The 55,710-nt window shown below is 71.1% G+C and carries 58 protein-coding genes (1 of these 58 running past the window's edge); 31 read left to right on the top strand and 27 right to left on the bottom strand.

The genetic code is table 11. From position 1 onward, the window contains the following. A protein-coding gene (locus QFW96_RS05105; protein ID WP_281454351.1) for an aspartate aminotransferase family protein crosses the window boundary here: on the top strand, positions 1-1,179 show its 3' portion. Its footprint begins 78 nt before the window's first position; the window shows 1,179 of its 1,257 coding nt (coding positions 79-1,257); the start codon falls outside the window, past its left edge; the stop codon is at positions 1,177-1,179. Between the two features lie 178 nt (positions 1,180-1,357). Continuing rightward, entirely contained in the window at positions 1,358-2,503 is a 1,146-nt protein-coding gene (locus tag QFW96_RS05100; RefSeq protein WP_281454350.1) for an LCP family protein, read from the top strand. Between the two features lie 68 nt (positions 2,504-2,571). Here QFW96_RS05100 and QFW96_RS05095 read toward each other — a convergent pair whose 3' ends face one another. Continuing rightward, the gene (locus QFW96_RS05095; protein ID WP_281454349.1) at positions 2,572-3,393 is read right to left on the bottom strand and encodes a lysozyme; all 822 of its coding nucleotides are present in this window, start codon (positions 3,391-3,393) and stop codon (positions 2,572-2,574) included. A gap of 264 nt (positions 3,394-3,657) precedes the next feature. Here QFW96_RS05095 and QFW96_RS05090 point away from each other — a divergent pair, with 264 nt between their 5' ends. The 8 genes from QFW96_RS05090 to QFW96_RS05055 all read left to right on the top strand — a co-directional run bounded on the left by QFW96_RS05090 (position 3,658) and on the right by QFW96_RS05055 (position 13,539). After that, the gene (locus tag QFW96_RS05090) at positions 3,658-5,412 is read left to right on the top strand and encodes an ABC-ATPase domain-containing protein (protein ID WP_281454348.1); all 1,755 of its coding nucleotides are present in this window, start codon (positions 3,658-3,660) and stop codon (positions 5,410-5,412) included. A gap of 55 nt (positions 5,413-5,467) precedes the next feature. Further along, positions 5,468-6,133 (top strand): phosphoribosyltransferase, encoded by a 666-nt coding sequence (locus QFW96_RS05085; protein ID WP_281454347.1) that lies wholly within the window; start codon positions 5,468-5,470, stop codon positions 6,131-6,133. A gap of 247 nt (positions 6,134-6,380) precedes the next feature. Beyond that, positions 6,381-6,782, top strand: coding sequence for a hypothetical protein (locus QFW96_RS05080; RefSeq protein WP_281454346.1), 402 nt, complete (start codon positions 6,381-6,383; stop codon positions 6,780-6,782). Positions 6,783-7,021: 239 nt separating this feature from the next. Next, a complete protein-coding gene (locus QFW96_RS05075; RefSeq protein WP_425524713.1) occupies positions 7,022-9,397 on the top strand; it encodes an ATP-dependent Clp protease ATP-binding subunit in 2,376 nt (791 codons plus the stop codon). A 75-nt stretch (positions 9,398-9,472) separates the two neighbouring features. Then, entirely contained in the window at positions 9,473-10,468 is a 996-nt protein-coding gene (locus tag QFW96_RS05070; RefSeq protein WP_281454344.1) for an alpha/beta hydrolase fold domain-containing protein, read from the top strand. 185 nt (positions 10,469-10,653) lie between these two features. Continuing rightward, the gene (locus QFW96_RS05065; RefSeq protein ID WP_281454343.1) at positions 10,654-11,112 is read left to right on the top strand and encodes an STAS domain-containing protein; all 459 of its coding nucleotides are present in this window, start codon (positions 10,654-10,656) and stop codon (positions 11,110-11,112) included. 31 nt (positions 11,113-11,143) lie between these two features. Further along, positions 11,144-11,674, top strand: a complete 531-nt coding sequence (locus QFW96_RS05060) for a DUF1697 domain-containing protein (protein WP_281454342.1) — start codon at positions 11,144-11,146, stop codon at positions 11,672-11,674. 173 nt (positions 11,675-11,847) lie between these two features. Continuing rightward, positions 11,848-13,539: an ATP-binding cassette domain-containing protein gene (locus tag QFW96_RS05055; protein ID WP_281454341.1), complete on the top strand. Its 1,692-nt coding sequence runs from the start codon at positions 11,848-11,850 to the stop codon at positions 13,537-13,539. Here the strand turns inward: QFW96_RS05055 and QFW96_RS05050 are convergent. Genes QFW96_RS05050 through QFW96_RS05030 form a run of 5 tightly spaced genes read right to left on the bottom strand, consistent with a single transcriptional unit; the run spans position 13,536 to position 18,489 of the window. After that, positions 13,536-14,309: an enoyl-CoA hydratase/isomerase family protein gene (locus QFW96_RS05050; protein WP_281454340.1), complete on the bottom strand. Its 774-nt coding sequence runs from the start codon at positions 14,307-14,309 to the stop codon at positions 13,536-13,538. The genes QFW96_RS05055 and QFW96_RS05050 overlap by 4 nt on opposite strands. Further along, positions 14,299-15,792, bottom strand: coding sequence for a tripartite tricarboxylate transporter permease (locus QFW96_RS05045; RefSeq protein WP_281454339.1), 1,494 nt, complete (start codon positions 15,790-15,792; stop codon positions 14,299-14,301). The genes QFW96_RS05050 and QFW96_RS05045 overlap by 11 nt, the downstream gene beginning before the upstream one ends. Positions 15,793-15,812: 20 nt before the next feature. Continuing rightward, positions 15,813-16,280 carry a tripartite tricarboxylate transporter TctB family protein gene (locus tag QFW96_RS05040; RefSeq protein ID WP_281454338.1) on the bottom strand — a complete coding sequence of 156 codons (468 nt, stop codon included), beginning with the start codon at positions 16,278-16,280 and terminating at the stop codon, positions 15,813-15,815. After that, positions 16,277-17,236 carry a tripartite tricarboxylate transporter substrate binding protein gene (locus QFW96_RS05035; protein WP_281454337.1) on the bottom strand — a complete coding sequence of 320 codons (960 nt, stop codon included), beginning with the start codon at positions 17,234-17,236 and terminating at the stop codon, positions 16,277-16,279. The genes QFW96_RS05040 and QFW96_RS05035 overlap by 4 nt, the downstream gene beginning before the upstream one ends. Before the next feature lie 35 nt (positions 17,237-17,271). Further along, complete coding sequence (locus QFW96_RS05030) at positions 17,272-18,489, bottom strand: CaiB/BaiF CoA transferase family protein (protein WP_281454336.1); 1,218 nt, start codon at positions 18,487-18,489, stop codon at positions 17,272-17,274. Positions 18,490-18,676: 187 nt separating this feature from the next. On the opposite strand from QFW96_RS05030, the gene QFW96_RS05025 reads away from it, so the two are divergent. The 6 genes from QFW96_RS05025 to QFW96_RS05000 all read left to right on the top strand — a co-directional run bounded on the left by QFW96_RS05025 (position 18,677) and on the right by QFW96_RS05000 (position 23,035). Next, on the top strand, positions 18,677-19,465 hold the full coding sequence (locus QFW96_RS05025) for a GntR family transcriptional regulator (protein ID WP_281454335.1): 789 nt from the start codon (positions 18,677-18,679) through the stop codon (positions 19,463-19,465). Beyond that, positions 19,462-19,983: a gamma carbonic anhydrase family protein gene (locus QFW96_RS05020; RefSeq protein WP_281454334.1), complete on the top strand. Its 522-nt coding sequence runs from the start codon at positions 19,462-19,464 to the stop codon at positions 19,981-19,983. Before QFW96_RS05025 ends, QFW96_RS05020 begins: the two co-directional genes overlap by 4 nt. A gap of 19 nt (positions 19,984-20,002) precedes the next feature. Further along, on the top strand, positions 20,003-20,536 hold the full coding sequence (locus QFW96_RS05015) for a glutathione peroxidase (RefSeq protein ID WP_281454333.1): 534 nt from the start codon (positions 20,003-20,005) through the stop codon (positions 20,534-20,536). A gap of 104 nt (positions 20,537-20,640) precedes the next feature. Then, positions 20,641-21,426 (top strand): cytochrome c biogenesis CcdA family protein, encoded by a 786-nt coding sequence (locus QFW96_RS05010; RefSeq protein ID WP_281454332.1) that lies wholly within the window; start codon positions 20,641-20,643, stop codon positions 21,424-21,426. 476 nt (positions 21,427-21,902) lie between these two features. Beyond that, positions 21,903-22,421: a hypothetical protein gene (locus tag QFW96_RS05005; protein WP_281454331.1), complete on the top strand. Its 519-nt coding sequence runs from the start codon at positions 21,903-21,905 to the stop codon at positions 22,419-22,421. Positions 22,422-22,426: 5 nt separating this feature from the next. After that, the gene (locus tag QFW96_RS05000) at positions 22,427-23,035 is read left to right on the top strand and encodes a hypothetical protein (protein ID WP_281454330.1); all 609 of its coding nucleotides are present in this window, start codon (positions 22,427-22,429) and stop codon (positions 23,033-23,035) included. Here QFW96_RS05000 and QFW96_RS04995 read toward each other — a convergent pair. After that, the gene (locus QFW96_RS04995; protein WP_281454329.1) at positions 23,032-23,796 is read right to left on the bottom strand and encodes a putative protein N(5)-glutamine methyltransferase; all 765 of its coding nucleotides are present in this window, start codon (positions 23,794-23,796) and stop codon (positions 23,032-23,034) included. The two genes, QFW96_RS05000 and QFW96_RS04995, sit on opposite strands and share 4 nt — an antisense overlap. Before the next feature lie 478 nt (positions 23,797-24,274). Continuing rightward, a complete protein-coding gene (locus QFW96_RS04990; RefSeq protein WP_281454328.1) occupies positions 24,275-24,535 on the bottom strand; it encodes a Prokaryotic metallothionein in 261 nt (86 codons plus the stop codon). Between the two features lie 167 nt (positions 24,536-24,702). On the opposite strand from QFW96_RS04990, the gene QFW96_RS04985 reads away from it, so the two are divergent. Then, the gene (locus QFW96_RS04985) at positions 24,703-27,678 is read left to right on the top strand and encodes an alpha-mannosidase (protein ID WP_281454327.1); all 2,976 of its coding nucleotides are present in this window, start codon (positions 24,703-24,705) and stop codon (positions 27,676-27,678) included. 48 nt (positions 27,679-27,726) lie between these two features. On the opposite strand, the gene QFW96_RS04980 is transcribed toward QFW96_RS04985, so the two are convergent. Then, entirely contained in the window at positions 27,727-28,842 is a 1,116-nt protein-coding gene (locus QFW96_RS04980) for a peptidoglycan recognition protein family protein (protein WP_281454326.1), read from the bottom strand. A gap of 29 nt (positions 28,843-28,871) precedes the next feature. On the opposite strand from QFW96_RS04980, the gene QFW96_RS30170 reads away from it, so the two are divergent. Then, complete coding sequence (locus tag QFW96_RS30170) at positions 28,872-29,381, top strand: DUF6221 family protein (RefSeq protein WP_343231359.1); 510 nt, start codon at positions 28,872-28,874, stop codon at positions 29,379-29,381. 9 nt (positions 29,382-29,390) lie between these two features. On the opposite strand, the gene QFW96_RS04970 is transcribed toward QFW96_RS30170, so the two are convergent. The 3 genes from QFW96_RS04970 to QFW96_RS04960 all read right to left on the bottom strand — a co-directional run bounded on the left by QFW96_RS04970 (position 29,391) and on the right by QFW96_RS04960 (position 33,491). Beyond that, positions 29,391-29,591 (bottom strand): hypothetical protein, encoded by a 201-nt coding sequence (locus QFW96_RS04970; RefSeq protein ID WP_281454324.1) that lies wholly within the window; start codon positions 29,589-29,591, stop codon positions 29,391-29,393. A 1,148-nt stretch (positions 29,592-30,739) separates the two neighbouring features. Next, positions 30,740-32,296: an FAD-binding protein gene (locus QFW96_RS04965; protein ID WP_281454323.1), complete on the bottom strand. Its 1,557-nt coding sequence runs from the start codon at positions 32,294-32,296 to the stop codon at positions 30,740-30,742. Positions 32,297-32,363: 67 nt separating this feature from the next. Further along, positions 32,364-33,491 carry an alpha/beta hydrolase family protein gene (locus tag QFW96_RS04960; RefSeq protein ID WP_281454322.1) on the bottom strand — a complete coding sequence of 376 codons (1,128 nt, stop codon included), beginning with the start codon at positions 33,489-33,491 and terminating at the stop codon, positions 32,364-32,366. A gap of 193 nt (positions 33,492-33,684) precedes the next feature. Here QFW96_RS04960 and QFW96_RS04955 point away from each other — a divergent pair, with 193 nt between their 5' ends. Then, positions 33,685-34,146, top strand: coding sequence for a hypothetical protein (locus QFW96_RS04955; RefSeq protein ID WP_281454321.1), 462 nt, complete (start codon positions 33,685-33,687; stop codon positions 34,144-34,146). 176 nt (positions 34,147-34,322) lie between these two features. Here the strand turns inward: QFW96_RS04955 and QFW96_RS04950 are convergent, their stop codons facing one another. After that, entirely contained in the window at positions 34,323-34,949 is a 627-nt protein-coding gene (locus QFW96_RS04950; protein ID WP_281454320.1) for a TetR/AcrR family transcriptional regulator, read from the bottom strand. A 74-nt stretch (positions 34,950-35,023) separates the two neighbouring features. On the opposite strand from QFW96_RS04950, the gene QFW96_RS04945 reads away from it, so the two are divergent. Together QFW96_RS04945 and QFW96_RS04940 are read left to right on the top strand one after the other, a co-directional pair. Beyond that, positions 35,024-35,878: a sterol desaturase family protein gene (locus QFW96_RS04945; protein ID WP_281454319.1), complete on the top strand. Its 855-nt coding sequence runs from the start codon at positions 35,024-35,026 to the stop codon at positions 35,876-35,878. A gap of 277 nt (positions 35,879-36,155) precedes the next feature. Beyond that, a complete protein-coding gene (locus tag QFW96_RS04940; RefSeq protein WP_281454648.1) occupies positions 36,156-36,506 on the top strand; it encodes a DoxX family protein in 351 nt (116 codons plus the stop codon). Positions 36,507-36,559: 53 nt separating this feature from the next. Here the strand turns inward: QFW96_RS04940 and QFW96_RS04935 are convergent, their stop codons facing one another. The 4 genes from QFW96_RS04935 to QFW96_RS04920 all read right to left on the bottom strand — a co-directional run bounded on the left by QFW96_RS04935 (position 36,560) and on the right by QFW96_RS04920 (position 38,977). Further along, entirely contained in the window at positions 36,560-36,883 is a 324-nt protein-coding gene (locus tag QFW96_RS04935) for a putative quinol monooxygenase (RefSeq protein ID WP_281454318.1), read from the bottom strand. A gap of 64 nt (positions 36,884-36,947) precedes the next feature. Then, positions 36,948-37,907: an SRPBCC family protein gene (locus tag QFW96_RS04930; protein ID WP_281454317.1), complete on the bottom strand. Its 960-nt coding sequence runs from the start codon at positions 37,905-37,907 to the stop codon at positions 36,948-36,950. Then, positions 37,904-38,218 carry an ArsR/SmtB family transcription factor gene (locus QFW96_RS04925; RefSeq protein ID WP_281454316.1) on the bottom strand — a complete coding sequence of 105 codons (315 nt, stop codon included), beginning with the start codon at positions 38,216-38,218 and terminating at the stop codon, positions 37,904-37,906. The genes QFW96_RS04930 and QFW96_RS04925 overlap by 4 nt, the downstream gene beginning before the upstream one ends. A gap of 36 nt (positions 38,219-38,254) precedes the next feature. Next, positions 38,255-38,977, bottom strand: coding sequence for a 3-keto-5-aminohexanoate cleavage protein (locus QFW96_RS04920; protein ID WP_281454315.1), 723 nt, complete (start codon positions 38,975-38,977; stop codon positions 38,255-38,257). Between the two features lie 107 nt (positions 38,978-39,084). On the opposite strand from QFW96_RS04920, the gene QFW96_RS04915 reads away from it, so the two are divergent. Beyond that, a complete protein-coding gene (locus tag QFW96_RS04915; protein WP_281454314.1) occupies positions 39,085-39,645 on the top strand; it encodes an ASCH domain-containing protein in 561 nt (186 codons plus the stop codon). On the opposite strand, the gene trpS is transcribed toward QFW96_RS04915, so the two are convergent. From trpS to QFW96_RS04900, 3 genes are all read right to left on the bottom strand, one after another. Then, entirely contained in the window at positions 39,639-40,691 is a 1,053-nt protein-coding gene (gene trpS, locus QFW96_RS04910; RefSeq protein WP_281454313.1) for a tryptophan--tRNA ligase, read from the bottom strand. The two genes, QFW96_RS04915 and trpS, sit on opposite strands and share 7 nt — an antisense overlap. Before the next feature lie 209 nt (positions 40,692-40,900). Continuing rightward, positions 40,901-41,641 carry a GNAT family N-acetyltransferase gene (locus tag QFW96_RS04905; protein WP_281454312.1) on the bottom strand — a complete coding sequence of 247 codons (741 nt, stop codon included), beginning with the start codon at positions 41,639-41,641 and terminating at the stop codon, positions 40,901-40,903. A 65-nt stretch (positions 41,642-41,706) separates the two neighbouring features. Further along, positions 41,707-42,228: a MarR family winged helix-turn-helix transcriptional regulator gene (locus QFW96_RS04900; RefSeq protein WP_281454311.1), complete on the bottom strand. Its 522-nt coding sequence runs from the start codon at positions 42,226-42,228 to the stop codon at positions 41,707-41,709. Between the two features lie 125 nt (positions 42,229-42,353). Here QFW96_RS04900 and QFW96_RS04895 point away from each other — a divergent pair, with 125 nt between their 5' ends. From QFW96_RS04895 to QFW96_RS04885, 3 genes are all read left to right on the top strand, one after another. Then, positions 42,354-43,121 (top strand): SDR family NAD(P)-dependent oxidoreductase, encoded by a 768-nt coding sequence (locus QFW96_RS04895; RefSeq protein WP_281454310.1) that lies wholly within the window; start codon positions 42,354-42,356, stop codon positions 43,119-43,121. Between the two features lie 160 nt (positions 43,122-43,281). Beyond that, on the top strand, positions 43,282-44,268 hold the full coding sequence (locus QFW96_RS04890) for a malate dehydrogenase (RefSeq protein WP_281454309.1): 987 nt from the start codon (positions 43,282-43,284) through the stop codon (positions 44,266-44,268). Between the two features lie 113 nt (positions 44,269-44,381). Next, entirely contained in the window at positions 44,382-44,927 is a 546-nt protein-coding gene (locus QFW96_RS04885; RefSeq protein WP_281454308.1) for a GNAT family N-acetyltransferase, read from the top strand. Here the strand turns inward: QFW96_RS04885 and QFW96_RS04880 are convergent. Then, positions 44,924-46,072: a coiled-coil domain-containing protein gene (locus QFW96_RS04880; protein WP_281454307.1), complete on the bottom strand. Its 1,149-nt coding sequence runs from the start codon at positions 46,070-46,072 to the stop codon at positions 44,924-44,926. The genes QFW96_RS04885 and QFW96_RS04880 overlap by 4 nt on opposite strands. Before the next feature lie 56 nt (positions 46,073-46,128). Between QFW96_RS04880 and QFW96_RS04875 the strand changes: the two genes are divergently transcribed. Next, entirely contained in the window at positions 46,129-46,926 is a 798-nt protein-coding gene (locus QFW96_RS04875) for a pentapeptide repeat-containing protein (protein ID WP_281454647.1), read from the top strand. On the opposite strand, the gene QFW96_RS04870 is transcribed toward QFW96_RS04875, so the two are convergent. After that, positions 46,923-47,687 (bottom strand): PIG-L family deacetylase, encoded by a 765-nt coding sequence (locus QFW96_RS04870; protein ID WP_281454306.1) that lies wholly within the window; start codon positions 47,685-47,687, stop codon positions 46,923-46,925. The two genes, QFW96_RS04875 and QFW96_RS04870, sit on opposite strands and share 4 nt — an antisense overlap. Positions 47,688-47,948: 261 nt before the next feature. Here QFW96_RS04870 and QFW96_RS04865 point away from each other — a divergent pair, with 261 nt between their 5' ends. Beyond that, on the top strand, positions 47,949-48,608 hold the full coding sequence (locus QFW96_RS04865) for a DUF6518 family protein (protein WP_281454305.1): 660 nt from the start codon (positions 47,949-47,951) through the stop codon (positions 48,606-48,608). A gap of 184 nt (positions 48,609-48,792) precedes the next feature. Next, a complete protein-coding gene (locus QFW96_RS04860; protein ID WP_281454304.1) occupies positions 48,793-49,149 on the top strand; it encodes a hypothetical protein in 357 nt (118 codons plus the stop codon). A 225-nt stretch (positions 49,150-49,374) separates the two neighbouring features. Here QFW96_RS04860 and QFW96_RS04855 read toward each other — a convergent pair whose 3' ends face one another. After that, positions 49,375-50,226: a LysR family transcriptional regulator gene (locus tag QFW96_RS04855; protein WP_281454303.1), complete on the bottom strand. Its 852-nt coding sequence runs from the start codon at positions 50,224-50,226 to the stop codon at positions 49,375-49,377. A gap of 69 nt (positions 50,227-50,295) precedes the next feature. On the opposite strand from QFW96_RS04855, the gene QFW96_RS04850 reads away from it, so the two are divergent. Beyond that, on the top strand, positions 50,296-51,165 hold the full coding sequence (locus tag QFW96_RS04850; RefSeq protein WP_281454302.1) for an EamA family transporter: 870 nt from the start codon (positions 50,296-50,298) through the stop codon (positions 51,163-51,165). A gap of 5 nt (positions 51,166-51,170) precedes the next feature. On the opposite strand, the gene QFW96_RS04845 is transcribed toward QFW96_RS04850, so the two are convergent. Next, on the bottom strand, positions 51,171-51,875 hold the full coding sequence (locus QFW96_RS04845) for a Crp/Fnr family transcriptional regulator (protein WP_281454301.1): 705 nt from the start codon (positions 51,873-51,875) through the stop codon (positions 51,171-51,173). 71 nt (positions 51,876-51,946) lie between these two features. Further along, positions 51,947-52,390, bottom strand: coding sequence for a hypothetical protein (locus QFW96_RS04840; protein ID WP_281454300.1), 444 nt, complete (start codon positions 52,388-52,390; stop codon positions 51,947-51,949). Between the two features lie 210 nt (positions 52,391-52,600). On the opposite strand from QFW96_RS04840, the gene QFW96_RS04835 reads away from it, so the two are divergent. Continuing rightward, the gene (locus QFW96_RS04835) at positions 52,601-53,008 is read left to right on the top strand and encodes a YciI family protein (RefSeq protein WP_281454299.1); all 408 of its coding nucleotides are present in this window, start codon (positions 52,601-52,603) and stop codon (positions 53,006-53,008) included. Positions 53,009-53,013: 5 nt separating this feature from the next. Next, entirely contained in the window at positions 53,014-54,153 is a 1,140-nt protein-coding gene (locus QFW96_RS04830) for an RNA polymerase sigma factor (protein ID WP_281454298.1), read from the top strand. Here the strand turns inward: QFW96_RS04830 and QFW96_RS04825 are convergent, their stop codons facing one another. Together QFW96_RS04825 and QFW96_RS04820 are read right to left on the bottom strand one after the other, a co-directional pair. Beyond that, entirely contained in the window at positions 54,154-54,552 is a 399-nt protein-coding gene (locus tag QFW96_RS04825) for a VOC family protein (protein WP_281454297.1), read from the bottom strand. A 75-nt stretch (positions 54,553-54,627) separates the two neighbouring features. After that, entirely contained in the window at positions 54,628-55,656 is a 1,029-nt protein-coding gene (locus QFW96_RS04820) for a tyrosine-type recombinase/integrase (protein ID WP_281454296.1), read from the bottom strand. Between the last annotated feature and the right edge of the window lie 54 nt (positions 55,657-55,710).

The following is a 55,710-nucleotide window of genomic DNA, read 5'->3' as shown; positions in this document are numbered from 1 at the left end:
ACCGACGACCGCCCGTACCTGGACTTCACCGCCGGCATCGGCGTCACCAGCACCGGACACTGCCACCCGCGCGTGGTCGAGGCCGCCCAACGCCAGGTGGGCACCCTCATCCACGGCCAGTACACGACCGTGATGCACCAGCCGCTGCTGGCGCTGACCGAACGCCTCGGCGACGTCCTCCCGCAGGGGCTGGACCGGGTGTTCTACGTCAACTCCGGTAGTGAAGCGGTCGAAGCCTCGGTTCGGTTGGCGCGACACGCCACCGGACGGGCCAACATCATCGCCTTCCAGGGTGGTTTTCACGGACGCACGATGGGCGCGGCCGCGCTGACCACCTCCGGGGTGAAGGTGCGCGCCGGCATCGGGCCGATGATGGGCGGGGTCGTGTTCTCCCCGTTCCCCGAGGCCTACCGGTGGCGCTGCACCGCGGAGGAGGCCGTGTCGCGGGCGCTGGCCGAGTTCGACCAGCTGCTGCTGACCCAGACCAGCCCGCGCGACACCGCCGCGATCATCGTCGAGCCCGTGCTCGGCGAAGGCGGCTACATCCCCGCGCCCCCGGAGTTCCTGGCCGGGCTGCGCGAACGCGCCGACGCCCACGGCATCCTGCTCATCGTCGACGAGGTGCAGACCGGCGTCGGGCGCACCGGACGGTTCTGGGGCCACGACCACGCCGGTATCCGCCCCGACATCCTCATCACCGCCAAGGGCCTGGCCAGCGGATTCCCGATCTCGGCCATCGCCGCGAGCGAGGAGCTGATGAGCAAGGCCTGGCCGGGATCGCAAGGCGGCACCTACGGCGGCAACGCGGTGGCCGCGGCCGCGGCCCTGGCCACCCTCGACGTGGTGGAGCAGGAAGGTCTGGTCGCCAACGCCGCCGAGCAGGGCGCGCGGCTGGCCGAAGGACTGCGCAAGGTCGCCGCCGACCACCCCGTCATCGGCGACGTGCGCGGCCTGGGGCTGATGCTCGGCAACGAGTTCACCACCCCGGAGGGCGCACCGGACGCGGCCACCGCGGCCCGGGCGCACGCCCAGGCCGCCGAAGCCGGGCTGCTGCTGCTGACCTGCGGCCCGCACGGCAACGTGGTGCGCATGATCCCGCCGCTGGTGGTCACCGGCGAGCAGGTCGACGCCGCGCTGGAGCGGTGGTCCACCGCGGTGCGGGCGGCCGTGGCAAGCTAGGAGATGCGCCGCTGGTGGCGGGTGTGAGATCTCGCTCGCTCCCGCCACCAGCACAAACCCGCAATCTCGGATCACTGTTCGATAGCGGCGGCCACCTGCGCGACGTGCTTCTGCGATGCTGCACGCCACACAGCGGCGCGTGCGGGACGCGTCGCCATCAACCGACGCAGGTGTGAGCATGAGCGACTGGTCGGCGGGCGGACCGCCGAGGCGAAGGCCGCCGCAGGGCGGCGACGACCGCTACGACTACTACCGCGGCGGCAGGCCCCCGCAAGGACGGCAACCGCAGGGACGGCGCCCCGCGCCGCCACCGCCACCCGGGCGGCCCCCGCAGGGGCGACGGACCGGGCCACCCCCGCCGCGGCGGCGCCGCCCCAACTGGGGCAAGCGCATCGGCATCGCGCTGCTGGTGGTCGTGATGCTGCTGGGTGCGCTGGTGTTCTACTTCGACAGCATGCTGCAGCGCACCGCCGCCCTGGAGTTCGAAGGCCAGGCCGCCGACTCGGCGGGCAGCAACTGGCTGCTGGTGGGCTCGGACTCCCGCGAAGGTCTCGACGAGGCCCAGCGCGAGGAGCTCTCCGCCGGTGACGCCGGCGGGCGGCGCACCGACTCGATGATGATCGTGCACATCCCCTCCGGCGGCGGCCAGCCCGCGCTGATCAGCCTGCCCCGCGACTCCTACGTCGCCATCCCCGGGCACGGCAAGACGAAGCTGAACTCGGCGTTCTCCTTCGGCGGGCCGCAACTGCTGGCCCAGACCATCGAGCAGAACACCGGCGTGCACATCGATCACTACGCCGAGATCGGTTTCGGCGGGTTCGCCGACCTCGTCGACGCCGTCGGCGGTGTGGACATCTGCCTGGACAAGCCCATGGACGACAACATGGCCAACGTCCACCTGCCGCAGGGCTGCCAGGAACTCGACGGGCCGCAGGCGCTGGGCTTCGTGCGCGCCCGCTACTCCCTCGACGGCGGCGACCTCGAACGCGCCGAGAACCAGCGCAAGCTGCTCGGTGCCCTGGTCGACAAGGGCACCAGCCCGGCCACGCTGATCAACCCGTTCCGGCTGTTCCCGCTGGCCTCCGGCGCCAGCAAGACGTTCCTGGTCAACGACTCCGACCACATCTGGCACCTGATGTCGCTGGCGCTGGCGATGGGCGATGTCAGCGGCGGTCAGGGCGTCACGACCCAGGTGCCCTTCGGGCGCTTCGGCCGCGACTCCGACGGCGGTTCGGTCATCGTGTGGGACAAGGACAAGGCCAGCCGCCTGTTCGAGGCCATCACCAACGACCAGCCCATCCCGCAGGACCTGCTCGAGCAGTAGGACCGGGCTCACGAACGAGAGCGGGCCACCCCCGAAGTGCCGGGGGTGGCCCGCTCTCGTCGTCGGTGTCAGCCCGCGAAGGCGAGCAGCTGGTTGAAGTCGCCGTTGAAGGCGTCCTGACCGCCCGGCATCGGACCGACGTCACCGTGCTGCCAGATCGTGTGATACCACCAGCCCGCCGGCAGCGGCCCGATCTCCGGGGCGTAGCGGGCGATCCACAGCGGGTTGTTCACCGCGAAGTCCGGGTTGCCGCCGGTGCACTGGTTCCACCACGACGCCGTCGTGTAGATCATCGGGAACCGGCCGGTGCGCGCCAGGTAGGTGCTGGAGAAATCCGCGATCCAGTGCGACATCGCCACCGGGTCCAGCCCGAAGCACGTGTCGCCGTAGGGGTTGTGCTCGATGTCGAGCACCCCGGGCAAGGTGCCGGTGCCCGGGGCCCAGCCGCCGCCGTTGTCGACGAAGAAGTGCGCCTGGGCAGCGCCGGTCGACCGGTCCGGCAACGCGAAGTGGTAGGCCCCGCGCACCATGCCGACCGCGGCCGCGCCCTGCACCTGACCGGCGAAGGAATCCGAGCGGAACCCGGTTCCCTCGGTGGCCTTGACGTAGGCGAACCGCGCCCCGTCGGCCCACGCCCGCCCCCAGTCGACCTGCGGCTGGTGCCCGCTGACATCGGTGCCCGCGACCGAACCGGCCGGGATCTGCGCCGGGGCGCGCTCACCCGGGCCCGCGCTGTAGCCCATCCACGCGCCCTGCGGGTCGTGCGGGTCCACCCGCGGCTCGGCGTGGGCGGGCACGGCCACGCCGGACAGGGCGGCCACCGCGGCCAGTAACACCACGGCGGCGCGGCGGCGCGGGGCGCTGCGGGAACGACCGGGGCGTCGGAACATGGGCGGCCTCCTCACGTCAACACCGACCGGCCCGGATCACGGGGAAGGCGGTGCGGTGCGTACGAAAACGGGGTCGGACGAGCACGGGACGCGCGGGTGATCTTGCGCGCGCAAGGAGGGTAACCCGACGTCAGCGCCCCTGCCGGTTAACGACGCGCCGGTGTTTCGTATTCGCCGCTGCGCTGCCGGGCCGGGTCCGTCCACAGTGTGTCCACTGTGTCCCCGAATTGGAGTTCTCGGCGCTCCTGCGGTAGCTGTGTGGCCATGGCACAGCACTACGGCGGCCGGGGCGGACCCCGCCGCAGCTCCACCCGCGCCACCACCCAGCAGCGCGACCCCGCACGCCACCGCGGCGACGGCGACCGGCTGCGCCAGGAACTGCGCGGCATGCACGGCAGCGGCTACGGCCGCTACAAGTCCCTCACCGGCAGCTGGCGCTTCGACGACTTCACCCTGCAGATCCAGCGCGTCCAGCCCGACCCCTACGCCCCGGCCAGCCGCGTGCAGGTCACCGTCGACGCCACCACCGCCGCACTGCCCACCCACCTGTGGGACACCCCCGTGCGCGCCCGCGCCCTGGCCGGATACCTCGCCCGCGCCCTGGACCGCGAACTCGCCGACAGCCGCCTGCGCATCGACGCCGGCGGCCAGGAGGTCCTCGACCGCAGCTCGTGCCAGATCCACTACGGCGCCGTGCAGGTGCGCCTGGGCATCGACCTGCCCGGGCGCGGACGCAGCATCGACGGCCACGCCGCCGCCCACACCCTCTGCAGCCAGTTGCCCGACGTCGTCGACGCCGCCCTGCGCTGGGCCGTGGCCGACCAGCAGGCCGCCGAGGACTTCGTGCGCACCGTCGTCGACACCGACGCCCTGCGCCGCGCCCTGCCCGGCCTCGGGCTGGTGGCCTTCGTCGCCGACGGGGCGATGCCGGCCCGCCGCAGCGGCGTCGACGACCGCCCCCTGGTCGACGGGGTGCCGTTCCGCTCCCCGGAGTCGATGCGCGTGAGCATCGAGCTGCCGCATCGCGGGCGGGTCACCGGCATGGGCGTGCCCGAAGGCATCACCCTGATCGTCGGCGGCGGGTTCCACGGCAAATCCACCCTGCTGCGCGCCCTGGAACAGGGCGTCTACGACCACGTGCCCGGTGACGGCCGCGAACTGGTCGTGGCCCGCACCGACACCGCGAAGGTCCGCGCCGAGGACGGCAGGCGGGTGCACCGCGTCGACGTCAGCCCGTTCGTCTCGCACCTGCCCACCGGCGCCGACACCCGCGACTTCTCCACCGACAACGCCTCGGGTTCGACCTCGCAGGCCGCGTCCATCACCGAAGCCGTCGAAGCCGGCGCCCGGGTGCTGCTGGTCGACGAGGACACCGCCGCGACGAACCTGATGATCCGCGACGCCCGCATGCAGGAGCTGGTGGCCAAGGACGCCGAACCGCTGACCCCGTTCGTCGACCTCATCCGCCCCCTGCACACCACCCACGGCGTCTCCACCGTGCTGGTCATGGGCGGTTCCGGCGACTACATGGACGTCGCCGACCAGGTGCTGATGCTCGACGCCTACCACGCCCACGACGTCACCGACCAGGCCCGGGCGCTGGCGCAGGACCGGCCCACCGGGCGACGCAGCGAAGCCGACGGGTACCCGCCGCTGCGCCACCGGGTCGTGCAGCCACGCTCCATCCCCACCGAGCGGCCCAAGATCCGCGCGCGCGGGACCGACGCCCTCACCCTGGGCGAGTCGACCATCGAGCTGCGCGGGGTGGAGCAGATCGCCGACGCCTCCCAGGTCACCGGCATCGGCCTGGCCCTGGTGAGCCTCGCCCGCCGGGGGCGCTTCGACGGCCGCGAGGAGCTCGCCGAGGTGCTGCGCGGCTGGGCCGCCGACGTCACCGACCGCGGGGTGGCGGCCGTCGACGAGCGCTTCGTCGGTGACTTCGCCGTGCCCCGGCCGCTGGAGGTCGCCGCGGCCCTCAACCGGCTGCGCGTGCTGGAGGTGTCGGACCTGCGGCCCTGACCGGTTTCCGAGGTCCTCCTGGCGGGCACCCCTGGGGCCCACCAGGAGGACCTCGATGCCGCGCATGCGTTCCCGGCCGCCACCGGCCACCGGCTACACCGACCGCGCCCACGCCGGCCACGTCCTGGCCGACCACCTGGGCGGCCTGGACCTCGCCGACCCCGTCGTGTTCGGCCTGGCCCGCGGCGGCGTGCCGGTCGCGGCCGAGGTCGCCCGGGCTCTCGGCGCGCCGCTGCGGGTGTGCGTGGCCCGCAAGATCGGTGCACCCGGCCAACCCGAACTCGCCCTCGGCGCGGTCACCGCCCACGGACCGCCGCGCTACGACCACGCCTTGCTGCGCTCGTTCGGCCTCACCCCCTCCGACCTGGCCGATGCCTGCGAGCGGGAGCGGGCCGAGGCGGCCCGCCGCGAGCACCGCTACCACGCCCTGCCGCCCGAGCTCACCGGTCGGGAGGCGCTGCTGGTCGACGACGGGCTGGCCACCGGCGCCACCGCCCGCGCCGCGCTGGGCATGCTCGCCCGAGCCCGGCCGCGGCGCCTGGTGCTGGCCGTGCCGGTGGGCGCGCCCGACTCGGTGCGGGCGCTGCGCGGGCTGGCCGATGCGGTGGTGTGCGTGCTGCAACCCGTCGGGTTCGCCGCCGTCGGCCAGTACTACCGCGACTTCGCCGCCACCACCGATGCGGAGATCACCGCGCTGCTCGACGAGCTCGGAACCGGTTGAGGCGGTCACCGTGCGCGCCCGCACAACCCCCGTGGGTGATCTTGGCTGGTGAGGCGGCACCGGCTCGCAGGGCGCCGGATAAGGCTTGCGCAACGCCTTCACCACCGCCCGAGCGGACGCGCTAACCTCTTGCGCACCTGCTCCTGTGCTGCGACGAACCCGCGATCCGGACAACCCAGGTCGGATCGGGCGGGGGACGTGGCGGTCGGGGTGGAGTTGGTACTGGATTCGGGTTGATTGGTTCGCTATGACTGCCGCTGGACATTCCGACCACTCGTCGTCACAGGCGGGCAAGCACGGCCCGCCCGCCCGCCGCACGCGCGGTGAGGAAGGGGGAGGCGACTCGGGCTACTCCTCGGAGGTCGCCCGGCAGGTCGGCGAAGCGACCGTGGCGCTGGGCGAGCGGCTGCGCGACCCGGGCGTGGCCCACAGCGTCGAGGAGATCGAGAAGGTGATGCGCGGCTTCTCGCTGACCGTGGAGGGCATGTCCGGTGGCCTGTCGGGGGTCACCGAGTGGCTGCGCGCCGCCGGGCACGTGGGCCCGCTGTCGGGGCACGCCAGCGTCATGTCCGAACGGCTCTCCCACATCGGCAAGGAGCTGTCGCGACTGGCCGATGCGATCGAGCAGGCGCAGAAGCGCGCCAGCTGAATCCGCCCCCGCCCCGCGCCGGGGTCGAATCGGGCGTCGTGCCACAATGATCACGCGCGCGACGGCACCGGTTGTTGCGGGGTGCGGCGGGGGAAGCGTTGCGCGCGCAGGGGTTTGGTGACGGCACCACCGCGTGGTGGCCTCCCGGCGAGAGTGCCGGTGGAGGCCGCCACCGGTTGTGGTGAGGCGGTGCGATCGTCTCCCGGTGCCCGAGTGCGCGGCGTGTGGAGGTGGCCCGGTTGGATCGCGGCGGTGCGGGAGATTCCTCTGCCGCCTTCGACTCGCTGTTCCGCGACGTGCTGGCCGGCTCAGGTGATTCGGCCGCCCCGTCGGCGACGCTGTCGGCGCTGCTGGACGACCAGGCCCACGAGGTGGTGTCCAAGGCCGTGCGCGCCACCGTCGAGTGGGGATCGCGGGAGCTCGACAGCACCCACCTGCTGTGGGCGGTCACGCGCGTGGAGGCCACCGCCGAGCTGCTGACCTCCTCCGGGGTGCGGGTCGCCGAGCTGGCCGAGGCGGTGCGCTCGGCGGTCATCGCCGTGCAGGAACCGCTGCTGCAGGGCCAGCCGGTGCTCTCCCCGGCGGCCCGCCGCGCGCTGCTGGGCGCCTACCGGCAGGCGTTGGCCGAAGGCGCGGATGTAGTCGGGGCCCGTCACGTCGTGCTGGGGTTGGCCGCGGACGCCGACTCGGTGGCCGGGCGGGCGCTGGCGCGTGCCATCGAGCTCGGTGAGGGCGGTGACGGGCGCGGGGTGCTGAGCCTGACGCCGCGGCTGGACGAGTTCGGGATGGACCTGACCGAGCTGGCCCGGGCGGGCAAGCTCGACCCCGTCGTGGGTCGTGACGAGGAGATCGAGCAGGCCATCGAGGTCCTCGGGCGGCGCGCGAAGAACAACCCCGTGTTCGTGGGTGATCCCGGCGTCGGCAAGACCGCGATCGTGGAGGGCCTGGCGCGGCGCATCGTGGCCGGGGAGGTGCCGTGGTCGCTGGCCGACCTGCGGGTGGTCTCGCTGGACCTGGCCGGGATGGTGGCCGGGGCGAAGTACCGCGGCGAGTTCGAGTCGCGGTTCCGCGACGTGCTCACCGAGATCCGCGCCCACCGCGACTCGGTGCTGGTGTTCATCGACGAGCTGCACGCCATCGTCGGCGCCGGAGCCGGTGAGGGGTCGATGGACGCCGGCACGATGCTCAAACCCGCTCTGGCGCGCGGCGAAGTGCGGCTGCTCGGTGCCACCACGGTGGAGGAGTACCGCAAGCACATCGAGAAGGATCCCGCGCTGGAGCGGCGTTTCGCGCCGATCACCGTCGACGAGCCCGGCGTCGCCGAGACCGTGATCGTGCTGCGCGGGCTGGCCGAGCGCTACCAGCGCCACCACCGGGTGCGCATCGACGAGGCGGCGCTGCAGGCCGCCGCCGAGCTCTCGCACCGCTACATCACCGACCGGTTCCTGCCCGACAAGGCCGTGGACCTGCTCGACCAGGCCTGCAGCCGGGTGCGGTTGCGCCGCGGCGGGCAGGTGCGTTCGGCGGCGGTGTTCGAGCCGACCGTGGTCGCCGATGACGTGGCCGACGTGGTGGCCACCCGCACCGGCATCCCGGTCTCGGACCTGACCGCCGCCGAGGCCCAGCGGCTGGTGGAGCTGGAGGACCAGCTGCGCGAGAGCGTGGTGGGTCAGGACGAGGCGGTGTCGGTGGTGGCCGAGGCGGTGCGCCGGGCCCGGGTGGGGCTGGCCGATCCGCAGCGCCCGATCGGCAACTTCTTGTTCCTGGGCCCCACCGGTGTCGGCAAGACCGAACTGGCCCGCGCCCTGGCCCAAGCGCTGTTCGGTGACACCGAGCGGGTGCTGCGCCTGGACATGGGCGAGTTCCAGGAGAAGCACTCGGTGTCGCGGCTCGTCGGTGCCCCGCCCGGCTACGTCGGCTACGGGGAGACCTCGGGTCAGCTGTCCGAGCGGGTGCGGCGCCAGCCGTATTCGGTGGTGCTGTTCGACGAGGTCGAAAAGGCCCATCCGGATGTGTTCAACACGTTGCTGCAGGTCCTCGACGCCGGCCGGTTGACCGATTCGCAGGGGCGGCTGGTCGACTTCCGCAACGTCGTGATCATCATGACCTCCAACCTCGGTGCCGAGCGGATCCTGGCCGCCGGTGCCGAGCGCACCGCTTCCGAGGAGGTGGTGGGTGAGGAGTTGCGGGCGTTCTTCCGCCCGGAGTTCCTCAACCGCATCGACGACGTCGTGATCTTCCGGCCCCTGGGGGCGGTGCAGCTGCGCCGCATCGCCGCGCTGCTGCTGGAGCGCACCCGCTCCCAGCTGGGCGAGAAGGGCATGCGGCTGTCGGTGACCGATGCGGGACTGGACTGGCTGGTCGAACGCGGCCACCAACCCGAGTTCGGCGCGCGGCCGCTGCGGCGGGTGATCTCCCGCGAGCTCGACAACCGCCTGGCCCGGCTCGTGCTCTCCGGCCAGGCCGGTGCCGGTGATGAGATCACCGTCGATGCCGATGGCAGCGGGCTGGTGCTGTCGGTGGGCCAGGTGTGGCGGCCGGTGTCGGGCGGCAAGCACGCCGCGGGAGGCGAGAACTCGCCACTTCCCGCCCCGCGCACCAGTGCGTTCGGGTGATCGTCTTCCCAGACGGGTTCGATCTTGGCATGGTGGGCTCTTGATCGTTTCCGGGTGCGGACAGGCGGTGGGGCAGTGCGGCTGGGTTGGTTGAGCGTGGCGGCCGGTGCGGTGACGGTGTGGGGCATGCTCGCCCAGCCCCGCGCCACCGGCGGGCATCCCTACGTGGCGATGCGCGATCTGGCCTACGCGCCCCGGATCGGCAATGCGCACCGCATGGACCTGTACTTACCGGCCGAAGCGGCCGGGCCGGTGCCGGTGGTGCTGTGGTCGGCCGGATCGGCCTGGCGCGCCGACAACGGCACCACCGGCGGTGAACGCGTCGCCCGCGCCTTGTGCGCCCGCGGCTACGCCGTGGCGGCGGTGGCGGTGCGGTCGAGCACCCAGGGCCGGTTCCCCGCCCAGGTGCACGACGGCAAGGCCGCGGTGCGGTGGCTGCGGGCCCACGCCACCCGCTACGGCCTCGACGGTGCGCGGATCGCGGTGATGGGCAACTCCTCCGGCGGGTGGCTGGCCAGCATGCTCGGCGCCACCGCCGGGGTGGTGGGCATGGAGGGCGATCTGGGGCCCACGTCGGTCTCCAGCGAGGTCCAGGCCGTGGTGGATCTGTACGGGCCGACGGATTTCCTGAGCATGGACGCCCACATGCCCGACGGGGCGATCGAGCGGTTCAACGCGCTCACGGGTGGCACCCGGGGTCATGACGACGCGGTCTCGCCGGAGTCGCGGTTGATCGGCGCGGAGATCCAGACGGTGCCCGAGCGGGTCGCCGAGGCCGACCCGTGCCGGTGGGTGCGGCGCGGGTGCCCGCCGTGGCTGATCCTGCACGGTACCGACGACCCCCTGGTGCCGTTCCACCAGAGCAGGTTGTTGTTCGACGCCTTGAGCGAGGCGGGGGTGCCCGCGACGTTGTACGAGATGCGGGGGCGGGTGCACGAGCACGACTACCTCGACGAGACCCGCGATTTCACGCCCCGCCGGGTCCACCACACCGGTGGTGGTGGCACCACCGGTCAGGCGCCCGCGACGTGGACTCTCGTCGCTGATTTCCTCGACACCGCCCTCCACTAACCCCCGAACTTCACACGAAAGTGTTGTTGCTTGTTGTGGGGCGACACGGCTCCTACGGTGGTGGTGCAGTCCCCTCCCGGTCGTCACGCACGCGCCGCCTGTGCGATCTCCCCAGCGCACGGCGGGTTTCGCGCAGTGCGGGCCACCGGGGGACCCGTCTGTTCGCCGACCACGAAGGGGGTAGCGTGATCGTCTCCCGATCCATGCCCGCCGGGACCAGCCACGGCGAAGGCGAGATCGTCTCACCGCGGGCCGCCGCCGAGGCGCGCTTCGGTGCCGGCGCCCGGTCGGCTTCGGCGTTACGGGTGCGCGTGCAATGGCCCGAACGCGGCGTGGTGATGGTCTCGGTCGGTGGCGAGATCGACATGGCCAGCCTGCCGCGCATCACCGAGATCCTGCGCCAGCGCCTGACCGCCGCCCGCCTGCACACCGCGATCCTGGACCTCTCCCAGGTCGGCTTCGCCAGCAGCGCCGTGCTGGAACTGCTGATGCTGGCCCACCACGCCGCCGGGCGCCGCGAGGCCCGCCTGCTGGTGGTGCCCGGCACCGGACGCGTGCGGCGCGTGCTGGAGCTGACCGGACTGTCGGGGCTGTTCGAGCAGACCGGCGACCTCGACGAGGCCCTGGCCCGCGCCCGGCGGTGAACGTCGGTGCCGCCTGGCAGGATCAGCCGGTGTGAACACCTACGTAGCGCTGCTGCGCGCGGTGAACCTCGGTAGCCGCGGGCGGCTGCCGATGGCCCGCCTGCGCGAGATCATCACCGGTCTGGGCTGGGGCGAGGTGCGCACGTACCTGCAGTCGGGCAACGCCGTGTTCACCAGCGCCGCCGCCGATGCGGCGGAGGTGGCCGAGGCGCTGCGGGGCGCGTTGCGCGGTGACGGCCTCGACACCGAGGTCATGATCCGCACCGGGCAGCAGCTCGCCGAGCTCGGCGCGGCCGGGCATCCCTTCGCCGCCGACGACAGCGACCCCACCCACCTGCAGGTCGCGTTCCCGCTCGCACCGGTGGCGGTCGAGACCGTGGCGGCCATGCCGATCCCCGCCCGCGAACGGGCCCAGCGCTGGGACGGCGAGATCGCGCTGCACTACCCGGACGGGGTGGGGCGTTCGAAGCTGACCACCGCGCACCTGCAACGCCACCTCGGCACGCCGGTGACGTGCCGGAACTGGCGGACCGTGGCCGCGCTCGCCGAGTGGTGCGCATAAATTCACGCGCGCCCGGCCGGGGGATGCCGGTAGCATCGCGGACGTCCTGCCGCCGCCGAGAGAGGTGCCCGTTGCTCATCTGAGGTTTGCCCTTGTGAGACCACGCCGCACGCGCGCACCCATCCCGGGGTTCGGGGTGGTGGTTGCCGGTGGGCGTGGCAGGCGAGCCTTCGATGACCCGCACCACCCCGACCGGCGCGTTCGCGCGCGGTTCCTCAAGTGCTCGCCTGGCCCGAATCGACCGCACGGCGAAGGCGAGAGCACTCATGTCCTCTTCGGTGATCTGCACCGACGTAGCGCACACCTGGCCTGATGGCAGCAGCGCGTTCACCGGTCTCACCGTCACGTTCCCGGCCGGTGTGACCGGCCTGATCGGCGCCAACGGCAGCGGGAAGACCACCCTGCTGCGGTTGCTGGCCGCAACCCTGCACCCCACGCGCGGCAGCATCAGCGTCCCGGGCCCGGTGGCGGTGCTGCCGCAGAACCTCACCACCCGCACCCAGGCGCGCGTCGCGCAAGTGCTGGGCATCGAGCAGACCCTGGCCGCGCTGGCGGCGGTGGAAAGCGGTGAGGTCACCCCGCAGCACCTGGAGACGATCGGGCAGGACTGGGACGTCGAGCAGCGCGCTCATGCCCTGCTGGCCGACCTCGGCCTCGACGGCCTGCCCCTGGACACCGAAGTCGGGACGCTCTCCGGCGGGCAGACGGTGCTGCTGCACCTGGCCGCGCTGCTGCTCGCCCGGCCCGGGGTGCTGCTGCTCGACGAACCCACCAACAACCTCGACCAGCCGGCCCGCGAGCGGGTCGTGCACGCGCTCGCCGGGTGGCGGCACGGGGTGTGCGTCGTGGTCTCCCACGACCGCGACCTGCTGGAAGGCGTGGACCGCATCGCCGAGCTGCACCAGGGCCGCATCACCGTCCACGGCGGCGGTTTCAGCTCCTACGAGCAGGCCCTGGCCACCCAGCAGGCCGCCGCGCAGCAGGCGTTGCGCACCGCCGAGGCCGATGAGCGCCGCCAGCAACGCGACCTGACCCAGGCGCAGCAGAGCGTCGCCAAGCGGCGGAAGCAAGGAGCGCGGTCGGCGGAGAACATGCCCAAGATCCTCGCCGGGGCCCGGCGCCGCGCCGCCCAGGAATCGGCGGGCAAGCTCACCGGGATCGCCCAGCAGCGCCTGGCCGCGGCCCGCGATGCCCGCCGCGAGGCCGAGGCGGCGGTGCGCGAGGACGACCCGGCGATCCGCCTGGACCTGCCGGCCACGGCGGTGCCCGCGGGTCGCGGGGTGGCGCGGCTGCGGGAGGTGGTGCTGCCCCACACCGGGGCGCGGGTGGATCTCGACGTGCACGGCCCGCAGCGGGTGGCGCTGCTGGGTGACAACGGCACCGGCAAGACCACGCTGCTGCGGGTGCTGGCCGGTGACCTCGACCCCGAGCAGGGGGTGGTGGAGGTGCCGGTGCCGGTGCGGTTGCTGCCGCAACGCCTCGACGTCCTCGACCCCGGGCTCAGCGTGGCGGGCAACGTGGCGGCCGCGGCACCGGGGTTGAGCGCCAACCAGGTGCGGGCCGGGCTGGCGCGGCTGGGTTTTCCCGGCCGCCGCGCCGACCAGGACGCGGGCAGCCTGTCGGGCGGGGAGGCGTTGCGGGCGAGCCTGGCGGTGGTGCTGCTGGCCGAACCCGCCCCGCAACTGCTCATGCTCGACGAGCCGACCAACAACCTCGACCTCGACAGCATCGGTCATCTCGCGGCCGCGCTGCGGGCCTACCGGGGCGCGCTGGTGGTGGTCTCCCACGACCACCGGTTCCTCACCGACATCCGGCCCACCCGGTGGATGCGGCTGAGCGAGACCCTGTCCGACGTGGACGGTTAGGAGCCGGTCCAGGTGTGCGGGGTCTTGGAGATGAACGCCCGCACACCGCGGTGGAAGTCGTCGCTGCCGAACACGGTGCGCACCAGGTCGTCCCCGTCGGGCATGCCGGCCAGGCGCAGGCGGCGGATGGCCTCCTTGCTCGCCCACATCGTCAGCGGCGCGTGGGCCACCAGCCGGTCGGTCACCGAGGCCACCACCGCGTCGAGCTCGTCGAGACCGCAGAGCTCGTGGACGAATCCCGCGTCGTGGCCCTGCTCGGCGGTGAGCATCCGGGCGCGCAGCAGGACGTCCTTGGCGCGGGAAGGACCGAGGTGGAACACCAGCATCGAGGCGGTGTTCATCGCCAGGCAGTTGCCCAGGGTGCGGGCCACCGGCACGCCGAAGCGGGCCGTGGTGGTGGCCACCCGCAGGTCGCAGGCCGCGGCGATGGCCAGGCCCGCACCGACGCAGTAGCCGGAGATCGCCGCCACCGTGGGCACGGTGCACGCTTCCAGACGCCCGAAGACCGCTTCCATCCGCCGTTCGTAGGCCACACCGTCCTCGCCGCTGGTGAACTCGGTGAACTGGGCGATGTCGGTGCCGGCCACGAACGCCTCGGTGCCGGCCCCGCGCAGCACCACCACCCGGATACCGGGGTCGGCCTCGGCGCGGTCGATCGCGGCGACCAGCCCGTCGTACATGGTCCAGCTCATGGCGTTGCGCTGGGCGGGGCGGTTGAACGTCACCCGCAGCACGGGGCCGTCGGCGTCGACCAGCAGTTCATCGGACATCGGCGTGTTCCTTCCTTCCCGCCCGGCGGCGGGCCAGCAGGGGAGTGATGAGCGCGGCCGCGGCGATCAGCAGGATCACCACAGCGATCGGGCGGGTGGCCAGCAGCGCCATGTCGCCGTCGAAGATCGCCGAGGACTGCACCAGCGCCTTCTCCAGCAGACCCCCGATGACCACGCCCACCACCAGCGGCGCCATCGGCAGGTCGAGGCGCTTCATGCCGTAGCCGACGAGGCCGAACACCGCGACCAGCACCACCGAGAACACGTTGTTGTCGATGGCGAAGGCGCCGACGAAGCTGGTCATCAGGATCAGCGGGTACAGCAGCCCGTAGGGCACCCGCAGCAGCTGCGCGAACACCGGCGCGAGCGGCAGGTTGAGCACCAGCAGGATGACGTTGCCGATGAAGAACGACACCAGCAAGCCCCACACCAGGTCGGGTTGCTCGGTGAACAGCAACGGCCCCGGCTGGATCCCGTAGACGGTCAGCGCACCGAGCAGGACGGCGGTGGTGGCGCCGCCGGGGATGCCCAGCGTCAGGGTGGGGATGAAGTTGGCGTTGGCGGCGGCGTTGTTGGCGCTCTCGGGTGCGGCCACGCCCTGGATGGCGCCGTGCCCGAACTGCTCGCGGTTGCGCGAGACGCGCTTCTCCAACCCGTAGGCCAGGAACGAGGCCAGGGTCGATCCGGCGCCGGGCAGGGTTCCCAGCGCGAACCCGACGAGGCTGCCGCGCCCGATCGCCCCCGCCGAATCCCGCACGTCCTCGCGCCGGATGACCAAATCGCGGAAGCTCGCGCGGATCGGGCGCACCGCACCCACCCGGATCTGGTGCAGCACCTCGCCCACGGCGAACAAGCCGATGACGACCTCCACGTAGGGGATGCCCGAGAGCAGGTTGATGCTGCCGAAGGTGTAGCGGGCCTGCCCGGTTCCGGCGTCGATGCCCACGCACGCGATCAGCACCCCCACAGCGGCCATCGCCGCGGCCCGCGCCGTGGAACCGGTCGAGAGCACCACCATCGTCACCAGCGCCAGCACCATCACCGCGAGGTTCTCCGGCGGCCCGAACCGCAACGCCACCTGCGCGATCGGCGGCGCCAGCGCCGCCAGCAGGACCAGGGAGAACAGGGCCGCGGTGAACGAGCCGATCGCCGCGATCGCCAGCGCCGCACCCGCCCGGCCCTGCCGCGCCATCTGATACCCGTCCAACGTGGTCACCACGCTGGCGGCCTCACCCGGGGTGGACAGCAGGACCGAGGTGATCGTCCCGCCGTACTGGGCGCCGTAGTAGATGCCGGCGAGCAGGATCAGGGCGGTGACGGGTTCGACGGTCAACGTCATCGGGATCAGGATCGCCACCCCGGTCGCCGAGCCCATGCCGGGCAGCAGGCCGATCACGGTGCCCAGCACGACCCCGGCCAGGCACCACAGCAGGTTCACCGGTGTGACCGCCGTGGAGATCCCCAGCCACAGGTTGTCCCACATCCTCGCCCACCTCCCTTCCTCTAGATCCCGATCAGCCCGGTCGGCAGCGGCACCGCCAGCAGCACCCCGAAGATCACCCACACCACCGCACCCGCCACCGCCGAGAACACCAGCGACGACAGCAGGTTCCGGCCCTCCAGCCACGTCGAGATCACCAGCACCAGCCCGGCGAACGCCCACACCAGACCCACCACCGGCACCAGGGCCACCGCGGCGACCAGCAGCACCAGCACGCGCCGCAGGATCCAGGCCCGCCGCGCCGGAGTCCGCCCCGCGTCATCGACGCCCGCCTGCTCCGGCTCGGCCTCGGCGGCCGGGTGCCGCAGCTGGGTGGCCGCCAGCACCGCCAGCACCAGCCCGGCGGCCAGCGGCATGAACCCCGGCCCGATGCGGCCCTGCTCCCCGAAAACCCCGTAGACCGGCGCCGAGACCGCCACGGCCGCACCCAGCACCACCAGCGACGTCCACAACCACCGCTGCGCGCTCATCGCGCCACCACCCCGGAGATCTCCTGCTGCGCGCGGGCGAGGTAGGCGGCGAAATCGGCACCGAAGGCCGGACGGGCTTGCAGGAACTCCGAGGCCACGTAGTCGCGGTAGGCCTGCGAGTCGGCGAAGCGGCGCGCCGCGCCGATCCAGAACTCCCGCGCCGCCGGGTTGAGCCCGCCGGGGGCGATGATCCCGCGGAACTGCGCGAAGACCACCGGCACGCCCTGCTCCACCGACGTCGGAATCCCGGCGAGCTGGGGGTAGGGGTAGCGCTGGTCGGCGAACACGCACAACGCCTTGAGCTGCCCGGCCCGCAGCTGCCCGATGACCTCGCTGGGGTTGAGCGAGGCGAGTTCGACCTGCCCGCCCAGCACCGCGGCCATCGACTCCCCACCGCCCTCGTAGGGCACGGTGTCGATGTCGGCGCCGGTGGTGGCGCGGATCTGGGAGAACACCACCGCATCCGGACCCATCGCCCCGGAGATCGCCGCCAGCACCCGCCGCTGGCGCGCCTGGGCCACCGCCTCGGCACAGCTCGACAGCGGCGAATCGGGGCGGGCCACCAGCAGCGTGAAGTCCTCACCGACCTTCATGATCGGCGTGAACGAGCGGTGCGAGAACGCCACCTCGACCGACGCGGGCAGCGACAGCAGCGACGTTTCGGTGGCCAGCAGGTAGTTCGGGGAACCCGCCTTGCCCACGAGGTAGGAGTAGCCGACCGCGCCCTGCCCGCCTTCGCGGTTGTCGACGCTGAGGCTCAACCCCGGACTCGTGGCCGCCAGCCCGTCGGCCACCGCCCGCCCGGCGATGTCGCTGCCGCCGCCGGCGGCGAAGGGCACCACCATCGTCACCGGACCCACGGGCCGATCGGCCCCGGCCGCGTCCTGCGAAGCGGAACCGGCCGAACACCCGGAGGCCACCAGCACCGCCGCCACGATCACCGTCAACGCACGCATCGCTCCTCCTCGAGCTCGCGTCGCGAGAACTCACCTCACCGGCACACTCCCGCCGCCACCAGCGCGGCGACCTCCTCCTCGCCAAGGCCGAGCTCGGCCAGGACCTGCCCGGTGTGCTCACCGAGCACCGGGCCCGCCGCATCCCGCCGGGCCGGGGTCTGCGACAGCCGCATCGGCGACCCGATCTGACGCACCGCCCCCAGCTCCGAGTGCGGGGCGTCCCAGAAGAACTCCCGCTCGCTCAGGTGGGCATCGGTGAACACCTGAGCGGTCTCGGCGATCGGCGCGCACGGCACCCCCGCCGCCACCAGCACCTCCACGATCCGATCGGTCTCCCACCCGCTCGTGGTCTCCTCGATCGAGGCGATGAGCTCGGCGCGGTGGTGGTAGCGGTCGTAGGACGAGCCGTAACGGGCATCGTCGAGCAACGACTCCAGCCCCAGCGCCCGGCAGAACGCCGGCCACGTCTTGGTCGTGGTCGCCCCGACCGTCACCCACCCGTCCTTGCTGCGAATCGCCTGGTACGGGGCGCTGTTCTGGTGCGCCGACCCGTGCTTGGCACCGGACTCGCCGGTGGCGAAGAACGTCCCGGCCTCCCACACCGCCAACGAGGCACCCGCCTCGAACAACGACACGTCCGCGCACTGCCCCCGCCCGGTGGCCTCCCGCGCCCGCAACCCGGCCATCGCGCTCATCGCCGCGTAGAGCCCGCACACCAGATCGCACACCGGCACCCCGACCTTCACCGGAGCACCCCCCGGCTCACCGGTGATGCTCATCAGCCCGGCCCGCGCCTGGGCCATGATGTCCAGCCCCGGCTGGGCGGCCAGGGGACCGTCCTGACCCCACCCCGACACCGCCACGTACACCAGCCGCGGGAACCGCTCGGCGATCTGATCGGGCCCGAAACCCAAGGCGCGCAACGCCCCCGGCCGCAGGTTCTCGATGAGCACGTCCGCCGTGTCCAGCAGCGAGGCCAGGACCTCCTTGCCCTGCTCGGTCTTGAGGTCCACGGCCAGCGAACGCTTGTTGCGGTTGAGCCGCACGAAGGGGGAGGAGTGCTCGCCCAGGAACGGGCCGGTCTGGCGCACCGGGTCGCCACCGGAGGGGTTCTCCACCTTCACCACGTCGGCACCCAGGTCGGCCAGCTGCATCGCCGCGTACGGGGCTGCCATGAACGCGCCGATCTCCACCACGCGCACACCGGCCAGCGGGGCCGTTTCTGATCGGGCGGTCTCTGAACGGGTTCCCACCTGCCACGCCTCCCACCGTCTCGGGCGATCCGCCGTTTGGGGCGATGGGCGATGACCGTGATCGGCATCACCTGACTTTTGTCTACAGCAGTCAGATCATGGCTGACAAGCTCGGCCACGCAGGTTGCTCCACCCGAGGCAATAGGATCGCGGCCGGAGAGATCGCGCCCAGCGCGAAGGAGAAGACGTGGACACCACCAGCAGCGCCCCGCACATCACCGGGCCACCCAGCCTCGTCGAACTCGCCGCGGCCACCCTGCGGCGCATGATCGTCGGCGGCGACCTGCTCTGCGGTCAGCGCATCGTCGAAAACCGCCTCACCGGCGAACTCGGCATCTCCCGGCCACCCCTGCGCGAAGCGCTGCGCGTGCTCGAACGCGAAGGACTCGTCCGCCAGGTGCCCCGCAAAGGCGTCATCGTCACCCCGCTGACGCTGCACGACATCTACGAGATCTGCACCCTGCGCGCCGAGTTCGAACGCCTGGCCATCCGCCTCGGCGTCCCGGTCACCGACCCCGCCCGCCGCCGGCGCTGCCACCAGGCCCTGCACGCCATGAGCCAAGCCGCCGCGGACGGCGACCGCCCCGCCTACCTGGAGCGGTCCTTCGAGTTCCACGTCTCGATCGTCGGCCTGTCCGGCCACGCCCGCCTCGAAGAGGCCTACCGCTCCCTGCAACTGCAGCTGATGCTGTCGATGGCCCTCAACCGCCGCGCCCGCGAAGAGCACGAGAGCCTCGACGGCGACGTCGCCCGCCACACCCACCTGCTCGAGATCATCGACACCGGCGACCCCCACGCCGTCCTCGACGCCCTGGCCACCCACGGCGACCGCAGCTTCCTCGACGGCATCGAGGACACCGTCGACGGACACACCGACGTCGCGCTGGCCTGGCTGGCCCAGCAGCGCACGACCCAGCAGCGCACGACCGAGTTGGGCACGACCCAGTCGGGCAAGACCAGGAAGGAAACCCCGTGAACGACCCGCTGACCCTCACCGTCGACGGCGCCACACCCCACATCGACCCCGAGGCCTTCATCGCCCCCGGCACCAGCCTCATCGGGCAGCTGAGCATCGCCGCCCGCGCCAGCATCTGGTACGGCGCCGTCCTGCGCGCCGACCAGGAGACCATCACCATCGGCGAGGCCACCAACATCCAGGACGGCACCGTCATCCACGCCGACCCCGGATTCCCCGCCGACATCCACCCCGAGGTCACCGTCGGCCACCGAGCCGTCCTGCACGGCTGCACCGTCGAAACCGGCAGCCTCATCGGCATGGGCTCGGTCGTGCTCAACGGCGCCCGCATCGGCGCCGGATCACTCGTGGCCGCCGGAGCCGTGGTCCTGGAAGGCACCCAGATCCCGCCCGGCTCCCTGGTCGCCGGCACCCCCGGCAAGGTCCGCCGTGAACTCACCGACGACGAACAAGCCGCCCTCAAGCTCTCCGTCGAGCAGTACCTCACCCTCGCCGCCAAGCACCGCAAAGCCCTCTGACACACCCCGGGAGAGCAGAGTGACCAGCGCCTACGACATCGACGTCACCACCGCCGAAGGCACCAGCGTCCCGCTGCGCCACTACGCAGGAACGCTGACCCTCGTCGTCAACGTCGCCAGCAAGTGCGGACTGACCGCGCAGTACGAGGGCCTGGAAGCCCTCCACCGCGAGTTCGCCGACAAGGGCCTGCGCATCGTCGGATTCCCCTGCAACCAGTTCCTCGGCCAGGAACCCGGCACCGACGAGCAGATCCAGGAGTTCTGCCGCCTCACCTACGACGTCACCTTCCCCGTCCTCGGCAAGATCGACGTCAACGGCCCCGAGGCCGCACCCCTGTTCGCGCACCTGCGCGCCGAAGCCCCCGGCGACTGGGGACCCCACCACGGCGAGTTCTACGACAAGATCAGCGCCGTCACCCCGGCCACCGAACCCGGCGACATCGTCTGGAACTTCACCAAGTTCCTCCTCGACGACCAAGGCGAGGTCCTCGCGCGCTACGAACCCCCCACCACCCCCGAAGACATCAAAAAAGACCTCCAACAGCACCTCTGACACCGACCGCCTTGGTCGCGCCGGAAACACCAACCCCACGCGACCAAGGCGACCCACCCAAACCCGAAGAGTCCGGGGGCCGGTGCACTTCCTATGCTGGCCCGGTGAATCCGACGGACATCGTCATTTCCGGCCCGGTGGTGTTCGCCGCACTCGTGTCGTGCGCAGCAGGGGCACTGAGCTTCGCATCGCCGTGTGTGTTCCCGCTCGTACCGGGCTACGTCGCCTATCTCGCGGGTCTAGTGGGTGCTGATTCCCCCGCAGTGACCCCTGCCGAAGCCGAAACCAAGCAACGTGGTCGCTGGCGGATCGCGGGTGCGGCGGCTCTGTTCGTCGCAGGGTTCAGCATCGTGTTCATCGCAGCAACACTCGCCGTCCTGGGCCTGACCGACGCGATCGGCACCAACAGCGCCTGGCTGCAGCGACTGGGCGGGGTCATCACCGTGCTGATGGGTCTGGTGTTCCTCGGCCTCGTCCCGCCGTTGCAACGCGACGTCCGCCTGCACCGCCTGCCACGAAGTCGCGGACTGATCGCCGCACCACTGCTGGGCGGAGTCTTCGGACTCGGATGGACGCCCTGCCTGAGCCCCACCCTCGCAGGCGTGATCTCGCTTGCTGTCGCCACGGATCCGAGCGTCGCGTCTGGCATCCGGGGCGCTGTGCTCATCGGTGCTTACTGCGTGGGGCTCGGCATCCCGTTCGTGCTCATGGCACTCGGCGCACAGTGGGGCATCCGCACCGCCGGGTGGCTACGGCGTCACGGCCGCACGGTGCAACGCACCGGGGGAGCGTTGCTGGTGCTTCTCGGGTTGAGCCTCGTCACGGGCCTGTGGCAAGAACTTCTCTTCCCGCTCCAAACAACGATCAGCACTTTCGAACTACCCCTCTAACCCTCGACTGCGACACCGGGTGAAGTGAACGAATTCCTCGATCTTCGGTGATAGCGCGCTTCTAGTCTTGCGAACGCAATCGCTCAAGATCGACGAGAGGGAGTTCGTGTTGGAATCCGTGCGGCGTGTCTTTGCCATCGGATCGGTTGCCGCCATTGCTGCGGCTGTTCTGTCAGTGATCACTGCCTTGCCCGCGCAAGCCACACCTCAGCAGTGCTACGACCGGATCGCCGTTACCGGCAAGGCGAATCCGACCGTTTGGGATGCGTGCAATCAGCCGGTGGGCCCAGGAGGGAACGAGGAGTGCCTGCGACTGATGCAGGCTGAGGGAATTTGGACCGTGGGACTTGCCCAGGAAGCCTGCACGCTCCGCGGGTAGTCGTCTGAAGCTGTGCGGCGAGCAATTTTGGGACAAGATCGACCAACACGGAACGAACGGGAAATCTGGGGAAGTGCAGAAAACCACTTGGGGTGCGGTGGCGGCCACCGTAGTAGTTTCGATAGTGACCGGTCCGACGTCTACAGCTGCTGCGGACCCAGCGCCGGGGTTTGACTTCGACCCGGTCAAACTTCAAGGCCGTATGGATGACTGCCTCGAATACGCCGTAGACGATGCGTTCCTTCTGATGGGATGGATCAACATCAGCACCGGAGAAACCAGGCAGTGGCGATGCAGCTCGTTGAAACACATGATGTGGGATCCACGACCGTCGGGGCCGCATGATCCATACGTGAACGTTAACGATTTCATGCGCTGTGCTGACCGTGTCGTCAGCTACGGGTTTCCCCGGCCGGGCGATCCAGGGAACACCCGCTACATCCTGCAGTACCACGGTACGGAACGTCGGGGAAATGTCGTGGTCAACAGTGCCACGAGTGATATTGCCACGATCTACACCGAACCGAACAACGACTGGGCGGAGTGTGCGTACTGGGCCCCTGCTGGCGCTAACAGCGCGTCCCAGCGTAGCGACTGGCAAATGACTCTATCCTGATCAGTATGAGGCCAGCGGGAGTGCGGGGGCGGATCGAGGAATTGCGGCGGGAGCAGCAGCGCCTCGCCGAGGCTCACCCTGAGCGGGAGTGGGTGCGGGCGGTGGCGTGGTGGCTGCACGGGTGCGCGCTGCTCGGCTACGGCGACGCCGGGGCCGGCAGCGTCGTGGAGGCCTACCGGCGGGTGCTCGCCGCCGACCGGCCCGGGCAGCAGCGGGGTAGCGGTGCCTGGCAGCGGGGTGCGGTGGAATGCCTGCGGCAGCTGCGCGAACCCCTGCGCGAGGTGGCTGCGGATCCGCAGCGCAACGCCGCACGCGACGACGAGATCGCCGCGCCGGTGTTGCTGCGGATCCCGGCCGCCGTCTTCCTCGGCCGCACCGGCCCGGACACTCATTTCCCCTTGGCGGGTCTCAACGCCGCCGGTGCGCTCGGCGCGCAGGCCATCACCGCCTACGAGGCGCTCACCTTCGTCTGCGCCGCCGGCCACTACGAACCCGACCGGGCACCGATGGACTCGATGCGCGCCCTGCGCACCCGCTACGAAGATCACCCCGCCCAGCGCCCAGCCCTAGAAGCCGAGATCCGCGCTGCGCTCCAGACCTTCGAGATCGGCTAGTCCCGCCGACCGCAGACCACGGTCGCGTCGAGCTCGTCGTTGCGCGACACCCGGACGTGCAGGCCCGCCGCGCGCATGAGACCTGCGGTGCCCTCGGCCTGCTCCTCGGAGGTCTCCACGAGCAGCGCTCCGCCGGGGGACAGCCAACGTGGGGCCTCGGCGATCACCCGCGCCTGGATCGCCAGGCCGTCGGTGCCTCCGTCCAGAGCCCGTCGGGGCTCGTGATCACGAGCCTCCGGAGGCATCAACGCCACCGCGTCGCTGGGCACGTAGGGGGCGTTGGCGGTCATCACCCGCACCGAACCGGCCAGATCGCGGGGGAGAGGGGACAGCAGATCCCCCGTCACGACCTCACCTCCCGGCAGGTTCACCCTCGCGCACGCGGTCGCGCGCTCATCGACGTCGCACGCCCACACCACCGCCTCCGGGCACTCCGCGCGCACGGCCGCGGCCACCGCACCCGACCCGCAGCACACGTCCACCACCACAGCACCCGAAACCACGTGCTCGACAGCGAGTTCGACGAGGTGCTCGGTGCGCCGCCGCGGCACGAACACCCCCGGCGCCACCGCGATCCGCAACCCCCGGAACCACGCCCACCCCAACACCTGCTCCAACGGCAACCCCGACACCCGCGCCGCCACCATCGACTCCAGACGCGCACCGTCACCACCGGCCTCACCGACCAGCAGCGCGGCCTCGTCCTCGGCGAACACGCACCCCGCCGCCCGCAACCGGGAAATCACCGCATCCTGCGACATCAACGCCCCCCACACCCGCGCGAACAACCGGCCCATCCTCGCACCCGACCCGCCGAACGAGTTCTGCCGCGCCCCCGGGGCACGGGGACGCGGCAGAACTCGAAGTCAGGTTTTCGGTTGTGCGCTGAAGACCTCAGTCACGCGGAAAACGCGTGCAGGCCTGCGAGCGGGGGTGCCGCATCTGCGCGCGGGCACGCTCGAGTTCCCGCGTGATGCCGCCCAGCCAGCGAACCATATTTGCCATGGGGCGTCCTCCATACTGCTTCTGTAGGGACTTGATGTGGAGTTGACGGTTTCCCGCTCGTTGTCAACACCCGGATACGCGGACACCCACTTCTCCGGCCGAGTTCGTACCCGTCACCCGGGATGTCGTCGCAGGTCGTCCGCGTGTTTCAACCGTGACATAACAGAACGGTCACAACAATGAGCGGGCGGTCACACCCCACCGGACGACCCCCGGAACCACGCCCCGTGGCGATCAACCCGGATGCGCCCCCACCGCATCCCGCAACTCACCGGCCACCGCCACATCCGACTGACGCGCACAATGCGCACAGCAGAAGAACCGGCCACTGGCCTCCACACCGTGCCCCAAGATCCGGCACCCGCAATGCTCGCACTGCGGAGCCAACCGCTGCGCCGCGCACTCGAACGAATCGAACGTGTGCACCCCGCCCCCCACGGTCCGCACCTCGAAACTCATCCAGTACTCGTTCCCGCACACCTCGCAGGTCCCCATCGAAACCGCCCTCCACGAACCAGACGACAACCCAACATCGCGAGCATGCGGCCCAGCACCACACCCGGCAACCGCACCCACACCCGAACACAATTCACCTCAGCGCCCCCGCCACCCTGTGCCAGCATGATCACCACCACACACCACGACCACCCCGGAGGCCGCCCGTGCACGACGACCGCCACATCGTCGAACAACGCCTCGACCGCGTCCTGCACCAACGCATCAAACCCGCCCAACACACCGAACCCCGCCCCATGGACATCGCCGTCTGGCACACCCCCGGCGAACCCGTCCCCGTCACCGAAGCCCTCAACGCCACCTACCAACCCACCCACATCGGCCAACCCTGGGGACCCGCCTGGGGCACCGCCTGGTTCCGCCTCACCGCCACCATCCCCGAACGCTGGGCCGGCCACACCGTCGAAGCACTCATCAACCTCGGCTCCACCCCCGAACGCCCCGGCTTCCAATGCGAAGGCCTCTGCTACACCCCCGACGGCACACCCCTCAAAGCCATCAACCCCCTCAACACCCACCTCCCACTCCCAGCCACCCCCGGCACCCACACCATCTACGTCGAAGCCGCCGCCAACCCCGACATCCTCGGCCCCCGCGGCTTCCAACCCACCGACCTCGGCAACCACCCCACCCCCGACGGACCACCCCTCTACCAACTCCGCCAAGCCGACATCGCCCTCCGCCACACCGAAACCGCAGCCCTGTTCCACGACGCCGAAGTCCTCGACCAGCTCATGCGCCAGCTGCCCGAGAACTCACCCCGCCGCCACGAAATCCTCCGCGCCCTCGAACGCATGCTCGACACCCTCGACCTCCACGACATCCCCGGCACCGCCACCACCGCCCGCAACCAACTCACCGACGCCCTCACCTCACCCGCACACCCCAGCGCCCACCAGATCTCCGCCGTCGGCCACGCCCACATCGACTCCGCCTGGCTCTGGCCCATCCGCGAAACCATCCGCAAGATCGCCCGAACACTTGCCAACGTCACCACACTGCTCGACACCCACGACTTCCACTTCGCCATGTCCCAGGCCCAACAACTCGCCTGGATCAAAACCCACCACCCCCAACTCCACGACCGCGTACGCCACCACATCAACAACGGCGGCATCGTCCCCGTCGGCGGCATGTGGGTCGAATCCGACACCAACATGCCCGGCGGCGAAGCCCTAGCCCGCCAACTCATCCACGGCAAACGCTTCTACCTCGACGAATACGGCATCGAAACCCGCGAAGTCTGGCTCCCCGACTCCTTCGGCTACAGCGCCGCACTCCCACAACTCATCAAACAATCCGGCAACCACTGGTTCCTCACCCAAAAACTCTCCTGGAACCAGACCAACCGATTCCCCCACCACACCTTCCACTGGGAAGGCATCGACGGAACCCGCATCTTCACCCACTTCCCACCCGCCGACACCTACAACGCCGAAATCACCGGCGCCGAACTCGCCCGCGCCCAGAACAACTTCGCCGAACACGGCTACGCCCACCACTCACTCCTCCCGTTCGGTCACGGCGACGGCGGGGGAGGACCCACCCGCGACATGCTCGAACGCGCCCACCGCACCCACAACCTCGAAGGCTCACCCCAAGTCCACCTCCACACCCCAACCCAGTTCTTCACCACCGCCCAGAACGACCACACCCACCCCGCCGTCTACACCGGAGAGCTCTACCTCGAAGGCCACCGCGGCACCTACACATCCCAAGCCCGCACCAAACAAGGAAACCGACGCAGCGAACACCTCCTGCGCGAAGCCGAGCTCTGGGCCACCACCGCCACCATCACCACCGGCGAGCCCTACCCCTACGACGAACTCGACGACATCTGGAAACAAGTCCTCCTCCACCAATTCCACGACATCCTCCCCGGCTCCTCCATCGCCTGGGTCCACCGCGAAGCCGAAACCACCTACACCCACCTCGCCCAACGCCTCAACACCCTCATCACCCACGCCCAACGCACCCTCGCCGGCCACGGCGACCAACCCATCACCTTCAACGCCGCACCCCACACCCACCACGACATCCCCGCCCTCGGCGCCACCACCACCCGCACACCCGCACCCACCACACCCCAACGCCAACCCGACGGCACCATCACCCTCGACAACGGACTCATCCGCGCCACCCTCGACACCCACGGCCTCATCAACGCCGTCCACGACCACACCACCGACCGCGAAGCCCTCGCCGCCCCCGCCAACCTCCTCCAAATCCACCCCGACCACCCCAACCACTGGGACGCCTGGGACATCGACGGCTTCTACCGCCACACCGTCACCGACCTCACCGACCTCGACTCACTCGACATCGTCGACAACACCGTCGTCCTCCAACGCACCTACCAGAACTCCACCATCACCCAAACCCTCTCCGTCCCAGCAGGGGAGAAGCGCGTCGACATCACCACCGACATCGACTGGCACGAATCCGAAAAACTCCTCAAAGCCGCCTTCCCCCTCGACATCCACGCCGACCACTCCGCCTCCGAAACCCAATTCGGCCACGTCAAACGCCCCACCCACACCAACACCTCCTGGGACAACGCCCGCTTCGAAATCTGCGCCCACCGCTACATCCACGTCAGCGAACCCGACTACGGCCACGCCCTCGTCAACGACGCCACCTACGGCCACGACGTCACCCGCCACACCCGCGACGACGACGGCACCACCACGACCATCCGCCTCTCCCTCCTGCGCGCACCCCGATTCCCCGACCCCGACACCGACCACGGACACCACACCCTCCGCTACGCCCTCTGCATCGGCGCCGACATCACCGAAGCCGCCCGCCAGGGCTACCGCATCAACCTGCCCACCCGCACACACCACGGCACCAACCCCGTCACACCCCTGATCACCCTCGACAACGCAGGCGTCATCGTCGAAGCCCTCAAACTCGCCGACGACCGCAGCGGCGACCTCATCGTCCGCCTCTACGAAGCCCGCGGCGCCCAAGCCCGCGCCCACCTCACCACCAACTTCCCCGCCACCACCATCACCCGCACCGACCTCCTCGAACGACCCACCCACGACCCCCAACCACCCGACACACCCCTGCAACTCCGCCCCTTCGAAATCCGCACCCTCCGCATCACCCGCGCATGAAAACGGGCCCCTGGACACGCACCCAGGGGCCCGACGCAAGGGGAGCGGTCACCCCAACAACCGCAACCAACCCTCCCGATCCACCACACCCGTCACCGCAAGACCCGACGCCGCCTGGAACTCCCGCACCACCGAGACCATCCGATCCCCGAACACCCCGTTCGCCGGCACGTACCGACCCCGCGACGTCAACAGCACCTGCACCGCCCGCACCGCCTCACCCCGGGCACCCGCACCCAGCACCGGCGTCACCGACTCCCACGCCAACCCACCGAACAACCCCGGCTCAGCCACCCGCGACCCGAAGCACGACGGACCCGACCCGGCCCGCTCCGCCACCACACCCGCGGACGCCCGCTGCGTCGACTCCCCGAACACCCCGTCCACCGGTACCACCGCACCCCGAGCACCCAACAACATCTGCAACGCCGACACGCTCGGACCCTGCGCACCCGGACGCAGCAACGGCCACGTCACCGGCTGCACCACCGCCAGCCCCAACGCCGCACCCACCGACTCCCGCAACTCCGGCAACCGCGCGTAGAGCACATCACCCGGGCACGCCGTCGACATGTAATCCCGATGCCCGTAGATCTCACCCGGCTCGATCCCGTACTGCGACACCATGTACGAGCACAACGACACCAACGACTCCCACAACGACCCCGGAACCGACGCCTCGGTGTAGGTGCCCTCGTTCTCGATCCCCAACGACACCGAGTTCTGCTCACCGGCGTGCGCGCCCTTGACGTGCTGAGACCCGCCCTGCAGCGCCGCCAAGCTCTTGTGCCGGCCCTCCATCAAGTGGCCACCGCGCGAGTTGGTGAAGTTCTGGCCCGTGTCCGACCAGCCGTTGGTGTCCATGTGGTAGTCCTGGATCTGCCTCGATAACTCGAAGGCGTGCGACTGCGACGTGTCATCGCTGTTGGGCGTCGCCGTGTGATGCACGATGATCTTCGTCGGCTTCGAGTCCAGCACCTCGATCTCACCCGAGGCGTCCCGGGCGTCCCAATCCGACGTCGAGGAGATCGACGGAGCCGCCGCACGGCCTCCCACCCGCGGAGCCGCCGCGCTCGCCGGCAACCCGGCGAAACCCACCGCCGACACCGCCAGCCCACCGGCCAGCACCGCACGCCGAGCGACCCGCACTTCCCGTTGCACCATGACTTCCACTCCCTGAAAACCGGTCAGCGATCACGAAACAGGGCCCGCGCCCTGGGGATTCGACACGCTACGCAGCCGATCACGGCAACGGGAATTCCTGGCGACAAGCCGCCACCAGTTCGCCAACAAGTAACCAACAGACAATCGCGCGGCAACACGTCATCACCGGCCGCCCCGCGCGTCACCGCAGTGGACCGCGATCACCGAGGGACGCACGGGGGAGACCCATGAGCCGCTTCACCCAATTCCTGCGCCGCCAGGTCGACGTCGACCTCGAACTGCACAGCCAAGCCCGCCAAGACGAGGAGACCGGCAACGCCACCCACCGCTGCCTCATCGGACCCCTGCGCGGATTCCGCGAATGCGAGCTCAAAACCCGCCTGCTCGCCCAGCACGAGCGCTGCGGCACCGGCGAAGGCCCCTGCGACGTCCTCGGCACCAGTTACCCGCCCGAGGACGAACGAGGATGCCTCACCCTGGCGTTACTCGGCCTGCCCTACGCCGACCGACCCGGCTACGCCCACCGCTGGCGTCCCTGACCCGGCGGTTCACCGCATCGGCAGACCGTTCCAGCGGGGGTGCAGGTTCTCCTCGTCCAGCTCCCGCATGAGCATCCGCGCCTCATCGGCTGCCGCGTGCAGCCCGGTGCGGATGAACCGGCGGTTCTGCTCGTCGTTGGTGCACAGCGACTGACGTGCCCGCGCCTCCAGGCGCTCGATCAGCTCCCGCAGAGCTTCCTGGCCGTTCATGACGACCTCCCCGAAGAAGGAGTGATACCTCCAGCATCCACCGCCCGCAGGAGGAGGGGAGTGCCTTTAGGCCCGCCCGCGAACCCGCAGGAATCGAACCCGCGTTCGACCTGCTGTCGGGGTCGGGTCTCAGCGGAGGGGAGCGGCGCGTGGGAGCTTGGACCGGGACGGAGAGCGGGAAGGGCTCGCGGGAGTCGCGGAGCCCTCATGACGGCAGTGGGGTGGTCCGGCCGGATCGCTGGAACGCGCTGGGCCACAACCAGATCTGTAAGTTGATCTTGTAATTTCGTGGATAATCTACGTTATCCATCAATCAGGGTGATGGCCCGACGACCGGCCCGATCTTACCCCGGGGGATCGAGGCGTCCTTCAACCGACTCGCAGGCCACCTTCAGGGCCCGTCATCGAGTCGCGCTGAGGTCTCGCTTGTCTTCCGACGCGCCCATGCAGAAAGCGCCGGCCGACTCCGATCAGCCGCACTCATCAGGCTCCGTGATCATCAACGTGCAAATGCCCTGCGCGGACCACTGTTTCGAGGTCCAGCCAGACCAACCCCAATACGTCACTGTGACGTAAGTAGTGGTCGATAAGGGTTCGACCGAGACAGGGGGATCACCGGCCACCACGCCGCCGAGAAGTCTGAGTCGCACCCAACAGGCACGTTCGCAGGAGCCGCGAAGACAGCACGCCGCACATCACGACGCGCACGCTCAACCAGCCCGACGCATCACCGCAACGCCGCACCACGCATCCCAGCACCCAACGCCACCCGGCGGCCCGCACACGAGAACGAGCCCGCACCATGCGACGCCCCGGTCACCAAAAAGACCGAAAAGCGCCACCCAGCCGCCCCTCTCAGCCTCATCGGCCCATCACCCCGTAAGGCCGATAATGCACATTATGTTAAGTGAAGTGTTCGGGAGACCCAGCAACCCGCTTCCCCGACCTCCGAAGCCGGACCGAGCGAGATGGGCGAACGAGGCGACAACGAGGCGACGTAGTCGCCCTACGGCCGCGCGTTCGTCGTACTCGGCCTGGGCGTGCTGCTGCGGCTTCTGATGGGTTGGGGGAAGTTTTCATGAAAACTTCCCCCAACCCGACCACGACGAGACCACGAAGGTCTGGACCGAGATCGCTCACGGTCTCTGTCAGGATGCTTGCGCCTCTCCCCTGCGTCGGGCCATGTCGAGGGCTGCGAGGTGGCTGAAGACCATGCAGGCGCCGATGGGGTTGCCGCCTCCTGGGTAGGTGGTGCCGGAGACGGCGGCCATGGAGTTGCCCGCGGCGTAGAGGCCGGGGATTACGTCGCCTTCGGTGTTGAGGACTCGGGCTCGCGGGTCGGTGCGCAGGCCGCCCTTGGTGCCGAGGTCGGAGATGCCGAAGGCGGCTGCGTGGAAGGGGCCCTTGGTGATGGGAACCAGTGGTGAGGCTCCGCCGGTGAAGGCGCGGTCGAAGGGCTCGTCGCCGCGGGCGTAGTCCTCGTCGGTGCCGGATTCGGCGAAGGTGTTGAAGCGGGCGACGGTGCGGGCCAGGTTCTCGGCGGGGACGCCGATCTTGGTGGCGAGTTCGTCGAGGGTGTCGGCGGTGTGCCAGAGGCCGGCGTCGACGTAGTCCTGGGTGTTGCCCATGGGGACGCTGGTGGACTGCACGGGTGGCCTCTCCCCTGCCCTGTCGTCGTAGATCATCCAGTACGGCAGGGTCATCGCCTCGTCGGCGAGGCGGCTGAGGATGCGGCGGCCGATGCGGTCGTAGGCGGCGGACTCGTTGACGAAGCGCTCGCCCTGGTCGTCGACGAAGATGCCGCCGGTGAACCAGAGGGAGAAGGTCGAGGTGCCGTCCGGGTGGGTGATGCCGGGTGACCACCAGGCCTCGTTCATGAGGTCGGTGTCGGCTCCGGCGGTGATGCCGGCCAAGGTGGCCAGGCCCTGGTTGCTGGGCGGGCCCATGGCGTCGCGGGTGGTTCCGGGGACTCCGTGCTGGTCGCGCATCTGCTGGTTGTGCTCGAATCCGCCTGCGGCGATGAGGACTCCGCGGTGGGCGCGGACGTGCTGGCGGGTGCCGTCGTGGGTGATCACTGCTCCGGTGACAGCGCCGTCGGTGAGCAGGAGTTCGTCGCAGACGGCGTTGCGGCGCAGGTCGGCGCGGGGTTGCTTGGACAGGGCGAGGAGCAGGCGCGCGAGGAGTGCTTGGCCGCCGAAGAGTCCGTCCGGGAGGGGTTCGTCGGCGCGTTCGGTGCCCAGGGGTGGGCGGAGGGTGTCGCGCAGCGTTCCGAGTTTTTCGGCTTTGAGGGGTTTGGCCATGATGTGGCGGCCGGTGGCGTGGGCTTGGGGTGCGGAGCCGAAGTAGTCGGGCCAGGGGAAGGCCATGAATTTGAAGTCGGTGTCGGCTTCGAGGTAGTCGATGAGGGGTGCGCCGCCTTCGAGGAAGGCGTCTTGGAGTGCGGTGGGTGTGCGTTTTCCGACGACGGCGCGGAAGTAGGTGCGGGCGGCGTCGAGGGTGTCGTGGTGGCCTTCGCGGGTGAGTGCGGCGTTGCAGGGGAACCACATGCCGCCGCCGGAGTAGGCGGTGGTGCCGCCGAAGTGGGTGGAGGCTTCGGCGACGATGACCGAGAGGCCTTCGCGGGCGGCGGTGTAGGCGCCGGTGAGTGCGCCGCCGCCGGATCCGATGACGAGGACGTCGCATTCGTGGTCCGGGGTGTTGGCCATGCACCCAAGTAGAACATGTTTCATTTTGCGTGGCGAGGGGTTTGCTGGCGCCGCTCCCCTGGCTTCGTCAGGGACGGCCTCGGGATGCTTGCCCGGAGTCGTCGCGGGTGGCGGGGTTCTCGAAGATGACCTCGGGGTAGCCGGCCGTGGGGCCGTCCAGCAGTGGTTGCGGGATGCCGCGCAGGTGCTCGTCGAGGAACGCCGCGACGTAGTCGCGGGTGATCTCGGCTGTGCGGTGGCCGTCGAGCGGCTCGTCGGGAAGTCCGACGCCGAACTGCTCGGAGAGGATCGAGAAGTCGGTGAACGAGGAGTGGCTCGTGCCCGAGACGGTCAGCCAGCGTCGCCAGTCGGTCAAGTGGGGCCAGCTGGTGTCCCAGGATTCGTCGGTGCCTCCGGGGCGGTGTTCGGGTGTGCCGAGGAGCAGGAAGGGCTTGGCGAGGTCGTGGCCGAGCGCTGGGAAGAAGGTGCCGTCGAGGTTGATTCCGGCGGTGACGCGCGGGTCGGTGCTCAGGGTTTGCGCGGCGCTGGCGCCGCCGATGGAGTGGCCGACCATCGCGATGCCGTTCGGGCGCAACGGGGTTTTGCGGGGTAGTTCGTCCAGGAGGAACGCGACGTCGTCGCCCCGGGTGCGCACCACCTTCGCGTAGTCCTGGGCTTGGCAGGCCAGGCAGGTGGTGAGGCGGCCGTCGGGGAACTCGGTGGCGTGGGATTCGTGGTTGTGGCCGATGAGCGCGACGGCGTAGCCGCGGCTGGCGAGGTCTTCGGCCAGGCCGGTGAGGGCGGCGCGGGGGTGGGAGAAGCCGGGTGAGAGCAGGACGAGCGGGAGCGTGGCCGAGATCGGTGGTGCGTCGGTGCGTGCGTGGGTTCGGGTCGTGCTGAGGACGTCGTCGGGTACTGGGGGGAGGTCTTGGAGGTGGTGGAGGATTTCGCGGGATTCGGCCGGGGTGACGTATTGGGCCGATGGCCCGTCGGTGGGGGCTGCGGGGTACCAGAGGGTGGTCATGAGTTCGCGTGGTTGGTCGGGTGCCCACGGGTCGAGGCGCTGGTGGTCGACCAGGTGCAGTTGTGATGTGCCGATCGGCAGTGGTCCGGTGGGTTCGGGCAGTGCGAGCTGGGGCGGTGCGGCGTTCGCGGTGGTGCCGGAGAGCGCGAGGGCGGCGCTGAGAGCCAGTGCGGTGAGCAGTGTTGGTCGCATTTCGACAGCGTCGCGGGTGGGGCCTGGTGCGCGCGTCGGGGCGAACCCTGGTGGTGACCCGGAGTGGTCGGGTCGGATGACGGTTGGCCGTTCTGCTGGGGTGCGGGGTTGCCTGTGTGAGTGGGTTGTTCGGGTGGGGAACCGGGTCTGGGGTGTGGTGCGTCGGAGCGGTGAGTGCGCCGGTTCGAGAGGAGTGGTCGTGGTGGACGACGCTTGGCCCGAGATGGTGGAGGGTTGGGAGTTGGCCCGTTCGCAGGGGCGGGAGACCTATCGCAAGCGGTTGGCCAACAACGTGACGGTGTTCGCGATCTGGGAGTCGGCCGCGGGCGTGGGCCGGGTCAAGGCGCGGGTGGGTTCGTCGGGGTTGGGTCGGGAGTTGACGTGCAGCCGGACGGACTTCCGGGATCGGGAGGCGTTTTGGACGGCTGCGTGGTGCGTGGTGGAGATGGCGGCGAACTTGCCGTTGTTCGAGGGTGAGCGCGAGAGTTCGGCGGGGTCGTGGGTGCGGGAGCCGGTGGCCGGTTCGGTGGAGGTCGACGAGGGTGCGTTGACGTTCACGCTGGTCAGCGGTCGTGCGGTGACGGTGGTGCTGTCGAGCGAGCAGGTGGCGGAGCTCTCGCGGGATTTGGGGGTGGCCGGTTGGGTGGGTGCGTGACCGGCCGCTCCCCCTTGTTGTAGTGCCGGGTGGCGACGGCGGGTAGGGCGTGGCTGTGGTCGCCGGTGTGCCGGGGCTGGGTTGGGGAGGCCTGGATTCAGTGCGGCAGGAGGCGGCTGCCTGCCTGGTGCCGTCGTCCTGGGGCTGCTTGCTGTTGTCGTGGTTCTGTGGGGTTGTCAGCGGTTGTTGAGGGGGAGTTCGTCGAGGTCGAGGGGGCCGAAGACGGTGGTGAACAGCCGTGCGGCGCGGTGGGTCATGGCGGTGGGGGTTTGGGTGGGGTGGTCGGTCCACCAGGTGACCAGGGCGTCGAAGACGTTGATCCAGGCGGCGGTGAGGGCGGAGGCGTCGAGGGGGTCGTGGTTGTCGGCTTTGCGGAGCATGTCGGCGACGCCTTGGGCGCCGACGGTGTGCATGCGGTGTTCGTAGTGGGTGCGTTGGCCGGTGAGTTCGGTGGGCATGGTGGGGTCGCGCAGGATGCGCCACATCCAGGTTTGGCCGTGCAGGGCGGTGAAGATGCGGTCGAGGCTGAGGATGGCTTGTTCGGGTCCGACGTGGCCGAGGTCGGCGGTGTGCTCGATGACGCCGGCGATGGTTTCTCCGGCGCGGGTGAGGCAGGCGGAGAAGAGGCCTTGTTTGGAGCCGAAGTAGTTGTAGATGAGGGGTTTGGAGATGCCGGCGTCGGTGGCGATGGTCGTCAGTGAGGTGCCGGCGTAGCCGTGTTCGGCGAAGGTGCGTCCGGCGATGTCGAGGATCTGGCGTTCGCGTTGTGCTCGGGCGACGCCCTTGGTTCCTGCTTTGGCCACTCCGGGAGTCTACCCAAGTGGGTGACCCGCTGGTAACTTACCGAAAGGTCAATTCGCCGGGGAGGGACTTTTCGATGACCGACCTGCTGGATCCGATGAAGAACCCCGTCACCTACGCGATCCCGTTCTTCGTGCTGAGCATCGCCATCGAGCTCGCCGCCCTGAAGTGGCTCGACCACGACGACAACGCCACCGGATACGCCTTCAAGGACACCCGCACCAGCCTGACCATGGGCGCGGGATCGCTGGTGTTCCTGTCGGTGTTCAAGGTCGCCACGTTCTTCGTCTACAACGCGCTCTACACCCACCTGGCGCCGTGGCACCTGCCCACCGACACGTGGTGGTTCTGGCTGCTGCTCATCGTCGGGCTCGACCTGGCGTACTACCTCAACCACCGGTTCGTGCACCGGGTCAACATCGGCTGGGCCGCCCACCAGGCCCACCACTCCAGCGAGTACATGAACTTCGGCACCGCGCTGCGGCAGAAGTGGAACCCGTGGTTCGAGTTCTTCTTCTGGCTGCCCCTGCCGCTGCTGGGCTTCGCCCCCTGGGCGCTCTACATCGCGTTCTCGATCAACCTCGTCTACCAGTTCTTCGTCCACACCGAGGCCATCTCGAAGCTGCCGCGGCCGATCGAGTTCGTGTTCAACACGCCTTCGCACCACCGCGTGCACCACGGCTCCGACCCCGAGTACCTCGACAAGAACTACGGCGGCATCCTCATCATCTGGGACCGCGTGTTCGGCACCTTCCAGCCCGAACTGCACCGCCCCACCTACGGGCTCACCCACCCCGTGGAGACCTACAACGTCGTGACCCTGCAGTACGGCGCCTTCGCCGACATCCTGCGCCAGGTCCGCACCACCCCGCGCTGGCGCGACAAGCTCGGCTACCTGTTCGGCCCGCCCGGCTGGTCCCCCACCGACTGACCTACCGCTCACCCATCGCCGCCGCCGACTCCCGCCCGTCATCCGCGGCGCTGATGGTCGGGGCGCGTCGAGGCAGTGGGCAGTTTTAGTCATCACCACCCATGATCAATGTCCGTTATGTCCGGACGATTATGGCTAAAACTGTCCACTGCCCAGCACCTTCGAGGAGAGCGGGGATCGTTTTGTCGACTTGGTCCCCAACGGTGTGGACGGCGGTCACATTCGCGCGCTCGCGGGCGTCATCGGGGTGAGGCCGGGAAGAAGGGGGTCGGGTGTGATGGTGCTCGTGTCGGTGATCGTGATCGTGGTGACCGCGGTGCTCAACGCGGTCAGCGCGGTGGTGGACTTCGCCGGCGGCCGGTACGTGGTGGGCAACGCCGAGGCCAACGGGGTGGCGCGGGAGTGGTTGCCGGTGCTCGGTGGGCTCAAAGCGGCCGGGGCGGTCGGGTTGCTGGGCGCGGTGCTGGGAGTTCCGGTGATCGGGGCGTGGGCGGCGGCCGGGTTGGTGCTGTTCTTCGTCGGTGCGGTGGTGGTGCACGTGCGGGCGGGGACGTGGTCCACGATCGCCGCGCCCGGGGTGTTTCTGGCCCTGGCCGCCGGGTCGCTGTGGTTCACCCTGACGGCCTGATGCGAAGGGGGCTCCGGGATTCCCGGAGCCCCCTTTTTCGCGCTGGTGGCGTGTCAGTCGACGGACATCTCGCCGAGCAGCGACCAGTCGTCCTGGTCGAGGGAGGTGTTGATGACCCGCGGGGTTTCGGCCAGGTGCGGCGGCAGGGTCTGCTGGGCGTGCTTGAAGTGCTCGCTGTTGACGTGGGCGGCGCCGGCCTCTCCGTCCCGGAAGGCCTCCACCAGCACGTACTCGTGGGGGTCTTCCAGGCTGCGCGACCAGTCGAACCACAGGCAGCCGGGCTCGTTGCGGGTGGCGTTGGTGAACGCGGCGGCGATCTGCGGCCACTGCTCGGCGGATTCGGGCTTCACGCGGAACTTCGCCGTGATGAAGATCATGTGCGTCGCTCTCCTGATGGTGCTCGCGGGGCGATGTCGGACGAGGACCATCCTAAGTGGCCGATCATCGTGCGCCGGACGGCCCGTCTTCGGCGAGCTCTTCGGTGTAGCGCACGCGCAGCCGCTCGGTGCGTTCGGCGGGCCACGGGCAGCGGACGTCGCCGTGCAGGGCGGCGAAGAGCAGCTCCAGGTGGGTGTGCCAGGCGGCCAGCAGGATCGCCCGCTGGTCGGGGTCGGTGATGGTGTGGGTGAGCACCAGGCGGGTGCCGATCGGGTGCTGCTCGCGCAGCGCGAAGCGCACCTCTCCCCCGTTTTCCCAGCTGTAGGCCAGGGTTTCGGGCGGCGTGGATTCGGTGACGGGCCCGGCGTGGCCGTAGCCGTGGGTGGCCGGGAGCGGCGCCGTCCCGCCGGGTTCGGGTGGTTCGCCGCCGGTGAGCAGCTGCCACACCTCGCCCGGGGGTTGGACGAGGTCGCGTTCGAAGCGCAGCTGCCAGCCGTGCTCGGTGGGCTCGGCGTGGCCGGTGGCGAGGTCGAAGAGGTCGATGAGGTTCTCGGCGTGGGTGAACCAGGCGGTCATGTCGAATTCGGCGGTGGTGCCGTCGAGTCCGGCTTGCAGGGCGTCGAGGCAGAGCAGCCAGCCGGCGCCGTGGCGGGCGGCGGAGGGGCGGTCGCTGTCCGGCCCGCGGAGGGTGTGGCTGAACACCAGCAGGCAGCCCTGCTCGTGCGGGAGGAGTTCGCAGCGGATGACGTCGCTGTCCCAGCGGAACGCGAAGACCTTCGGTTCGTCGACCTCGAGGATCTCGCCGGTCTCGGGTGCGCCGCTGTCGGGTGCATCGGGGCCTTCGAAGGTGAAGCGCATCGCCGCGCCCGGGGCGAGGCGGTCGAAGCTCACCCGTGCCGGGAACCACGCCGCGAGTCCGTCGGGGTCGGTCACCGCCGTCCACACCTTCTCCGGCGGGTGGGCCAGCACGCGCTGCAGGCGCAGCACCGGGTGTCCGTTGATCATCGACAGGTGCGGGTTCATGTCTGCTCCCTCGTCTGGTCGAGGTGGTGCTCCAGGGCGTCGAGGTGCTGCTCCCACATCCGCCGGTAGGGCCGCAGCCACTGCTCGATCTCGGCGAGGGGCTCGGGGCGGAGCCGGTACCAGCGGCGCTGGGCGTCCTGGCGGACCTCCACCAGACCGGCTTCGCGCAGCACCTTGAGGTGCTTGGAGACCGTGGGCTGGCTCAGCGGGAGCGCCTCGACGAGGTCACCGACGGCGCGTTCCCCGGTGCGCAGCAGGTCGAGGATGTCGCGACGGCGCGGTTCGGCCAGCACCTCAAACGTAGTTGCCACATCACGAATATAGACCGACAGGAATATGGTGTCGAGTCAGCGCGCCTCCGCCACCAGCAGCTGCACGGCGGCGGCCACGAGTTCGGCGTTGTCGGTGGCGATCTGCCCGTCGGGCAGCACGAGGGTGTCCTCCAGACCGATGCGGGTGGAGAACCCGCGCCGGGCCGCCACCCGCAGCACCGGCCACGCTCCGGCCGCCTCACCGTGCAGCAGGATCGGTGCCGAGGCCGGGTGCAACCGCGCCAGCAACGCCTCGGCGGTGGCCGCCGCACCACCGGCGGTCGGGTCGGTGACCTCGGCCAGCACCCGCAGCACCCGGTTGCGGTGCGGGGAGAGCGTGAAGTGGTGATCGGCGTCGGTGCCGGAGAAGATCCCGGCCTCCACCCCCACCCCGCGCTCCAGCAGTGCCGCGGCCACCGCGTCGGCACCGGGCTCGTGCCAGTTGACCGAGGCGTGATCGGGCAGCAGCGTCCACGCCTTGATCGAGCGCACCCGCGTGTCGGTGTCCGGCGCCGTCCACGCCCCGGTGGTCACCCCCACGCCCACCCCCGGCGCGGCGGCCCGCACCGCGCGCAGCGCCGCGGCCACGGCGTGCGGGTCGAGGGTGTCGGTGCCGTCGGCGCTCTTGGGATGCAGGTGCACGTCGGTGGCGCCGGCGGCCACCGCATCGGCGGCGGCCTTGGCCAGCTCCTCCGGCCGCACCGGCAGGTGGAAGTGCTCACGCGGTGACCGGGCGCCGTTCAGGCAAACCTGCAGCATGCGCCGATCGTCCCCCATCCGGTGCACCTGCGGTAGTTGACGAACTCGTTTCGTGATCAACACGCACCCGCACGGGGGCTTGCGGGTGCGCCACTATCGTGGACGTCGTGTTGAGCGACAGGATCGCGCGCGGCGTCGCCGACGGGCACATCACCGAGACCTACTTCCGCTGGGCCAGCCCGCACGCCCGCCCCGGCACCCGCGTGACCACCAGCGCGGGCGACATCGAGATCACCGAGCTCACCGAGGTCGACCCCGACGCGCTCACCGACACCGACGCCGCCCGCGCCGGATTCCGCTCCGCCCAGGGCCTGCGCACGTCCCTGGCCCGGCACACCGGCCGCACCTGGCGCCTGAGCCTGACCCACCTCGGCTCGTCCACACCCGCCCCGGAGACCGTCGAGCTCACCGAGACCCGGCGCCACCAGATCCAGACCGATCTGGCACGGCTGGACGCGGGCACCCCGCGCGGGCCCTGGACCCGGGCGCTGCTCGAACACCTCCACGACCACCCGGCGCCCACCCCGGCCGAGCTCGCCACCGCCCAGAACCGCCCGGTGGCCCGCACCAAGACCGACCTGTGGCGGCTGCGCGAACTCGGCCTGGTCACCACCAGCGCCGGCCGGATCCACCTCACCGGCCTGGCCCGCACCTACCTCGCTCAGTAGCGGGTGCCCATCACCTCACGCACCTGCGCCAAGGTGGCCTCGGCCAGCTCGGTGGCGCGGGCGTTGCCCGCGCGCAGCACCGACCGCAAATACCCCGGGTCGGCGGCCAGCTCCGCCCGCCGCGCCCGCAACGGCGCGAACGCACCGTTGACGGCCTCGGTCACCCGTGCCTTGAGCGCCGCCGCACCACCCGAACCGACCTCGGCGGCGACCTCACCCGGATCCCGGTCCTCGCACAGCGCGGCCAGCAGCACCAGACTGGCCACCTCCGGGCGGGTGCCGGGTTCGTAGGTGATGTGGCGGTGCGCGTCGGTCTTGGCGCCCCGGATCAACCGGGCGGTCTCCTCGGCGGTGGTGCCCAGCGTGATCGCGTTGCCGCGGGACTTGCTCATCTTCGTGCCGTCGGTGCCCAGCAGCAGCGGCGCCGAGCTCAGCAGCGCCTCCGGTTCGCCGAACACCGGCCCGTGGCGGTCGTTGAAGCGCCGCGCGATCAGGCGGGTCACCTCCAGGTGCGGCAGCTGATCGGCGCCCACCGGCACCAGGTTGGCCTTGCAGAACAGGATGTCGGCGGCCTGGTGCGCGGGATAGGTGAACATCAGGCCCGACACCCCGGCCTGGCGGGAGTGGCCGATCTCCTCCTTGACGGTGGGGTTGCGCTGCAGCTCCGGGACCGTGACCAGGCTCAGGAACGGCAGCATCAGCTGGTTGAGGGCGGTCACCGCGCTGTGGGTGAAGATCATCGCCTCGTCCGGGTCGATCCCGGCGGCCAGGTAGTCGGCGACCAGGCCCAGCACGTGGGTTTCGAGGTCGTCGGCGACGTCGCGGTCGGTGAGGACCTGGTAATCGGCGATCACCAGTCCCAGCTCCACGCCCCGGCGCTGCAGCCGCACCCGGTTGTGCAGGGTGCCGAAGTAGTGGCCCAGGTGCAGCGGCCCCGTCGGGCGGTCGCCGGTGAGGATCCGGAACCGGGAGGGATCGGCGGTGATCTCGTCCTCCAGCTCGGCGCTGCGGCGCGCGGCCGGGGACACCTCGACAGTGCTGGTCATCGTGGGGTCCTTTCGGGGTCTGGCCGCCGACCGGGACCCGCGCCTGCGACGAGGCGCACCACAACAACAGGGCCGTCGGTCGAACGGCCCCGGGGTGGTTGAGGAAGTACCGCAGTGCGGGTGGCCGCTCCTTAGCTGGAGCGCCACCAGGAAAGACGACTGCTGCGGATCACGACTCCCAGCATAACCGCCCCGCCCCTCACCCGGGGTCAGGTGATGGTGAAGGTCATCGTGGTCTCGGTCAGCGCGAACCCCAACCTTCGGTAGAGCCGCTGGGCCGGGTTGCCCACCGTCACCGCCAGCCCCGCCCGCTCGTACTCGCCCGCCAACCCCGCCAGCGCGCGCCGCAGCAGCAACCCGCCCAGACCGGCGTAGTCGGGTGCGCGGCGGCGGAAGACGTCGCTGACCCACGCCTCACCGGCGCGGTCGTTGACGATCAGCCCGGCCACCACCGCGCCCGCCGCGTCGGTGACCAGGGCGCTGCGGCCCAGCAGCGGGCCCAGCACCCGGCCCGACAGCAACGGCTGCAGCAGACCCGCGCGCACCGCGTCATCGTCGGCGGCGACGTGATCGGGATGCCCGGGCGGGTAGGCCTCCCGCCAGGCCGGCACCAGCGCCTCGGCCGCCCGATCGCACGGGCCGATCCGCAACGGCTCCGGCGGCCGCAGACTCCCCCACTCGGCGGGTGGTGGGTCGGTGCGCAGGTCGCGGTGCATCGTGTGGGCGTGGCGGCGCAGCCTCGCCCCCGCGCGGATCAGCCGCTGCCCGTCGGCGAGGTCGGTGACCACGTTCCAACCGGGCAGCCGCGCCCGCAGCAACCCCCACACGTCCTGGCCGTCGGCGGCGATCAGCCGCGCCATGCGCGGCGCACCGGCCAGCGGCACGCAGCGCGCGGTCGCGGTCGCGCCGTGCAGGTCCACGACCTCACCGGTTCCGCTCTCGTGCAGCATTCACCGACCTCTACACCCGCAAATCCCCTCGCACAAGCGGTTTTTGCGGTTCCAGGGCCGGGTCGTCAGGGGCGGTCTTCGGCGCCGAAGCGGTCGGTGAGGTCGCCCAGCAGCACCCGCAGCAGCTCGGTGAGCTGCTCGCGCTGGCCGGGATCGAGGGATTCCAGGAGGGTTTCCTCGTGGCGCAGCAGGTCGTCGACCCGGTCCTCGATGAGGTGGTGCCCGGTCTCGGTGAGCTCGACCTGCACGCTGCGTCCGTCGGTGCCGCCGCGCAGGCGGCGCACCAGGCCCCGCTGCTCGGCGCGAGCCACCCGCTGGGAGATCGCGCCGGCGCTGACCAGCGACTGGCGGGCGATCTCCCCGGCGCCCAACCGGTACGGGGGTCCGGCGCGGCGCAGCGTGGAGAGCAGGTCGCGGGTGGCGGCGTCCAGGCCGATGCGCGCGTCGGTGCGGCGGCGTTCGTCCTCGAGGAGTTTCGCGATGCGCCAGATCCGGGTGATGATCCCGATCGAGGCAACCGGCATGCCCGGGCGTTCCCGCTGCCAGGCCGCCTGGATGCGGTCGACCCCGTCCTCACCGTGCGCCATGACCGCAGAGCCTAGAGCCATCGCGCCAGCCGAGTGCCCCCACCCGCGAACCCCACCCGCGAACCCGGCCCGCGAACCCGGCCCGCGAACCCGGCCCGCGAACCGGGCACGGCATGATCAACGGCATGATCGATCCGCGACTGCGCGACCGCGTCGCCGTCATCACCGGATGCGACACCGCCCTGGGCATCTCCGCGGCCATCGCCCGCGCCCTGGCCCGCCAGCAGGTGCGGCCGCTGCTGATCACCGAACCCGGCGCCGACGACCACCTCACCCCCGCGCTGCGCGCCGACGGCCACACCGCCGAAGCCCTGGCCGTGGACCTCACCGACCCGCACGCGCCCCAGCAGGTCTACGACACCGCCGAGGCACGGTTGGGGCCGGTGGAGATCCTCGTGCTCAACACCGCCCCCTCCCGGCTCGACACCTTCACCCGCGCCCGCGGCGCCGAGGAGCTCACCGCCACCGGCATCGACGCCCACCACGAGCGCGGCACCCGCGCACCGGCGCTGCTCATCGCCGAACACCACCGCCGCCACCGGGCACGGCGCGGCGAGTGGGGGCGCATCATCACCCTCAGCACCGACGTCTCCGACGGCGCGCCCGGGCAGGTCTCGCGCGCCGCGGCCGCCCACGCCCTGGAATCGCTGTCGCGCTCGGCCGCCCAGGAGTTCGGGCCCACCGGCATCACCGTCAACATCATCGCCTGCGGCGCGGTGCGCACCGGGTGGCTGCACCGCGACGACGCCGCCCGCCTGGCCGAGACCAGTCCCCTGGGCCGCCTCGGGCACCCCGACGACATCGCCGACATCGCCGCGTTCCTGGCCTCCCACCAAGCCCGCTGGCTCACCGGCCAAACCCTCTACGCCGGTGGCGGGCGCCGCATGCGCTGACCCCGGGGCACCCCAGTTGTGGTGCGCATTACCCGTGCTGAATCGGTCCCGCCGCGCCGCGGCTGTGATCCGCGACCGGTGTCCCACAGCCCGGCGGCGCTGGGGATAGCATCCCGAGACAGATCCAACACCCACCCGTCGAGCAGGAGAACGAGACCTCATGACCAAAGCTCCCGTCACCGTGACCGTCACCGGTGCGGCCGGTCAGATCGGCTACGCGTTGCTGTTCCGGATCGCCTCCGGTCAGCTCATCGACGCCGAGACCCCGATCAAGCTGCGGCTGCTGGAGATCCCGCAGGCGGTCAAGGCTGCCGAGGGCACCGCGATGGAGCTCGACGACTGCGCCTTCCCGCTGCTGGAGAGCATCGACATCACCGACGACGCGCGCACCGCCTTCGACGGCACCAACGTCGCGCTGCTGGTCGGTGCCCGCCCGCGCGCCAAGGGCATGGAGCGCGGTGACCTGCTCGAGGCCAACGGCGGCATCTTCAAGCCCCAGGGCGAGGCCATCAACGCCGGCGCCGCCGACGACGTGCGCGTGCTGGTGGTCGGCAACCCCGCCAACACCAACGCGCTGATCGCCCAGGCCCACGCCCCGGACGTGCCGGCCGAGCGCTTCACCGCCATGACCCGCCTGGACCACAACCGCGCGCTGACCCAGCTCGCGCAGAAGCTGGGCGTGTCGGTCACCGACATCAAGAAGATGACGATCTGGGGCAACCACTCCGCCACCCAGTACCCCGACCTGTTCCACACCGAGGTCGGCGGCAAGATCGCCGCCGAGCAGGTCGAGCAGTCCTGGCTGGCCGACGAGTTCATCCCGACCGTGGCCAAGCGCGGCGCGGCCATCATCGACGCCCGCGGCGCCTCCTCGGCGGCCTCGGCCGCCAACGCCGCCATCGACCACGTCCACACCTGGGTCAACGGCACCCCGGACAGCGACTGGACCTCGGCCGGTGTGGTCTCCGACGGTTCCTACGGCGTGCCGGAGGGCCTGATCTCGTCGTTCCCGGTCACCGCCCGCGACGGCAAGTTCGAGATCGTCCAGGGCCTGGACATCGACGAGTTCTCCCGCGCCCGCATCGACGCCTCCGTCGCCGAGCTCACCGAGGAGCGCGACACCGTCGCCAAGCTCGGCCTGGTGTGACCTGGCGATCGTGAGCTCGAAGCCGGGGGCGTGATCATCGCCCCCGGCTTTCGCTCGTGCAGGGCCGGAAAAATCCTGTTGCCGCGTCCCGGGCGGCCCGCCAGCATCGGTGCATGAGCCGCCCCGCCGAACGCATCGCACTGTCCCGGGCGGTGCTGCACCGCCCGGGACAGGCCGACACCGCCGCGCTGCACCGCGCCGTCACCGAATCCCTGCACCACCTGCGGCCCTGGATGCCGTGGGCCGCGGGCGACTACCCGCTCAGCGCCGCCGAGGCCTTCATCGACGAGGCCACCGGCCACTGGCAGGCCGGCACGGCCTTCACCTACCTCATCACCCGCGATCAGGTGGTCGCAGGCGCGATCTCGCTGGAAGGACGCATCGGCGACGGCGGCCTGGAGATCGGCTACTGGTTGCACCCCGACCACACCGGGCGGGGCCTGGTCACCACCGCCGCCGGAGCCCTGACCGAGCAGGCGTTCGCGCTGCCGGGCATCAGCCGGGTGGAGATCTGGCACGACGCGGCCAACACCGCCAGCCGCGCCATCCCCGAGCGCCTCGGGTTCACCTGCGTCGACCAGTACCACCCACCGCGCTTCGCCCACACCCCGGCCAAGGCCGGCGTCGAAGTCGTCTGGCGGCTCACCCGCCCCGACTAGGCGTCGTTGTCGCGGGTGGACTCGGAACCGGTTCGGGTGCGCAGTTGTTCGGTGAGCGCGTCGATCTGCGCTTCGGCGCGCTCAGCGCGGGACCGGTCCTGCTCCGCGGCCTGCTGCGCGGCGGCCAGCCGGTCGGCGCCCGCTCGGCGTTCGGCCGCCAGGCGCTCGGCCGCCTCCTCCCGCACCCGCTGGAGCTCTGCGGCCTGCTGCTCGCGCAGCTGGGCGAGTTCGGCGCGCTGGCGCTCGATCTCGGCTCGGGAGTCCTGCGCGGCCTGGCGCAGTTCGGTGAGCTGATCGCGCGCGGTCTCGGCGGAGGCCTCAGCGCGGGCTGCGCGCTCAGCGGCCTCCGAACGGCGCGAGTCGGCCTCGGCGACCTCGCGGCGCGCCTGCTGCTGGGCGGCCTGGACCTGCGCGGCCGCCTCGGCGCGCGCTTTTTCCAGGTCGCCGTGGGCGGCGGCGATCTGCTCGTCGGCGTCCTCGCGGGCCCGGGCGACCAGCCCGTCGGCTTCCCGGCGGGCCGCGGCGGCGGCGACCTCGGCCTCGTTGCGGGCTGATTCCACCTCCTGCTCGGCCTCCCGCCGAGCCCGGGTGGCGTCCTCGCGGGCCTGGTCTGCTTGGGCGCGGGCGGTGTCGGCCTCGCGGGTGGCGTTCTCGGCGGTGGCCACGGCGTCTTCCGCGGCCTCCTCGGCGGACTGGCGGGCCTGCTCGGCCTCGCGCCGCTGCTGCTGGGCGGTGGCCAGAGCCTGCTCGGCCTGGGCGATGCGGTGCGCGGCCTCGGCCTGGGCGGCCTGGATCTGGGCCTCGGCGGCCGACGGATCGGCCAGTGTGGCCAGTTCTTCCAGCCCGGCGCGCAGGTTGCGGCCCAGCTGCTCGGACAGCAACCGGTACTGGCGCAGCAGTTCCTCGGCGCGCATCCGCGCCGAGTCGAACTCGCTGGAGCCCTGCGGCGCGGCGGCCGGGGCCTGCTCGGCCACCGCTTGGAGGCGCTGGCGCTGCTTCCACGCCCGCCAGCGGGTGTGCTCGGGCAGATCGCAGTACTCGGGCGGGCGCCCGGGCCCGGAGGGTCGTTCCACCTCCCGGTCGCATCCGGGGAACCGGCAGATCCCCTCGGTGTTGTCCTCGGCCCGCTGCGGCTGCTCACTCACGATCAGTGACCGTACCAACGGCCCCGCCGGGTCTGATCACCGCAGGTGAGGGGACAATCCCGGGTGTGGAATTGCATGCCGAGTGCTCGCGGTGCTTCGGGTTGTGCTGCGCGGCGCTGCCGTTCACGGCCTCCGCCGATTTCGCCGTCGACAAACCCGCCGGGACCGCCTGCGGGAACTTGCTGGCGGACTTCTCCTGCGGCATCCACGAACGCCTGCGCGACGAAGGCTACGCGGGGTGCACGGTGTTCGACTGCTTCGGCGCCGGCCAGCACCTCTCGCAGCACACCTTCGGCGGGGTCTCGTGGCGGCAGGAACCGCGGTCCCGGGAACCGATGTTCGCGGCGTTCCCGGTGATGCGCGGGCTGCACGAACTGCTGCACTACCTCACCGACGCCCTCGACCGCCCCGAAACCGCGCCCCTGCACGCAGATCTGCGCACCCGCCACACCGAGCTCACCAGCCTGACCGAGCAGGACGCCGCGAGCCTGCTGGCCCTGGACCTCGACGCCGAACGCGCCCGCACCGGGGACCTGCTGGCCCGCGCCAGCACCCTCGTGCGCTCCCGCCCCGGGCCGGAGCATCGCGGCGCCGACCTGATGGGGCGCCGCCTGAGCCGGGCGGATCTGCGCGGAGCCCACCTGCGCGGTGCGCTGCTCATCGCCGCCGACCTCCGCGACGCCGATCTCCGGCGAGCGGACCTGTTGGGCGCGGATCTGCGCGACACCGACCTGCGCGGAGCCGACCTGACCGGGGCGCTGTTCGTGACCCGCCCGCAGATCGCCGCCGCCCGCGGCGACACCTCCACCCGCCTGCCCGGCCTGCAACACCCGCGGCACTGGGAATCCGGCTAGCCGCGCGCGATCGGCTCATCCGCACCCGCCGGCAGGTGCCCGAGGGGGTGGCGCAGGAAGTGCTCGGTGCCGAACAGCGCCCGGCGCGCCTCCGGGTCCAGACCGCCGAGCTGGGCGGGCAGCGCGCCGCGCTGCACCTCGCTGCGATGCGCCAGCACCGCCGCGGTCTTGACCCCCAACCACGCGGCGATGTCCACCGAGACGCTCACCTGCTCATCGGGCACCGCGTGCACCGCTTTGCGCTCCCCGACCAGATCGCGGATCGGTGCCAGCGCCGAACGCGGGTGCGTCACCGAGTACAACGCCTCCGGAGACCACGGCTCCCCGGTCTCGGGGTAGAGCTGTTCGAGGGCGGCGGCGTGCACGGCCAGCATCGTGATCCGGTGGGTCTGCACGTGGTCGGGGTGCCCGGAGATGCCGCCGCAGGCGTCGTGGGTGATGACCACCTCCGGCCGGAACTCCCGCAGCTGCCCCACCAGGCGGGCCACCGCCTCCTCCAGCGGCGCGTCCAGCAACCGGGCGCACCCCGGGGCGGATTCGGGCACGCGCGCGTCGGCGTAGCCGAGCAGGCGCGGTTTGCCCGCACCCAGCACCCGCAGTGCCTCGCCGAGTTCGGCGGCACGCGTGGTGTCCTCGACCCAGGTCGCGGTCACCACGCCGGTGCGCGCCCCGGCTTCGGCGTGGCGCGCCAGCACACCTCCGGCCGACAACGACTCGTCATCGGGATGGGCGAACACACCGAGCAGGCTCGGAACCCTCATGCCAGGACCACCTCGTCATCGGCTGCGACCAGCGCGCCGGATCCTAAGCCGCCACCTCCTGCCGGTGCCCGCTGGTGGCTTGTTCCCGCAGCCGCGCTGTCGCGAACACGTCGATCCACGCCTCCGAAACCGGTTGGATCCGGACGAAACTCGTGAGGCTGCTCGTCGTGCCCCGGGGGGCGACGCTCCGCCATCCAGTGGTGCCCGGGTTCGGCCGAATCGGTCTCGCGCAGCCCGCGGCGGCTGCGAGACTCACACGACATGACCCCGGTCGTCCCCGACGTGCCCACCCGCAGCCACCGCCGACGCGGCACCGCACCGGCCCTGGCGATCGCGATCGCACTGGGGTTGTGCGCCGGGGCCGCCACCGCCCTGGCCCAAGGCAGGCTGCCCGCCGGGTGGGCACCGCTGGCCAACTCCAGCGGATCCTGGACCCTGCTGGCGTTCCTGCTGGCCCTGCCCGCGCCCACGGCGCTCACCGGCGCGCTCTGCGGGTGTACGGGCCTGGTGGGCATGCTCGCCGGATACGTGGCCACCGACCTCGCCCGCGGCTACCCGTCCTCGACCGGGCTGCTGGTGTTCTGGGGTGCTGCGGCGGTGCTGGCCGGGCCGCTGCTGGGCCTGGGCGCGCAGTGGTGGCGGCGACGGCCGGGAACCCGTGCCGCACTGGGGCTCTCAGCCCCGTGCGGGGTGCTGCTGGGTGAAGCCGGGTACGGGCTCACCGTCCTGGCCGCCTCCACCGACCCCCGCTACTGGTGGGGCCAAGCCGTCGGCGGCGTGCTCCTGCTGGGCGCGGGCGCGGTGCGGAAGCTGCGCGGTGTCGGCGCGTGCGCGCAGGCGGTCCTGTTCACCGCTGCGGTGGCCACCGCGTTCCCGGTGCTGTACCTGCACGGCAGCGTGGTGCTGCTGCTGGTGCCGTGATCATCGAGCCTGCTTGGTCACCGTGGGCGTTCCGCTCGTCGATTCATCGCCGCCGGGACACGCCGGAGGAGAATCGCCGCAGTTCGTTCGGCGAACGGCCGGGCTCGCGCCGTTCGCCGAATTTCGGCGCGAGAGCGGTGGCGAGTGCGGGACGGATCGGGGTGATCGCTCTACGGTCCCGAACATGGCCGGTAAACCCATTTCCCGCTACTACAACTTCGGAGTCACCTTCCGGTGGGTTCAGGGCGAATCCCGCATCGCGGTCAAACGCGGCTACGTGTGCGAGGGGCATTCCTTCTTCGTCCTCAAGCGACCCCCGTTCGAGATCACCGACCTTCCCGGCGTCGATCCGCAGCACGATCGCCACACCTGGCTGGCCGCGATCCCGGCCCACCCCGTCGAATGGGGAAACGACAGGTATTTCCTCAGAACCGCCCACGCGTGGGCCTCGAACAACGTCACCCTGATCGACCCGAACAACCGCACCGATTCCGCGGGAAAGAACCGTCACGGCACGCGACCACGTGTCCCAGGCGGATGAACCCGGCACCTACCACCGCATTCACCACACCGAGCACAACGAAAACTCCCACGCCCTTCCCATGCCCGGCGCCCGAACCATTCGGGTCTCCTTCCCACGTCGAAAACCGCGACATTCGCGTGTCGAAAACCCCGGTTTTCGCGCGACGAATGTCGCGGTTTTCGACAGGTCAGGTGAGAACGGGGGCCGGAGGTGTCGTGACTCCCGGTCTGCGACGGCTGGGGGTCATCGGCGGTAGAGGTCGGTGAGCAGATCGACGACCTTGCCGGTGTGGGGGTGGCGTTCGTCGCGCCACCACAGCACGCGCACCGGGATGGGCGGGGCGTCGCGCACCCGCCGGAACACCACGCCGCTGCGCCGGTACTGGGTGAGGGTGGCTTCGGAGGTGATGCCGACGACGCGCCCGCTGGAGACGGCGGTGAGCCAGTCGTCGACGTCGGAGGTCTGCTCGAACTCCGGCTGGTGCTCCGGCGGCCACAGCTGCGGGGTGGTCGAGCCCGCGCGGCGGTCGAGGAGCACCGTGCGCTCGGCCAGGTCGTGCAGCCGCACGAACCGCCGCCGCGCCCACTCGTCGTCGGTCGCCATCGCGCAGTAGCGGCGTTCCAAGCCCACCACGACGTCGGAGAAGCGCTTGCGGTCGGGTTCGGAACGCACCACCGCCACGTCGCAGGCACCTTCGGCCAGCCCGGCGGTGGCGGAGTTGGTGCGCACCAGCTGCAACCGCACGTCCGGGAAGTCGCGCGCCCACCGGCGCTGGAAGTCCACGGTGTGCCGGCCCAACGCCGACCACGCGTGCCCCACCCGCACCCCCGCCTGCTCGCTGGTGGCCTCACGCACGAGCTCATCGGTCTCGGCCAGCACCCGGCGGGCGCGGGTCAGCACGCGCGCACCGGCGGCGGTCGGGGCGATCTGGCGGCTGGTGCGCCGCAGCAACCGCACCCCCAGGGCGTTCTCCAACCCCGCCAGGGTGCGCGAGACCTGCGCTTGGGACAGGCCGAGTTCGACGGCGGCGTCGGTGAAGCTGCCCGCCTCCACGATCGCGACCAGGCATCTCAGCTGCCGCACCTCCACATCCATACCTCAAGCGTATCGGCGGCGTGGCGGATGCATTTTGCGCAACGAGCCCGCGGCGGCAGGCTCACCGCCATGACCAGCACGCAGCTCCCCGCACCCCCGGCCGCCGACCCCGCCTCGCGGGGCGCCGGGGTGGCGCTGATGTCGGGCAGCGCCCTGTCCAACCAGACCGGGGCGGCGATCGGATCGCTGGCCTTCGACACCATCACCCCGGCCGGAGTCGTGGCGGTGCGCCAGTGGATCGCCGCCCTCGTGCTGCTGGCCACGACCCGCCCGCGCTGGCGGGAGTTCACCCGCGCCCAGTGGCGCCTGGTCCTCGCGCTGGCCGGGGTGTTCGCCGTCATCAACCTCGCCCTCTACAGCGCTGTGGACCGCATCGGACTCGGCCTGGCCGTCACCCTCGAATTCCTCGGCCCCCTCGCCGTGGCGCTGGCCGGCTCGCGCCGCCGCATCGACCTGGCCTGCGCGCTGCTGGCCGCCACCGGTGTCGCGGTGCTGATGCGCCCTGAGCCCACCAGCGACTACCTCGGCATGGGGCTGGCGCTGCTGGCCGCGGCGTGCTGGGCGGGCTACATCCTGCTCAACCGCGCCCTGGGCCGCAGCCTGCCCGGCGCGCAGGGCACCGCCACCGCCTGCGGCCTGTCCGGGCTGGTGTTCGTCCCGATCGGCATCGCCGTCCTGCTCACCCACCCGCCGACCGGCCCGGCACTGGGCTTCGCGATCACCGCGGGCGTGCTGTCCTCAGCGGTGCCGTTCCTGTGCGACGCCCTGGCCCTGCGCCGCGTCACCGCCCCGCTGTTCGCGATCGTCGCCAGCCTCAACCCGGTCCTGGCCGCCACCACCGGCCTGCTCATCCTCGACGAGCACCTCGACGCCGCGCAGTGGGCCTGCATCGCCGCCATCGTCGCCGCCAACACCACCACGATCCTCACCCGCCGCTGAGCGACTCACGCCGAGCCGCGGGCCGTCCGCCCGCCCCCGTCGGCGTAGCTCAGCAGCCGGTCCCGATCGGTGACTGTGATCTTCCCGCGGTGCAGCCGGATCAATCCTCGCTCGGCCAGCTCACCCAGGGCGGTGGTGGTGCGTTCGCGGGTGGCGCTGACCAGACCCGCGAGCTGGTGGTGGGTCAACCGGACCGGTTCCGGCACCGCGCCCCGCGAGGCCCCCGCGGTCAGGCTCCACAGGGTGCCGGCGAGGCGTTCGGCGAGGGTTTTGGAGGCGAGATCGGTCAGCCTGCGCTCCAGCTCGGTGATGCGCTGTTGCATCCGCTCGGTGATGCGCTCGGCGATCCTCGGATCGGCCAGCAGCAGCCGCCGCACGTCCTGCGGGCTCATCACGCACAGCACGCAGGACTCCAGCGCCTCAGCCCAGTTGCCGCCCATCCGGATCCCGATCAGCGGGACCTCGCCGAAGACGGTGCCCGGACCGAGCAGCGCCGTGGTGACCGCCTGTCCCGACGAGCCGATCCGGTACAGGCGCACCCGGCCGCGCTTGATGATGAACAGGGTGCCGACCGACCGCTGCGGGCTGTGCAGGATCTCGCCCGCCGCGACGGTGCGCAGCGGGGCGCGTGCGCCCAGGTCGACCATCTCCCGCCGCGACAGGTCGCGGAAGAGGTCGACTTCGGACAGGCAGTACGGCTCCTCCTGCACAGGCCCTCCCCGGATGGTGGTGCCCCGTCCCCACCATCGGCCTCAGCAGGGCGGTGCGTCGAGGCCTTCGGTCACGCGTGGGCGGTGCGCCGCCGCAGCGCGAACAGCACGGCCGCGGTCACGATGCCGTAGATCAGATGCCCCATCAGGCTCTGCATCGCGGTGGCCCCGAGCTGCAGCACGGGCATGCCCAGCGCGGCGGGCATGAGCAGCAAACCACCCAGCACCCACCAGAGCACGCCGTAGGCGACACCGGCCGCCAGCAGCGGCCAGAACCGGGTCGACGGCGCGATCAGGCCGAAGCCGGCACCGAGGATCACCGAGATCGCCAGGTGCACCACGACGCCGACACCGGCGCCGCCGGCCCCGACCAGCATCGCGATCATCGGCAACATCCCCGTCGCGGCCATGAGGACGCCGAAGACGATCCCGCCGCCGAGCCCGGCCACAGCACCGGTCAGGGCACGCGAGAGGCCCACCTGCATCGGATGAGCGGGGTGAACGGTCGCGGACATGGTCGTCTCCTTCCCCTTCGCGAGTGCAGGCACCAGCCTCACCCCACCCCGCGGGCGATGTCGGTGACACCGGTGACACAACACCGGATCCCCGGGCCGGAAAAATCTCGGAGAAAACTCGGGTGCGATGTCGAGAATCGCGTTTCGGCGCCGTCCCCGGGGTGAAAGGCGGTCACAATGACCGCACGAGCTCCGAAGGAGACGATGATCATGGCCAAGTATCTGCTGCTCAAGCACTACCGGGGCGCTCCGGAGGCGGTCAACGACGTGCCGATGGACCGGTGGAAGCCCGAGGAGGTCGACGCGCACATGCGCTACATGAACGACTTCGCCGACCGCCTCAAGACCACCGGTGAGTTCGTCGACGGCCAGGCCCTGGCCCCGGAGGGCACGTGGGTGCGCCACGACGGGCCCGGCAAGCCCCCGGTCACCGACGGCCCGTTCGCCGAGACCAAGGACCTCATCGCCGGGTGGATGGTCATCGACGTCGAGGACTACGACCGCGCTGTGGAGCTGGCCGGGGAACTGTCGGCGGCACCCGGCGCGGGCGGCGAACCCATCCACGAATGGCTGGAGCTGCGCCCGTTCCTGACCGCCCCGCCCACCATCACCGAGTAACACCGGTGGACGAGACCGCGGTGCGGGCGTGGAGCCCAGCCGTCATCGGCGTCCTGCGCCGTCGCGGAGCCGACTTCGCCGCGGCGGAGGACGCCGTGCAGGAAGCCCTGCTGGAAGCGGTGCGGACCTGGCCGCAGGACCCGCCCCGCGACCCGAAGGGCTGGCTGGTCACCACCGCCTGGCGCAAGTTCCTCGACTCGACGCGCAGCGAGACGGCACGACGCCACCGGGAAACCCGCGTTCAGACCGAACCCGAACCCGGGACCGTCCCGGACGCCGACGACACGCTCGAGCTGTACTTCCTGTGCGCCCACCCGAGCCTGAGCACGAGCTCGGCGGTGGCGCTGACGCTGCGCGCGGTCGGCGGCCTGACCACCCGCCAGATCGCCGAGGCCTACCTCGTTCCCGAATCCACCATGGCCCAGCGCATCAGCCGCGCCAAGCGCACCGTCGCCGGTGCCCGCTTCACCCACCACGGCGAGGTGGGCACCGTGCTGCGGGTGCTGTACCTGGTGTTCAACGAGGGCTACTCGGGGGATGTGGACCTGGCGGCCGAAGCGATCCGCCTGACCCGTCAACTGGCCGCCATCACCGACGACCCCGAGGTGCGGGGGCTGCTGGCGCTGATGCTGCTGCACCACGCCCGCCGCCCGGCGCGCACCGACCCGGACGGGCGCCTGGTACCGCTGGCCGAGCAGGACCGCACCCGCTGGGACACCCGCCTGATCAGCGACGGCGTCGCCCTCCTGCAGCGAGCCCTGGCGGCGGACCGGTTGGGCGAGTACCAGGCGCAGGCGGCCATCGCCGCCCTGCACGCCGACGCGCCCACCGCCGCCGAGACCGACTGGCCGCAGATCGTGGAGTGGTACGACGAACTGCTGGCGCTCACCGGTTCGCCGGTGGTGCGGCTGAACCGGGCGGTGGCCGTCGGCGAGGCCGACGGCCCGCACGCGGGCTTGGCGGCACTGGCCGACTGCGACCCGTCGGTGCCGCGCCACACCGCCACGCGTGCCTACCTGCACGAGCACGCGGGTGACCGGGAGGTGGCGGCGCGGTTGTACGCCGAGGCGGCGCGTTCGGCGAGCAGTGTCGCCGAACGCGACCACCTCCTGCGTCAGGCGGCCCGGCTCAATTCCGGGGCGTGATCAGACTTCGACGATGGCGATGTGGTTGCCGTCGGGGTCGCTGATCATGAACAGCAGCGGTGCTCCGGGGCTGGATTCGGGTTCGGAGTCGATCTGGACCCCGCCGAGGGCGCGCAGTCGAGCGTATTCGCCGTGCACGTCGGCGGTCTCGACGCCGATGCCGCAGCCGCCGGGTTGCCCGCCGCCCATCGGCGGGTTCAGCGCCAGGCGCGAGGTGGACCCGGGCGGGGCGACCTCCAGCCAGCGGTACTCGCCGTCGGGTCCGAAGCGGGTGTCGCCGCGAACCTCCCAGCCGAGCTTGCCGGTGTAGAACTCCAGGGCGGCGTCCTGGTCGGCGACGGTGAACATGGTGACGCCGATGTTGGTGACGGTCGTGGATGCGGGCGTATGTGTGGTCATGCACTAGGGACTACCCGGGTGCGCGAAATTCATCGCGGAAACCCCAAGATCCTTTCGTCACCGTGACCGAACGGATTAGGGGGATTGCTCGGATGAATCCGGTTGGGATCGGGTCGCTTCGGCCACCAGATGCGCCGGATCGCGGGTCAGCGACAGCGCCACGTGGTCGTAGAGCTGGGTGATGGCCGCCGAGGAGTGCCCGAGCGCGTCGCGGCGGTCCTCCAGGGCCGCGCCGTGCTGGCGGGCGATGGTGTTGAAGGTGTGGCGCATCGAGTGCGGGGTGATGCGCTGCGGCATCGGCACCCCGGCCTGGGCCGCCAGGGCCTGCACGAGCCGGTAGATCTGGTGACGGTTGACCCGCCGCCCGTCCCGGGTGATCACCAGCGCATCGGTGTCGGCCTCGGGCCGCTGCTGCAGGTAGGCGTCGAGCACCCCGTGCAGGCCGTGCGGGATGGGCCGGGTGCGCACCTTGCCGCCCTTCATCCGCACCGTGAGCACCCGCATCCCCTCGCGCTGCCCGAGATCGGCCAGATCGGCGTGGCAGAGCTCGGAGACCCGCACGCCCAGGTCGATCAGCAGCGCCATCACCAGCGCGGCGGCCTGCGGCCCCAGCGTCCGATGCCGGTAGGAGCGGCTTTCGGCCAGCATCACCGAGGCCTGCTCGGCCGAAACGCTGGTGGTCGGCGAGTGCCGGCGGTCGTAGCGGGGCCGAGCGGCATCACGGGCCGGGTTGGCGTCGATGGCTCCGGCGCGCACCAGGTGGGTGTAGAAGCTGGAGACCGCGGCGATCTTGCGCGCCCTGGTGGAGGCCGCCGGGGGCCTGCCCGTGCGCGGGTTGGCGGTGGCGGCCAGCTCAGCGGCGTACATCTGCACCTCCGGCAGCCGCACGGTCAGCGGGTCGAGGTCGCGGCGGGTGCACCAGTCCAGGTACTCGCGCAGGTCCCGGGTGTAGGCGCTGCGGGTGTCGGCGGAGTCGGTGAACGAGCCCAGCCAGGAGGCGATCAGCGCGGTGAGGGTGTGGCCGGTGCGGGTGGTCGCGGCCAGCAGTTCCGTTTGCGCCCGCGTGCCCACCGAGCTGCCGCCACCCGCCGCCTGAATCTCCATGATCCCATCTTACCGCACATAAGCGCGATTATGCGCGCCTCCCTTCTGTCCGTT

It is taken from the genome of Saccharopolyspora ipomoeae (genome assembly GCF_029952525.1).
Taxonomy (GTDB): Bacteria; Actinomycetota; Actinomycetes; order Mycobacteriales; family Pseudonocardiaceae; genus Saccharopolyspora; species Saccharopolyspora ipomoeae.
This window is presented reverse-complemented; position numbering and strand designations above follow the sequence as displayed.

Excerpts from the sequence above, each read along its gene's own strand:
- QFW96_RS05100 (WP_281454350.1), top strand. The coding sequence starts at position 1,358 with ATGAGCGACTGGTCGGCGGGCGGACCGCCGAGGCGAAGGCCGCCGCAG.
- QFW96_RS05095 (WP_281454349.1), bottom strand. The coding sequence starts at position 3,393 with ATGTTCCGACGCCCCGGTCGTTCCCGCAGCGCCCCGCGCCGCCGCGCC.
- QFW96_RS05090 (WP_281454348.1), top strand. The coding sequence starts at position 3,658 with ATGGCACAGCACTACGGCGGCCGGGGCGGACCCCGCCGCAGCTCCACC.
- QFW96_RS05085 (WP_281454347.1), top strand. The coding sequence starts at position 5,468 with ATGCCGCGCATGCGTTCCCGGCCGCCACCGGCCACCGGCTACACCGAC.
- QFW96_RS05080 (WP_281454346.1), top strand. The coding sequence starts at position 6,381 with ATGACTGCCGCTGGACATTCCGACCACTCGTCGTCACAGGCGGGCAAG.
- QFW96_RS05055 (WP_281454341.1), top strand. The coding sequence starts at position 11,848 with ATGACCCGCACCACCCCGACCGGCGCGTTCGCGCGCGGTTCCTCAAGT.
- QFW96_RS05050 (WP_281454340.1), bottom strand. The coding sequence starts at position 14,309 with ATGTCCGATGAACTGCTGGTCGACGCCGACGGCCCCGTGCTGCGGGTG.
- QFW96_RS05045 (WP_281454339.1), bottom strand. The coding sequence starts at position 15,792 with ATGTGGGACAACCTGTGGCTGGGGATCTCCACGGCGGTCACACCGGTG.
- QFW96_RS05040 (WP_281454338.1), bottom strand. The coding sequence starts at position 16,280 with ATGAGCGCGCAGCGGTGGTTGTGGACGTCGCTGGTGGTGCTGGGTGCG.
- QFW96_RS05035 (WP_281454337.1), bottom strand. The coding sequence starts at position 17,236 with ATGCGTGCGTTGACGGTGATCGTGGCGGCGGTGCTGGTGGCCTCCGGG.
- QFW96_RS05000 (WP_281454330.1), top strand. The coding sequence starts at position 22,427 with ATGAGGCCAGCGGGAGTGCGGGGGCGGATCGAGGAATTGCGGCGGGAG.
- QFW96_RS04995 (WP_281454329.1), bottom strand. The coding sequence starts at position 23,796 with ATGTCGCAGGATGCGGTGATTTCCCGGTTGCGGGCGGCGGGGTGCGTG.
- QFW96_RS04990 (WP_281454328.1), bottom strand. The coding sequence starts at position 24,535 with ATGGGGACCTGCGAGGTGTGCGGGAACGAGTACTGGATGAGTTTCGAG.
- QFW96_RS04980 (WP_281454326.1), bottom strand. The coding sequence starts at position 28,842 with ATGGTGCAACGGGAAGTGCGGGTCGCTCGGCGTGCGGTGCTGGCCGGT.
- QFW96_RS04970 (WP_281454324.1), bottom strand. The coding sequence starts at position 29,591 with ATGAACGGCCAGGAAGCTCTGCGGGAGCTGATCGAGCGCCTGGAGGCG.
- QFW96_RS04965 (WP_281454323.1), bottom strand. The coding sequence starts at position 32,296 with ATGGCCAACACCCCGGACCACGAATGCGACGTCCTCGTCATCGGATCC.
- QFW96_RS04960 (WP_281454322.1), bottom strand. The coding sequence starts at position 33,491 with ATGCGACCAACACTGCTCACCGCACTGGCTCTCAGCGCCGCCCTCGCG.
- QFW96_RS04945 (WP_281454319.1), top strand. The coding sequence starts at position 35,024 with ATGACCGACCTGCTGGATCCGATGAAGAACCCCGTCACCTACGCGATC.
- QFW96_RS04940 (WP_281454648.1), top strand. The coding sequence starts at position 36,156 with ATGGTGCTCGTGTCGGTGATCGTGATCGTGGTGACCGCGGTGCTCAAC.
- QFW96_RS04935 (WP_281454318.1), bottom strand. The coding sequence starts at position 36,883 with ATGATCTTCATCACGGCGAAGTTCCGCGTGAAGCCCGAATCCGCCGAG.
- QFW96_RS04930 (WP_281454317.1), bottom strand. The coding sequence starts at position 37,907 with ATGAACCCGCACCTGTCGATGATCAACGGACACCCGGTGCTGCGCCTG.
- QFW96_RS04920 (WP_281454315.1), bottom strand. The coding sequence starts at position 38,977 with ATGCTGCAGGTTTGCCTGAACGGCGCCCGGTCACCGCGTGAGCACTTC.
- trpS (WP_281454313.1), bottom strand. The coding sequence starts at position 40,691 with ATGACCAGCACTGTCGAGGTGTCCCCGGCCGCGCGCCGCAGCGCCGAG.
- QFW96_RS04905 (WP_281454312.1), bottom strand. The coding sequence starts at position 41,641 with ATGCTGCACGAGAGCGGAACCGGTGAGGTCGTGGACCTGCACGGCGCG.
- QFW96_RS04900 (WP_281454311.1), bottom strand. The coding sequence starts at position 42,228 with ATGGCGCACGGTGAGGACGGGGTCGACCGCATCCAGGCGGCCTGGCAG.
- QFW96_RS04895 (WP_281454310.1), top strand. The coding sequence starts at position 42,354 with ATGATCGATCCGCGACTGCGCGACCGCGTCGCCGTCATCACCGGATGC.
- QFW96_RS04890 (WP_281454309.1), top strand. The coding sequence starts at position 43,282 with ATGACCAAAGCTCCCGTCACCGTGACCGTCACCGGTGCGGCCGGTCAG.
- QFW96_RS04885 (WP_281454308.1), top strand. The coding sequence starts at position 44,382 with ATGAGCCGCCCCGCCGAACGCATCGCACTGTCCCGGGCGGTGCTGCAC.
- QFW96_RS04870 (WP_281454306.1), bottom strand. The coding sequence starts at position 47,687 with ATGAGGGTTCCGAGCCTGCTCGGTGTGTTCGCCCATCCCGATGACGAG.
- QFW96_RS04865 (WP_281454305.1), top strand. The coding sequence starts at position 47,949 with ATGACCCCGGTCGTCCCCGACGTGCCCACCCGCAGCCACCGCCGACGC.
- QFW96_RS04860 (WP_281454304.1), top strand. The coding sequence starts at position 48,793 with ATGGCCGGTAAACCCATTTCCCGCTACTACAACTTCGGAGTCACCTTC.
- QFW96_RS04855 (WP_281454303.1), bottom strand. The coding sequence starts at position 50,226 with ATGGATGTGGAGGTGCGGCAGCTGAGATGCCTGGTCGCGATCGTGGAG.
- QFW96_RS04850 (WP_281454302.1), top strand. The coding sequence starts at position 50,296 with ATGACCAGCACGCAGCTCCCCGCACCCCCGGCCGCCGACCCCGCCTCG.
- QFW96_RS04840 (WP_281454300.1), bottom strand. The coding sequence starts at position 52,390 with ATGTCCGCGACCGTTCACCCCGCTCATCCGATGCAGGTGGGCCTCTCG.
- QFW96_RS04835 (WP_281454299.1), top strand. The coding sequence starts at position 52,601 with ATGGCCAAGTATCTGCTGCTCAAGCACTACCGGGGCGCTCCGGAGGCG.
- QFW96_RS04825 (WP_281454297.1), bottom strand. The coding sequence starts at position 54,552 with ATGACCACACATACGCCCGCATCCACGACCGTCACCAACATCGGCGTC.
- QFW96_RS04820 (WP_281454296.1), bottom strand. The coding sequence starts at position 55,656 with ATGGAGATTCAGGCGGCGGGTGGCGGCAGCTCGGTGGGCACGCGGGCG.